This window comes from Streptomyces tritici (assembly GCF_048500665.1).
GTDB classification, from domain to species: domain Bacteria; phylum Actinomycetota; class Actinomycetes; order Streptomycetales; family Streptomycetaceae; genus Streptomyces; species Streptomyces tritici.
The window spans coordinates 5247844-5305238 of sequence record NZ_CP183183.1 but is presented as its reverse complement, the minus strand read 5'-3'; the positions used below and the strand labels follow the sequence as shown (position 1 = coordinate 5305238).

45 protein-coding genes and 1 riboswitch (2 of these 46 only partly in view) are annotated in these 57395 nt (G+C 72.2%); of the genes, 13 read left to right on the top strand and 32 right to left on the bottom strand.

From position 1 onward, the window contains the following. Positions 1 to 102: the 3' portion of an NAD(P)H-dependent flavin oxidoreductase gene (locus tag ACNJ93_RS24560; RefSeq protein ID WP_418959592.1), read on the top strand. 873 nt of this gene lie to the left of the window's left edge; only the last 102 of its 975 coding nucleotides appear in the window; its start codon lies off the left edge, out of view; it ends in the stop codon at positions 100 to 102. A gap of 57 nt (positions 103 to 159) precedes the next feature. Then, positions 160 to 1053 carry a crotonase/enoyl-CoA hydratase family protein gene (locus ACNJ93_RS24555; protein ID WP_418959591.1) on the top strand — a complete coding sequence of 298 codons (894 nt, stop codon included), beginning with the start codon at positions 160 to 162 and terminating at the stop codon, positions 1051 to 1053. Positions 1054 to 1160: 107 nt separating this feature from the next. Here ACNJ93_RS24555 and ACNJ93_RS24550 read toward each other — a convergent pair whose 3' ends face one another. The 6 genes from ACNJ93_RS24550 to ACNJ93_RS24525 all read right to left on the bottom strand — a co-directional run bounded on the left by ACNJ93_RS24550 (position 1161) and on the right by ACNJ93_RS24525 (position 16583). Continuing rightward, complete coding sequence (locus ACNJ93_RS24550) at positions 1161 to 1562, bottom strand: hypothetical protein (protein WP_418959590.1); 402 nt, start codon at positions 1560 to 1562, stop codon at positions 1161 to 1163. A gap of 135 nt (positions 1563 to 1697) precedes the next feature. After that, entirely contained in the window at positions 1698 to 3206 is a 1509-nt protein-coding gene (locus ACNJ93_RS24545; protein ID WP_418959589.1) for a DUF4246 domain-containing protein, read from the bottom strand. Positions 3207 to 3295: 89 nt separating this feature from the next. Next, the gene (locus ACNJ93_RS24540; RefSeq protein ID WP_418959588.1) at positions 3296 to 3694 is read right to left on the bottom strand and encodes a hypothetical protein; all 399 of its coding nucleotides are present in this window, start codon (positions 3692 to 3694) and stop codon (positions 3296 to 3298) included. Positions 3695 to 3807: 113 nt separating this feature from the next. Then, positions 3808 to 12924 carry a DNRLRE domain-containing protein gene (locus ACNJ93_RS24535; RefSeq protein ID WP_418959587.1) on the bottom strand — a complete coding sequence of 3039 codons (9117 nt, stop codon included), beginning with the start codon at positions 12922 to 12924 and terminating at the stop codon, positions 3808 to 3810. A gap of 205 nt (positions 12925 to 13129) precedes the next feature. Further along, the gene (locus tag ACNJ93_RS24530; RefSeq protein WP_418959586.1) at positions 13130 to 14449 is read right to left on the bottom strand and encodes a class I SAM-dependent RNA methyltransferase; all 1320 of its coding nucleotides are present in this window, start codon (positions 14447 to 14449) and stop codon (positions 13130 to 13132) included. An 82-nt stretch (positions 14450 to 14531) separates the two neighbouring features. Further along, entirely contained in the window at positions 14532 to 16583 is a 2052-nt protein-coding gene (locus ACNJ93_RS24525) for an APC family permease (RefSeq protein ID WP_418959585.1), read from the bottom strand. Between the two features lie 233 nt (positions 16584 to 16816). On the opposite strand from ACNJ93_RS24525, the gene ACNJ93_RS24520 reads away from it, so the two are divergent. Continuing rightward, on the top strand, positions 16817 to 17485 hold the full coding sequence (locus tag ACNJ93_RS24520; protein WP_418959584.1) for a potassium channel family protein: 669 nt from the start codon (positions 16817 to 16819) through the stop codon (positions 17483 to 17485). Beyond that, positions 17485 to 18165, top strand: a complete 681-nt coding sequence (locus ACNJ93_RS24515; protein ID WP_418959583.1) for a potassium channel family protein — start codon at positions 17485 to 17487, stop codon at positions 18163 to 18165. The genes ACNJ93_RS24520 and ACNJ93_RS24515 overlap by 1 nt, the downstream gene beginning before the upstream one ends. Positions 18166 to 18252: 87 nt before the next feature. Here the strand turns inward: ACNJ93_RS24515 and ACNJ93_RS24510 are convergent, their stop codons facing one another. From ACNJ93_RS24510 to ACNJ93_RS24495, 4 genes are all read right to left on the bottom strand, one after another. Next, the gene (locus tag ACNJ93_RS24510) at positions 18253 to 19014 is read right to left on the bottom strand and encodes a DUF3159 domain-containing protein (RefSeq protein ID WP_418959582.1); all 762 of its coding nucleotides are present in this window, start codon (positions 19012 to 19014) and stop codon (positions 18253 to 18255) included. A 3-nt stretch (positions 19015 to 19017) separates the two neighbouring features. Further along, a complete protein-coding gene (locus ACNJ93_RS24505) occupies positions 19018 to 19416 on the bottom strand; it encodes an OB-fold nucleic acid binding domain-containing protein (RefSeq protein ID WP_418959581.1) in 399 nt (132 codons plus the stop codon). A 61-nt stretch (positions 19417 to 19477) separates the two neighbouring features. Then, the gene (locus ACNJ93_RS24500) at positions 19478 to 20164 is read right to left on the bottom strand and encodes a response regulator (RefSeq protein ID WP_418959580.1); all 687 of its coding nucleotides are present in this window, start codon (positions 20162 to 20164) and stop codon (positions 19478 to 19480) included. A gap of 26 nt (positions 20165 to 20190) precedes the next feature. Then, positions 20191 to 22800, bottom strand: a complete 2610-nt coding sequence (locus ACNJ93_RS24495) for a DUF4118 domain-containing protein (protein WP_418959579.1) — start codon at positions 22798 to 22800, stop codon at positions 20191 to 20193. A 182-nt stretch (positions 22801 to 22982) separates the two neighbouring features. Between ACNJ93_RS24495 and ACNJ93_RS24490 the strand changes: the two genes are divergently transcribed. Continuing rightward, a complete protein-coding gene (locus tag ACNJ93_RS24490; RefSeq protein ID WP_418959578.1) occupies positions 22983 to 23381 on the top strand; it encodes a YciI family protein in 399 nt (132 codons plus the stop codon). Positions 23382 to 23451: 70 nt separating this feature from the next. Here the strand turns inward: ACNJ93_RS24490 and ACNJ93_RS24485 are convergent, their stop codons facing one another. The 4 genes from ACNJ93_RS24485 to ACNJ93_RS24470 all read right to left on the bottom strand — a co-directional run bounded on the left by ACNJ93_RS24485 (position 23452) and on the right by ACNJ93_RS24470 (position 26202). After that, positions 23452 to 24183, bottom strand: coding sequence for an ABC transporter ATP-binding protein (locus tag ACNJ93_RS24485; protein WP_418959577.1), 732 nt, complete (start codon positions 24181 to 24183; stop codon positions 23452 to 23454). Positions 24184 to 24336: 153 nt separating this feature from the next. Further along, positions 24337 to 25104 carry a DUF3710 domain-containing protein gene (locus tag ACNJ93_RS24480; protein WP_418959576.1) on the bottom strand — a complete coding sequence of 256 codons (768 nt, stop codon included), beginning with the start codon at positions 25102 to 25104 and terminating at the stop codon, positions 24337 to 24339. A 1-nt stretch (position 25105) separates the two neighbouring features. Next, complete coding sequence (dut, locus tag ACNJ93_RS24475) at positions 25106 to 25618, bottom strand: dUTP diphosphatase (RefSeq protein ID WP_418959575.1); 513 nt, start codon at positions 25616 to 25618, stop codon at positions 25106 to 25108. Further along, positions 25618 to 26202, bottom strand: coding sequence for a PaaI family thioesterase (locus ACNJ93_RS24470; RefSeq protein WP_418959574.1), 585 nt, complete (start codon positions 26200 to 26202; stop codon positions 25618 to 25620). The genes dut and ACNJ93_RS24470 overlap by 1 nt, the downstream gene beginning before the upstream one ends. Before the next feature lie 58 nt (positions 26203 to 26260). Here ACNJ93_RS24470 and ACNJ93_RS24465 point away from each other — a divergent pair, with 58 nt between their 5' ends. Next, positions 26261 to 26734: a DUF3093 domain-containing protein gene (locus ACNJ93_RS24465; RefSeq protein WP_418959573.1), complete on the top strand. Its 474-nt coding sequence runs from the start codon at positions 26261 to 26263 to the stop codon at positions 26732 to 26734. Between the two features lie 27 nt (positions 26735 to 26761). Here ACNJ93_RS24465 and ACNJ93_RS24460 read toward each other — a convergent pair whose 3' ends face one another. The 4 genes from ACNJ93_RS24460 to ACNJ93_RS24445 form a co-directional block, all read right to left on the bottom strand. After that, entirely contained in the window at positions 26762 to 27697 is a 936-nt protein-coding gene (locus ACNJ93_RS24460; protein WP_418959572.1) for a hypothetical protein, read from the bottom strand. 13 nt (positions 27698 to 27710) lie between these two features. Beyond that, complete coding sequence (locus ACNJ93_RS24455; protein WP_003955561.1) at positions 27711 to 28007, bottom strand: DUF4193 domain-containing protein; 297 nt, start codon at positions 28005 to 28007, stop codon at positions 27711 to 27713. Between the two features lie 393 nt (positions 28008 to 28400). Further along, the gene (locus ACNJ93_RS24450; protein WP_418959571.1) at positions 28401 to 29642 is read right to left on the bottom strand and encodes a sensor histidine kinase; all 1242 of its coding nucleotides are present in this window, start codon (positions 29640 to 29642) and stop codon (positions 28401 to 28403) included. A 4-nt stretch (positions 29643 to 29646) separates the two neighbouring features. Beyond that, complete coding sequence (locus ACNJ93_RS24445; protein ID WP_331920146.1) at positions 29647 to 30300, bottom strand: response regulator transcription factor; 654 nt, start codon at positions 30298 to 30300, stop codon at positions 29647 to 29649. Positions 30301 to 30660: 360 nt separating this feature from the next. On the opposite strand from ACNJ93_RS24445, the gene ACNJ93_RS24440 reads away from it, so the two are divergent. Next, the gene (locus ACNJ93_RS24440) at positions 30661 to 30834 is read left to right on the top strand and encodes a hypothetical protein (protein ID WP_418959570.1); all 174 of its coding nucleotides are present in this window, start codon (positions 30661 to 30663) and stop codon (positions 30832 to 30834) included. A gap of 124 nt (positions 30835 to 30958) precedes the next feature. Here ACNJ93_RS24440 and ACNJ93_RS24435 read toward each other — a convergent pair whose 3' ends face one another. Beyond that, positions 30959 to 31804: an inositol monophosphatase family protein gene (locus ACNJ93_RS24435; protein ID WP_418959569.1), complete on the bottom strand. Its 846-nt coding sequence runs from the start codon at positions 31802 to 31804 to the stop codon at positions 30959 to 30961. 10 nt (positions 31805 to 31814) lie between these two features. Further along, positions 31815 to 32942, bottom strand: coding sequence for a ferrochelatase (locus ACNJ93_RS24430; RefSeq protein ID WP_418959568.1), 1128 nt, complete (start codon positions 32940 to 32942; stop codon positions 31815 to 31817). 151 nt (positions 32943 to 33093) lie between these two features. On the opposite strand from ACNJ93_RS24430, the gene ACNJ93_RS24425 reads away from it, so the two are divergent. From ACNJ93_RS24425 to sepH, 3 genes are all read left to right on the top strand, one after another. Beyond that, positions 33094 to 34350, top strand: a complete 1257-nt coding sequence (locus ACNJ93_RS24425; protein WP_418959567.1) for an MFS transporter — start codon at positions 33094 to 33096, stop codon at positions 34348 to 34350. Further along, complete coding sequence (locus ACNJ93_RS24420; protein WP_418959566.1) at positions 34295 to 35629, top strand: D-arabinono-1,4-lactone oxidase; 1335 nt, start codon at positions 34295 to 34297, stop codon at positions 35627 to 35629. Before ACNJ93_RS24425 ends, ACNJ93_RS24420 begins: the two co-directional genes overlap by 56 nt. Positions 35630 to 36021: 392 nt before the next feature. Continuing rightward, a complete protein-coding gene (gene sepH / locus ACNJ93_RS24415) occupies positions 36022 to 37095 on the top strand; it encodes a septation protein SepH (RefSeq protein ID WP_418959565.1) in 1074 nt (357 codons plus the stop codon). A gap of 77 nt (positions 37096 to 37172) precedes the next feature. On the opposite strand, the gene ACNJ93_RS24410 is transcribed toward sepH, so the two are convergent. Next, a complete protein-coding gene (locus tag ACNJ93_RS24410; RefSeq protein ID WP_418959564.1) occupies positions 37173 to 38000 on the bottom strand; it encodes a sulfurtransferase in 828 nt (275 codons plus the stop codon). 206 nt (positions 38001 to 38206) lie between these two features. On the opposite strand from ACNJ93_RS24410, the gene ACNJ93_RS24405 reads away from it, so the two are divergent. Continuing rightward, complete coding sequence (locus ACNJ93_RS24405; RefSeq protein WP_418959563.1) at positions 38207 to 38983, top strand: VOC family protein; 777 nt, start codon at positions 38207 to 38209, stop codon at positions 38981 to 38983. A 21-nt stretch (positions 38984 to 39004) separates the two neighbouring features. On the opposite strand, the gene ACNJ93_RS24400 is transcribed toward ACNJ93_RS24405, so the two are convergent. Genes ACNJ93_RS24400 through ACNJ93_RS24390 form a run of 3 tightly spaced genes read right to left on the bottom strand, consistent with a single transcriptional unit; the run spans position 39005 to position 43992 of the window. Then, the gene (locus ACNJ93_RS24400) at positions 39005 to 40324 is read right to left on the bottom strand and encodes a polysialyltransferase family glycosyltransferase (protein WP_418959562.1); all 1320 of its coding nucleotides are present in this window, start codon (positions 40322 to 40324) and stop codon (positions 39005 to 39007) included. A 38-nt stretch (positions 40325 to 40362) separates the two neighbouring features. Further along, positions 40363 to 41328 carry a glycosyltransferase family 2 protein gene (locus ACNJ93_RS24395; protein ID WP_418959561.1) on the bottom strand — a complete coding sequence of 322 codons (966 nt, stop codon included), beginning with the start codon at positions 41326 to 41328 and terminating at the stop codon, positions 40363 to 40365. Between the two features lie 39 nt (positions 41329 to 41367). Next, positions 41368 to 43992 carry a YfhO family protein gene (locus tag ACNJ93_RS24390; protein WP_418959560.1) on the bottom strand — a complete coding sequence of 875 codons (2625 nt, stop codon included), beginning with the start codon at positions 43990 to 43992 and terminating at the stop codon, positions 41368 to 41370. 323 nt (positions 43993 to 44315) lie between these two features. Between ACNJ93_RS24390 and ACNJ93_RS24385 the strand changes: the two genes are divergently transcribed. Beyond that, on the top strand, positions 44316 to 47405 hold the full coding sequence (locus tag ACNJ93_RS24385) for a glycoside hydrolase family 3 protein (protein ID WP_418959559.1): 3090 nt from the start codon (positions 44316 to 44318) through the stop codon (positions 47403 to 47405). A gap of 86 nt (positions 47406 to 47491) precedes the next feature. On the opposite strand, the gene ACNJ93_RS24380 is transcribed toward ACNJ93_RS24385, so the two are convergent. The 4 genes from ACNJ93_RS24380 to ACNJ93_RS24365 all read right to left on the bottom strand — a co-directional run bounded on the left by ACNJ93_RS24380 (position 47492) and on the right by ACNJ93_RS24365 (position 53033). Next, positions 47492 to 48142 (bottom strand): thymidine kinase, encoded by a 651-nt coding sequence (locus ACNJ93_RS24380; protein ID WP_418959558.1) that lies wholly within the window; start codon positions 48140 to 48142, stop codon positions 47492 to 47494. A gap of 130 nt (positions 48143 to 48272) precedes the next feature. Continuing rightward, positions 48273 to 49484, bottom strand: coding sequence for an alkaline phosphatase family protein (locus tag ACNJ93_RS24375; RefSeq protein WP_418959557.1), 1212 nt, complete (start codon positions 49482 to 49484; stop codon positions 48273 to 48275). Continuing rightward, positions 49484 to 50068, bottom strand: a complete 585-nt coding sequence (locus ACNJ93_RS24370; RefSeq protein ID WP_418959556.1) for a DUF5998 family protein — start codon at positions 50066 to 50068, stop codon at positions 49484 to 49486. The genes ACNJ93_RS24375 and ACNJ93_RS24370 overlap by 1 nt, the downstream gene beginning before the upstream one ends. Positions 50069 to 50132: 64 nt before the next feature. After that, positions 50133 to 53033, bottom strand: coding sequence for a GNAT family N-acetyltransferase (locus ACNJ93_RS24365; RefSeq protein ID WP_418959555.1), 2901 nt, complete (start codon positions 53031 to 53033; stop codon positions 50133 to 50135). A gap of 153 nt (positions 53034 to 53186) precedes the next feature. Here ACNJ93_RS24365 and ACNJ93_RS24360 point away from each other — a divergent pair, with 153 nt between their 5' ends. Next, positions 53187 to 53468 carry an HPr family phosphocarrier protein gene (locus ACNJ93_RS24360; protein ID WP_418959554.1) on the top strand — a complete coding sequence of 94 codons (282 nt, stop codon included), beginning with the start codon at positions 53187 to 53189 and terminating at the stop codon, positions 53466 to 53468. A gap of 211 nt (positions 53469 to 53679) precedes the next feature. Here ACNJ93_RS24360 and ACNJ93_RS24355 read toward each other — a convergent pair whose 3' ends face one another. From ACNJ93_RS24355 to ACNJ93_RS24340, 4 genes are all read right to left on the bottom strand, one after another. Next, entirely contained in the window at positions 53680 to 54363 is a 684-nt protein-coding gene (locus tag ACNJ93_RS24355) for a GntR family transcriptional regulator (RefSeq protein WP_418959553.1), read from the bottom strand. A gap of 183 nt (positions 54364 to 54546) precedes the next feature. Then, positions 54547 to 55317, bottom strand: a complete 771-nt coding sequence (locus ACNJ93_RS24350; RefSeq protein WP_418959552.1) for a M23 family metallopeptidase — start codon at positions 55315 to 55317, stop codon at positions 54547 to 54549. 13 nt (positions 55318 to 55330) lie between these two features. Then, positions 55331 to 55494: riboswitch (cyclic di-AMP (ydaO/yuaA leader) on the bottom strand. Positions 55495 to 55695: 201 nt separating this feature from the next. Continuing rightward, positions 55696 to 57063, bottom strand: coding sequence for a M16 family metallopeptidase (locus ACNJ93_RS24345; RefSeq protein ID WP_418961514.1), 1368 nt, complete (start codon positions 57061 to 57063; stop codon positions 55696 to 55698). A 26-nt stretch (positions 57064 to 57089) separates the two neighbouring features. Next, positions 57090 to 57395, bottom strand: the final stretch of a protein-coding gene (locus ACNJ93_RS24340; protein ID WP_418961513.1) for a M16 family metallopeptidase. The gene runs 1059 nt beyond the window's last position; 306 of the gene's 1365 nt are visible here — the last part of the coding sequence; its start codon lies off the right edge, out of view; the stop codon is at positions 57090 to 57092.

Here is a 57395-nt window from a genome sequence, read left to right as displayed (position 1 = left end):
CAGGGGCTCATCGAGTCGGTCGCGACCTGCGAGGAGATCGTCAGCGGCATCGTGGCCGACGCCGAGAAGATCATCGGCCGGCTCGCCGACCTGCGCGGCTGACCCGCGCCCCCGACACCCCACGCACCTCGGACCCCTCAGAAACGGGAGCGCGCCCGCATGGCATGGACCACCCTCGACCACGGCATCGAGGACGGCATCCTCACCGTCACCCTCGACCGCCCCGACCGTCTCAACGCCTTCACCCCGACGATGGCCGGGGAACTCGAACGGACCTTCACGGAGGTCAACGACAACGACGACGTGCGCGCCGTCATCGTCACCGGAGCCGACGCCGGCAAGGCGTTCTGCGCCGGCATGGACCTCGGCTCCGAGGGCAACGTGTTCGGCCTCGACGAGTCGCGCACGCCCACGCTCGCCGACATGGCCGATCTGGCCGGCCCCGGCATCAGCCGGGTCCGGGACACCGGCGGCCGGGTCACGCTGGCGATCCACGCCTGCCGCAAGCCCGTGATCGCCGCGATCAACGGCGCCGCGGTCGGGATCGGCGCCACCATGACGCTGGCGATGGACGCCCGGCTGATGTCGACGACCGCGCGCTTCGGCCTGGTCTTCGGCCGGCTCGGCATCACGCCGGAGGCCGTCTCCACCTGGTTCCTCCCGCGCCTGGTCGGCATGCCCAGGGCGCTGGACCTGCTGTACTCGGCGGAGATCCTCGACGCGCAGGCCGCCGCGGCCGCCGGCCTGGCGGACGAGGTCCACGACCCCGGCCTGCTCCTGAGGCGCGCCCGCGAGCTGGCGGACCGCTGGACGCTCGGCCGGTCACCCGTCTCGACCGCGCTCATCCGTCAGATGACGTACCGTCATGCCTCGCTGGACCGGCCGGAGGACGCCCACCGGGTCGAGTCCCTGGCCATGTTCTACGCGAGCATCGGCGACGGCGCCGAGGGCGTGGCCGCCTTCCGGGAGAAGCGCTCCCCGGAATTCACCAGCCGGGCGTCCGCGATGCCGCCGTTCTACGACGACTGGCTCGCCGCCGCCGACCGTCCCTGAGGCAGGCCGACGAGGTACCCGCCCTGCTCGTGGCACGTACGAGCAGGAGCCGGACCGGCCGCGGGCCGGCTAGCCGGCGGCGGGCCGGCTAGCCGGCGGCGGGGCGGCTAGCCGGCGGCGGGGCGCGGCGTCGGGCGCGAGGACAGCGCGCGGGCGAGGTCCAGGACGCTGAGGGCGAACATCACGACGCCCAGCGGGACATGGAGCGAGGGCACGTGGGCGACGCCCAGAGCGACCTGCGCCGAGGCGAGGAGGAGGAAGCCGGTGGCGTACAGGGCGGGACGGGACGACCCGCCGCCCTTGCGCCAGGCGAGGACCGCGGCGACCAGGTACAGCATGGTGGCCGCGTACAGCACCTTCGATCCGACGTCGTGCATCAGATAGCCGTGGGACGAGTTCAGCAGCATGCCCGCGGTGACCGCCTGGAAGAACAGGCACAGGCTCTGCAGCGCGACCGCGACCTCGGTGAAGGTGAGGCCGCGCTTGGTGCCGTTCGTCCGTGTGCTCATGGTGTGCGTTCTCCTCCGTCGTCTTCATGGGTCCGCCCACAAGACACCGGCCGCCCGACACCCGTAACAGGATGTGAGGCGCTTCACAACGCACCGGCGGCGACACGAACGGAACTTGGAGCGCAGTACCCGCGCTCAGTGCTCGCAGAGGGAGAACTCGCGTTCGTAGACCTGCTCGTTGTGCTCGTCGACGAAGAACTTGCGTTCCTTCATCAGCTCCTCGCGGTACGCCTTGGCCTGTTCGAGCGTCATGGTCGAGGTCTCGGACCAGGGCTGCTGCGGGGGCACGTCGGAGGTCGAGACGAGCCTCGCCGACGGGTCGACCAGGAAGAACGCCAGAATCTTGCGATGCCCCGGACGCGTGGGATCCGCGAGGCGGAACGGTTCGACGCGGTGCTGCAGGACGTTCGGGAACGCCAGACAGCGGCCCGCCGGGGTCGACGCCGACCCCAGCACCTGGCTCAGCGCCTCCTCGTTCTCCAGCCCGTAGACCTCCCGCACCCCGTTGTCGTCGTTCTGCTCGTAGTCGGGGTCGTCGAGGGCCGCCCGGAAGCTCAGCCGGCTCTCGGTGATGTTCTCGCTGTCCCAGTAGGAGATGCCGGTCGAGACGATCCGCTCGTTCAGCATCCCCTCGACGTGCCAGGAACCGCCCGGGTACTCGGGCTTCTCCGGGGTGAGATGGATGGTGGCGAGCTTGACGATGACCTGCAGGTCCCGGCCGCGCAGGTCGACCCGGGCGGCCGCGTCGGGCACCTCGGGCGGCGTGAACTCCGGGGCGTCGGGGACGACCGGAAGGCGGTTCTCCCACCAGTCGTCCTGGGCGGTCTCCCACTCCCTCACGGCCTTCGCGTAGGCCTCGTCGTCGCCGTACGAAGACTTGTCCGGGTACTCCGGCTCCGAGTCGTACCAGTCGTAGGGGTCGGGCTGGATCCGCAGCGGCCGCGGATGGCGCAGATCCGTGAGCACGTTCTCCAGCAGCGGGCGGAAGCGCGCGAACAACTCCGGCAGCACGGCGGCGAGTTCGCGGTGCTTCTCCGGATGCACGTTGTTGACGTACGAGCGGAAGGCGACGTCACCGTCCCCGCTCACCTCGACATCGGTGGGCAGCCACTGGAACTTCTCCGAGAACTCGTACGTCGAGTAGCGGTCCGTCGGGTTGTCCCAGGCCCGCTCGGGCTCGCCGCTCACGCCGCGCACCAGGCAGAACAACGACGGATGCACCAGGTCCAGCACCTGGCCGTCGGACCCGGGATGCCAGTCCTGCTCCGCCTCGGGAACGTCCTCCAGAACCCGGACCGCCTCCCGCAGCCGGGCCCTGAGCGCCTCGTCGACCAGCGCGTCCGACTGCCACACCCCGTCGACGGCGGACACCTCGACACCGGTCCGCGCGTCCCGCAGGGCGGCGTAGTGCGCGAGCTCGTCGAGCACGTAACGAACCTGCGCCTCGGTCAGCCCCTGGTCGACCGCCTCCCGCGTCCACCGGGCCACGATGCCGGCGTCGTTCCTCTTGTCGAACCACCCCGGCTTCGAGCGGATGTGCGCGCTGCACTGCATCATCTGAAGTTCCCGCAACGTCCGCGGTGCCGCGAACGCGAGCGAACGCGCGGTCCGAAACGGCAGCGGAAAAGCAGACAGCCCAGTCAATTCTCAGGTCCCCCCAGTAGACAAGCGGTGCCGCGAAGGCTACTTCACCCCACCGACACCACCGGACCCGAGGACCCGCGGGCGGGCGGTCACCCCTCGGACGCGTCCTCCTGGTGCGGACCGGGCGAGACGCGCAGCTCCAGGGGCCGGTACTCGTTGAAGTCGTCCGCGTGCTCGACGACGAAGCCGGCGGACGTCAGGATCGCCGCCATGGCGTCCCGCATGGCCCGCCCCGTCAGACCGTGATGCAGGACGGCCGGATCGGAGAGATCGCCGCGCAGCAACGCCCCTGACGAGGCGTCCACCAGCGACTGATGCGCACGCCAGGCCACGAACACCCGGTCCACACCGTCGCCTTCGTCCTCCACCACGACGTCGGCCCCGCTCCGGAAGCGCTCGTCGACGGTCATGTGCGGCACCGCGAGCGGCAGCCCCGCGGCCGCCAGTTCGTTCCTCACCTGAGCAGCAAGGGCCTGCGCATTCACCATGACGCGTGTGTCCATCCCCTCTGTCGGCACCCGGACGCGGAGAACCGCCCGTGACATGCGACGACCGCCCACCGGCGGAACCGGTGGGCGGTCGGTGGCTGAGGCAGGTCAGACTACCTGGCCCGGCCGGTGTTCTGTGCGTAGCGGTAGATCATGCCCATGAGCAGCTGCTTGGAACTGCCGTTGAGCAGCTTGGCCACCTCGGGGTCGGGGTGGTCGGACCAGGGCACCGAGTAGGTGATCCTCACGCCCGGGTTGTTGTCGAGCAGTTGCCCGATGCAGTTGTTCTGGTTGGGGCCGCAGGGCTGCCGCTCGGTGTACAGCTCGTCCACGACGTCGCCGTCCTTGAGCTGGCCGAGGATGTCCTCCTCGGCGTGCTTCCCGGTCCGGGGATTGCTGACCCCCGTCAGGACACGGCCGTCCCTCAGCCGGGCCGCGGCGACGTTGCTTCCCTGGATCACGCCGGAGTTGGGTGCGAACCGGCGCTCGGCGGCCGCCCTCGGCAGGCCGTCGGATCCGTAGTCGACCTGCTCACCACACTGGTTGTGGACGAGGACGGGGATGCCGCCCGCGACCACGTAGTAGTTGTGGTCGCCCTCGACGGTGAGGTTGTGGACCCTCTGGTGCCGTTCGGAGCGGTCGATCGCCGTGACCTGGACCCAGACGCCCGAGGACGTGCGCAGCCAGCTGCCCGGTGCGAGATCGCCGGCCTTGACCCATCGTCCGGCGTCCGGCAGCCAGTAGAGGTGGTCGGCGGTGGACGTGATCTCGCCCTGCACCTCCGCGGTCTTGCCGGAGGCCTTGACGGTCAGGGTGACGAGGCGCTTGTCGCCTTCGTTGCTGCGCGGCTCGCTGACCCTCCGTACGCGGGTGTCGCCGCTCTCCACGTCCGTGGCCCGGACCAGGTCGCCCGCCCGGAGGTCCTCGATGGCCTTGGTGGAGCCGTCGGCCATGAGCACCTGGGTGCCCGGGACGAAGCTGTTGCGCACCGGGCAGCTCGGGGCTTCCGGTTCGTCCTTCTTGGGCGTCGACGGGCCGTCGGGCTCGTCCGCCTTCGGCTTCGGCGGGGTCGCCGCGTCCACCGCGTTGTCGGCGGCCTTGCGGGTGTCGTTGGCGGCGTCGGCGGCGTCGAGCCCCTTGTCGACGTACCGTCCCGCCTTGATGGCGGTGGCCCCGTAGCCCGCCAGCGGAATGGCGGAGCTCAGCGATAGTGCGGCGTCGACGTAATTGCCCTCGGCGGCGTACCAGATGCCGTTGGCGACGTCCGCGACCTCGCCCACCACCGGAATGAGTCCGACGACGTCCAGCGCAGCGTGTCCGATGTCCGACAGCGAGAGGCCGAAGAGGTGGCCGTCCAGCTCGACGAAGCTGATCGGGTTGCCGCCCGCGAAGGAGTAGCGGTTGCCGGTGAACGGGTCGGTGGCGAGCGCCATGTCGGCCAGCGCGCCGCCGTACATGTCGCGCGTGAGGAAGCGGTTCAGGCCCGGGTCGTAGTTCCGGAAGCCCATGTCGTACGTGCCCGACCCCTTGTCGTAGCGCGCTCCGTTGAAACGGAAGGCGTTGTACGACTCCTTCGCCGGGTTGCCCGCCTCCGGCTTGTCGGCACCGGTGAACTGGGACGTGTCGTCCGAGCCGTAGGCGGTGTAGCCGTAGGTGGCCCGGGTGCCGCCGTCCTCCTTCGTGATGGCCTCGATGTCACCGCGGGGGCTGGTGGTGTACTGCGAATACTCCTTGCTTCCGTCCTCCTTGTGCTTGATCTGGGTGGCCTGCTGACCGGAGGGCAGGTACTGGTACGACTTGTCGACCTTGCCGTTCAGCTCCTCGCGCAGGACCTGGCTGTCCATCCCGAGGTAGGTGAAGACGGTCGTCTTCGGATCGGTGCCGGAGACGGTCTGCGAGACGGTCCGGTCGAACGGGTCGAAGACGAACGACGTGGTCGAGGCCGACGCCCCGGTGCCCGACGTCGTCTTCACCGTGCGGTCGAAGCCGTCGTAGGAGTACTTCTCGACGGTCTGGCCGCCGGCGCTGACGGTGTCCAGCCGGCCGAGCGGATCGTAGTTGTAGGTCGAGGTGATCCCGGCCGCCGTCGAGGACAGCAGACGGTTGCGGTCGAAGCGGTTGGTCGTGGTGACCTTCCCGACCGTCTGCTCCACGACGTTGCTGTTGCGGTCGTAGGCGTACGACTCCGTGGACGGGTCGTCACCGCTCTTGGTGACCTTGGCGATCCGGTCCTGGGGGTCGTAGTCGAAGGTGTACGTGTTGTTGATGTACGCCGCGTTGTCGTCGGCGTTCATCAGCTTCAGCACGTCCTTGGAGCGATGCCCGTTGAGCGAGTACTCCAGGTCGTGCTGGGCGACGACCGTGCCGTCCGCCTTCTTCTCGACGGACTGCTTGACCGATCCGTCGAGGTAGTAGGTCATGTCGAGCGTGTTGCCGTTGGGCTTGGTCTGCCTGAGCAGCTGCCCCCGGGCGGTGTAGGTCATCGTGGAGACCTGCTGATTCCCCGCGGTGGGCGAATCGGCGTTGGTGACCCTGGTGACCATGTCCCGGGCGTCGTACTCGATCTTGGACCAGGTCAGGTCGTGCGTCGAGGTGACGGGGTTGCCGACCTCGTCGTAGGTCAGGGCCGTGGTGTTCTTGACCGTGCCGGCCGCGACCTCCTCGACCTTGCTGATCCGGCTCAGCTCGTCGTAGACGATCCGGTACGTGTCGATCTTGGCCCCGGGCGAGTTGTCCTTGACCTCGATCTTGTTGCCGTTGGCGTCGTAGGCGTAGGTGAAGTCCTTCTTCTCGTTGTCCGTGTCACCCGCGTGATAACGCACCAGCTTCACCGCGTCGGCGAGGACGGTGCCGTTGGCCTGGTCGGTCAGCGTGACCTTCTGCGGGCCGTCCTCGACGAACGCGTAGCTGCCCAGGGAGACCCAGGTGCCGGTGTTCTGCGTCTGGTCGACCGTCCTGGTGGCGCTGCCACCGCTGTGGTCGACCTTGAACCTGGCGTCGCTCGCCGCGCCCGTCACCTTCGGATGACGTACGAAGACCTCGTACGTTCCGTCCTGGGGGATGTTGAGCTGCCAGTTGAACTGTGCCGTCCCCGTCCCCGCGGGGTGTGCGTAGGTGTCGTAACCGTGCTGCTGCTCGGCCTGGACGCGCGACCAGTCGCCCTGGATCGCCGTGTTGTTGAAGTCCGAGCTGTCGACCAGAACGCCGTGGTTGCCGACGGGGATGCCGTTGTCGGAGCGGGCCTTCTGGTTGCCCGACAGGTAGTAGTCCCAGGTGAGGGTGCGCTGCTGGGAGCCACCGGCCGAGGTGAGGGTGCTCTTCGTCTGCTGGCCCGCCTCGTTGTAGTCGTAGGACGTGGTGATGTCCCACGGGTCCTTCGAGGTCTTGGTCCAGCCGTTGTCGAAGTAGCTGTACTCGGTGACGTTGCGGACGGTCTGCCCGTCGGAGGGCGGAGCCGAGACGGAACTGAGGTTCCCGACCGCGTCGTAGAAGTAGAACGTGCTGTCCGGAGTGCCGTAGCGGGCGTCGTCCTTGTCGAAGGGCGAGCGCTCCTCCTTGACCCGGTTCAGCTCGTCGTAGACGGTCTCGGCCGTGTAGTCCGTGGTGTCGTCGGTGGTGGCGACCCCACGGGGGCTGATCGTCTTGGTCCGGTTGCCCACCTCGTCGTACTCGTACTTGGTGGTGCGGTAGGTGACGGTGCCGGAGGCGTCCTTGCTCACCGGGAGCCTGGACTCGACCAGGGCGCCGCGCTCGTCGTACGTCGAGAGCGACTCGTTGCCCTCGGCGTCCGTCCGGCCGATGAGGAGGCCGTCCTTGTCGTACCGCGCCGAGGTGGACTTGCCGAGCGCGTCGACCGTCCTCACCAGGCGGTGGTTCAGGTCGTACTCGTACTTCGTGGTGAAGTCGTCGGGGTCCGCGGTCGCCCGCTTGCGCGCGTCGACGACCTTGACGACGTTGCCGACCGAGTCGTACGTCGCCGTCGTCGTGTAGCCCTTGGCGTCGGTGATCTCCACGGGCTGGTAGACGGCGTCGTACCGGGTCGTCACCGTGAAGTCGCCCACGGTGGGCGTCTCGTTGCCCTTGGGGGTCGTGACCGTGAGGACGTGACCGGCCTTGTCGTACGTGTGGGTGGTCTTCCGCGGCGCGTCCGTCGGCTCGTCGCCCGGCGCCGTCGACTCGACGACCTGGTCCGTCTTGTCGTACACCGAGGTCGACACGGACCCGTTCGGCGCCGTGACCTTCGTGATGTTGTCGTTGGCGTCGTAGACCGGCGCCGGCGTCGTGATGAACACGCCGCCCGCCTGGTCCTTGGGCTCCCTCTTCTCCAGCGGGCGGCCGAAGACGTCATAGGTCTGGGTGACCTGCGCGCCCTTGGCGTTGACCACCTTGGTGACATTGCCCCGGACGTCGTACGCGAAGGTCGACGCGTTGTTCAGCGCGTCCTTGATCGTCGCCGGGTAGCCGACGGGCTGGAAGTCGCTGTTGACCGTCGCGTGGCCGTTGGCGTCGATCGACCTCGTCAGCTGGCCGTACGTGTCGTACTCCGAGGTGGACGTGTAGTCGCCCGCCGTGGTGGTCGCCACGCCCTTCGGGTCCGTGACCGAGGTCAGGTTGCCGCGGGTGTCGTGGCCGAACTGCCAGGTGCGGCCCTCCGGGGACGTCTTCCGGAAGAGGTCCGCGATGTGGCCGTTCAGACCGGTCGCGTACGTGAAGGTCGTGGCTGCCGTGCCGTTCTTGTTGGCCTCGGCGTCCTTCTGCTCCAGCGGGTAGCCGGTCTTCGGATCGTAGATCCAGGTGGACACCGATCCGTCGGCCGCTTCGAGGCGGGTGACGTTGTTGTCGGCGTCCCAGGCGACCTTGGTGGTCTCCGACTTGGCGTTGGTGATCCGGCTCGCCCGGCCGTACCCGTCGAGCGCCTGCGTCGTCGCGCGGTTCTCGGCGTCCGTGACCTCGGTCTCGATGACCGAGCCCGCCGTGCCGTCCGGGTCCGTGTAGACGTACCCGGTGTCGCCGCCCAGGCGGTCGGTGATGGTCTGGGTGTTCCAGTGGAACTTCGGGTCGTCGCCCTCGCTCGGGTAGTAGTAGTCCAGCGAGGTCGAGTTGCGGCGCGGGTCGGTGACCCGGACCAGCTTCGCGTTCTTGTTGCCCTGGGTCGCGTCGTAGACGAAGGTGAACACCTTCGGCTGCGACGAGCCCGCACCGTCCGTCAGCTCGCCGAGCAGGCCCTTGTCGCTGTAGACGAACGCGAGCCTGCGGCCCGAGATGTCCGTCATCGAGCTGACGTGGTCGACGATCTTCGGGTTGGTGAGGTTGGTTCCCGTGACCTTCGAGCCGGTGTCGTCGATGTACGGGTACGACTGGCCCTTGGTGTAGTACTCCACCGTCAGGGTCTGGCGGCCCGTCGGGTCGGTGATGTACTTGAGGAACTTCGTCGGCTTGTTGTTGGACCTGCGCTGCTCGTAGGTGTAGGTCTGCGTGTTGCCGTTCTTGTCGACGATCGACGTCAGGTGACCGTCGCAGTCGAAGAAGAACTGGGTCCGGTCCGGCCGGGTCAGCGACCAGGCTTTCGGGTCGCCGTCCTTGTTCGGGACGCAGTCCGTGCCTGCGCCCCGCTGGAGCAGGTAGTGGACGCCCGCCGGGGCCTTCCACGTGCCGTCCTGCTGCTTGCGGAAGACGTGCTCGGTTCCGTCGCCGTCGGGCAGCGTCACCTGGGTCGGGTCGGGCTTCGGGTGGAAGTCCAGCGCCGCGCCCAGCCGCAAGGGCATGGCGGCCTGCGCCGACCAGCCGTGACCGAGGACGGTGTCCGAGGTGTCCTGCGAGTTGTACGCGAAGCGGACGAACGTCGACAGGCCGCGGCCGGGGTTGTTGAAGGCGTTGTACTGCCAGATCGTGTTGCCCGCGTACAGGTTCGTCATCAGCGTGGAACCGGCGCCGGTGTTCTTGCCCGCGTACGAGTAGAACTTCTCCAGACCCAGCTGGTTCGACGTCGGGTCCTCGGTGCGGACGTTCTGCGCGAGCGGCGGGATGTTCTCCGTGGCCGACAGCCAGGTCCCCGTCGTGGTGTTGCGCAGGTCCCACTTGAGGATGTGGTCGAGCCTCTTGTTGCCGGACTCCGAGTTGACCGGCGCCTTCAGCGCGGCCTGCACGGTGACCGTGTCACCCGGGTACAGGTCCTTCGGCAGCGCGGTCAGCAGCTGGTTGCCGCCCGTGGTGGCGTCGGTGCCGTCCGGGAGGGACCAGGTGTAGGACAGTTTGTGGTCCGCGGCCCGCCACACGGCGGTGGTGGTGTTGGTCAGCGTGACGTCGACCGTGTACTGGTCGCCGGGGATCACGCGCGCCGGCGTGTACGGCGCGAAGTACGTCGAGTCCGTCGACTTGTCGATGTACGTGACCACGAGCTGCGGCCGCAGCTGCGGCTCCTCCGCCTCCGAGGAGAGGAAGAGGGTCCGCTCCTGCGGGCCGGTCGCCGACTCGTCCTTGAGCCGGATCGCCACGCCCTTGTTGGTGGCCGGGTCGGAGACCCAGCCCTGCGCGAGCGAGGTGACGTACCAGCTCTGCCGCGCCGGGTCGTTGGTGACCGTGCCGACCGTGTCGGCGACCGCGGCGTCCATGTCACCGCCCGCCGTCGTCCACGCGCTGGTGGAGGTGGCGTTGTTCCACGACGCGGTGGCCTCGTCGAAGTCCTTGGTCAGACCGTGGGCCTCGTAGATCGCCCCGGCGCTTCCGGTCGTGGTCGTGGTGCCCCACAGGTCGAGCTGGGCTTCCAGCACACGCGAGGTGGCGGGGATGCCGGACACCGGGAACTTCAGCAGGGCGCGCGTCCTGCCGTACGTGCCGCTGTTGTTGCCGACGGACAGCCACGGACGGGCGATGCCCGAGTCGGAGAGCGTGTCGTGACCCGTGGTGGGCTGCGCCGACGACAGGGTGGTGTCGGTTCCGGTGCCCTGGAGGACGACCGTGGTGCGGCCGGCCTTGGGCAGCTTCACGATCTGGGTCGGCGCGGGAACGACCTGGCCGTCCTTCGTCTTCACCGCGACCATGTAGTAGAAGACGTTGCCGAAGGAGTCCGCCGAATCGGCGGGCGTCGGCGTGGCCGTAGAGTCCGTGAACGCGGTCAGGTCCTTCGACACCGGCGCGACCAGGGTCTGCGCGGACGGCGTGAAGGTCTGGTACACGCTGCGGTGGACCTGGTACTCGACGATGTCGTCGCCGTCGGCGGTCGACGGGTCGGCGTACGCGGACCAGTCGAGCTCGGCGCCGGTGGCGTGGATGACCTGTGGCGCGTCCAGCGTGACACCGGGCCGGCCCCAGGTGAGGACCAGCTTCGGGAAGTTGGCGACCTCGCCCTTGTAGGCGTATTCGGCGGCCTCGTACCGCGGACCGCCCTTGGGGCCGTTGGCGCTCTCGTCCCCGGCCTTCACGACGAAGCCGTGGTTGGCGTTCGTGCCGTCGATCCAGGACTGGACGGTCTTGGTGACGCTGAAGGAGTGCCAGGTGTTGGACTCGTTCGGCTTCTTGGTGACCACACCGCCCTTGGTCAGCCGGACCGCGTCCGCGATGACCGAGGTGGTGGAGGAGGCGGGGGCGTCTCCCAGGACGACCTTGCCCAGGGTGCCCGCCTTGAACGGGTGGCTGCCCAGGGTCTTCCACACCCCGCCGCCGCCGGCGGCCTGATCGACCGTGTAGGTCTTGCTGCCGCCGTCGTAGGTGACCGTGTACGGCGCGCTGGTCGCGCGGTCGGACGCCGGGACGTAGTGCGCCTCGACCTGGTAGGTGCCGTCCTCGGGGAGGTTCGGCTGCCAGGTGTACGAGTCGCCTGCGATCGTGTCCTTGTTGTAGCGGTAGTCCTGGCCCACCGCGTGCTGCGTGTACGTGGTGTTGGTGGAGGCGGGCCAGGCACCCCTGGCGGCCGTGGTGCCCGTGTCCCCGTCGTCGACCACGACGGAGGTGCCGGACAGCTCACCGGTGATGCCGTTGGCGTTGTTCCAGGTCGCCGTGGTCTCGTCCCAGGCGGCGGTCGCCCGGTGCGCCTCCAGCTGGACCTCGGTGCTGCCGGTGGTGTGCGTCTGGTCGAAGTAGAGCTTGAGGTCCGCGGAGTCCAGCTTGGTGCCGGCCGGGACGCTGCCGAGCGGGAACCTCAGCAGGGCCCGGGAGGAGCCGGTGGCGGTGTTGCCGACGGAGAGCCGCCAGTTGCCGTCGTAGTTGCTGGTCGGCCCGTCCGAGGAGATCATCACGTCCTGGGACTGGCTTGACGTGGGTGAGATCGAGAGGGTCGGGTCGACGACCACCGGGTACTGCCGCTCGGGGGCGGCCAGCCACGCGGCGTCGGGCCGCAGGCGGATGCCGTACGCGCCCTCCTTGCCGGTGAGCTGCTGCTGCACGGCATCGGAGGAGGTGGTTCCGTAGGCCGAGCGGTCGTCCCTCTTCGCGTCCGTCATGAACGGGGCCGGAATGACCAGTTCGGGCTGGGACGGACCGGAGCTCTCGCTGAAGAGGACGATCGAGCCGTTCCTCTGCTGCTTCGCCTCGAGCCCGTGGGTGGTGAGGGTGAAGTCGTACTGCGGAGCGGCTTGGGGCCGCCCGTTCAGGACGATGCCTTCCTTCACCGTGCCGTGGCCGATCGTGTACGTCAGATCCGCGCCGTTCAGGGCGTCGCGGTAGGTGACGACGTTGCCGGCGACGACCGGGACGAGTTTCTTCGCCGTCCCACCCTTGATGCCGATCGCGACCCAGTGACCGGGGTCGATCTCGAAGCGGACGAGCTCGGCGGGGTTCTCACCGAAGTACGTCCGGGCCACGTTGGTGGTGTTGGCGTGCCGGAAGCCCTCGCGGCCGGTCGGAACGACCGCCGTGTCGATGGCCTTCCACTCCTTGTCCTTGCCCTTGCCCGCGCCGTAGTGGGTGGCCACGGTGGAGACCTCGGCCTGGACGCGTCCGTCGGACAGCTGCCAGTAGCGGGCGCTGGGCGTGCGCCGCTCGGTGAGTTCCTTCACCCGCTTGGGGGCACCGGCGGCCTTCCCCCGGGGCAGGTGCTCATGGCTGGGCACCGCGGTGTCGGGAAGCCGCGGCGGTTCGGCGTCCTGCTCGTCACCTCCCCACCAGTCCTTGATCGCGTCGAATAACCCTGGGCCGTCGCCCGGCGCGGCAAAGGCTGGCTGCGGGACCCCCGTGGCAAGGAGCGCCACCATCCCGCTGATCGCCACGAGCCGCCTGGCTCTTGGTCGGTACATCGGATTCCCTCTCGGAGCCTTTCGACCGCCGACTGGCGGACGACAGCGCCGAGTTATACAAGCGCTCGACGGTGACATGTCAAGCGCCGAGAAGTAGGAGTCATATCCGACTTATGCCGACCCCAAAAACGCCCCCTGCACCGACGACGCCGGCCGGGCCGGCGAGGAAGTCGCCGACACCGACCGGAAACCGCAGGCCGGAGCCCTACTTCACCGGCTCCAGAATCGCCACGCACTCCACGTGATGCGTCATCGGGAAGAGGTCGAACGCCCGCAGCGTGCGGACGCGGTAACCGTTGTCCGCGAAGTAGGCGAGGTCGCGGGCGAGGGCGGCCGGGTCGCAGGCGACGTAGGCGATGCGGCGGGCGCCGAGGCCGGCGAGGTGGGTGACCGTCTGCTTGCCCGCGCCGGCGCGCGGGGGGTCGAGCACGATGAGGTCGACGTCGGAGATGCGGGTGCGCGGGAGGACCGTCTCGACCTTGCCCTGCTCGATGCGGACGCGGTCGAAGTGCTGGAGGTTGTGGCGGGCGTCCTCGACGGCACGCTTGCCGTACTCGATGCCGAGGACGGCGCCCTTGTCGCCGACGCGGTCCGCGAGGGCGCCGGCGAAGAGGCCGACGCCGCAGTACAGGTCCAGGGCCATGTCGCCCTTGCGCGGGAGCAGGCCCTGCATGACGGCCTTCACCAGCGTGTCCGCGGCCTTCGGGTGGACCTGCCAGAAGCCGCCCTCGCCGACGCGGTACGTGCGGTCGTCGGCGCGCTCACGGACGAAGGCACGGCCGTGGACGCGGTGGACGGCCTTGTCCTTCTCGCCGATGCGCAGGACCGAGACGGGCTTGTCGAGTTCGACGATCGGGAGCCGCGCGCCCGGCTTCGGGGTCAGGATCACCTGGCGGTCCTGGGAGCCCGTGGCGGCGATCGCCTCGATCGACTCCATGCCCTCCCAGGTGCGCTTCTCGATGCCGAGTTCCGAGACGGACTCGGCCGCGATCATGCAGTGGTCGATGACCTCGACCTCGTGCGAGCGGTGCTTGCGCAGGCCCGCGTGGCCCTCCGCGTCGACCGCGTACTGGACGCGGGTACGCCACTGCGGGACCTCGCCCGCGGGGAGCTTGTCGCCCTCGGCCGGCATGACCGTGCCGTCCCAGCCGGCCTCCTCCGGGGTGAGCCCGGCGAGCCGCTTGAGCTGTTCGGCGATCACCTCGCCCTTGAGCCGGCGCTGCGCACCCGGCTTGGCGTGCTGCCAGTCGCAGCCGCCGCACTTGCCCGGCCCGGCGAAGGGGCAGGGGGCCTCGACGCGGTCCTTGGAGGGGTCGAGGATCGTCACCGCGTCCGCCCTGAGGAAGCGCGAGGTCTCCTCGCCCTCCGTCACGCGGGCGACGACCCGCTCCCCCGGCAGCGCGTGGCGCACGAAGAGCACCCGGCCCTCCGCGGTGCGGGCGATGCAGTGGCCGCCGTGGGCCACCGGCCCGACCTCGACCTCGTACTCCGTCCCGATCAGCGATTCGGCGGGGGCGTTCTGCATGATCGGGGGCTCCAGGGGATCTTCAGCGAAAGCACCGCGAACAGCGGCGGTGGGCTGCCGTTTCGTACGGCAGCCCACCAGTCTAGTTCGTCTTTCCGGTCGGTTCCCTCGTGCCCTTCTCGACCGGACCGCGCCGCACGGATCCGGGCGCGTTCCACTCCTGGCGCTTGCGCGCCCGCTTCTTCGCGACCTCGGAGGACTGCAGCTGGTACGGCACCGAGGTCACCATCACGCCGGGGGTGAACAGCAGCCGGCCCTTGAGCCGCAGGGCGCTCTGGTTGTGCAGCAGGTGCTCGTACCAGTGGCCGACGACGTACTCGGGGATGTAGACCATCACCGCGTCGCGCGGGCTGTCCTTGCGGAGGTTCTTGACGTACTCGATCACCGGCCGGGTGATCTCGCGGTACGGGGAGTCGAGGATCTTCAGCGGCACGTTGATCGAGCGCCGGTCCCACTCCGCCTTGAGCGCCTTGGTCTCGGCCGGGTCGACGTTGACGCTCAGCGCCTCCAGCTCGTCGGCGTGCATCAGCTTGGCGTACGCGAGGGCGCGCAGCGTCGGCTTGTGCAGCTTGGAGACGAGGACGATGGAGCGGACGCGGGAGGGGCGGACGTACTCGTCCGGGCGCTCCTCGGCCGCCGCGATCTCACTGGCGACGCTGTCGTAGTGGCGCCGGATCGCGGTCATCGTCACGTAGAAGATGACCATGCCGAGCAGCGCGACCCAGGCGCCGTGGGTGAACTTGGTGGCGAGGACGACGACCAGGACCAGGCCGGTGAAGAACGCGCCGAAGGTGTTGATCGCGCGGGAGCGGATCATGTGCCGGCGCTTCGCGGGGTCGCGCTCGGTCTTCAGGTGCCGGTTCCAGTGCCGGACCATGCCGGTCTGGCTGAGGGTGAAGGAGACGAAGACGCCGACGATGTACAGCTGGATCAGCTTGGTCGAGTCGGCCCCGTAGACCCACACCAGCAGCATGGCCGCGCCGGCCAGCAGCACGATGCCGTTGGAGAAGGCGAGCCGGTCGCCGCGGGTGTGCAGCTGGCGCGGCAGGTAACGGTCCTGGGCGAGGATCGAGCCGAGCAGCGGGAAGCCGTTGTACGCGGTGTTCGCGGCCAGGAACAGGACGAGGGCGGTGGCGGCGGCGAGCAGCACGAAGAAGAAGGTGCCGTCGCCGAAGACCGCCGCCGCGACCTGGGAGATCACCGGGTCCTGGACGTAGCTCTCGCCGACCGGCTTCCCGTTGTGGATGAGGTCCTCGGCGGGGTGCTCGGCCATCCGCACGTCCGTGGCCATGGCCAGGAAGATGATGCCGCAGAACATGGTGACGGCCAGGCCGCCCATGAGCGCCAGCGTGGTCGCGGCGTTCTTCGACTTCGGCTTGCGGAAGGCGGGGACGCCGTTGGAGATCGCCTCGACGCCGGTGAGGGCGGCACAGCCGGAGGAGAAGGCGCGCAGGAGCAGGAAGAGCAGCGCGAAACCGGCCAGCCCCTCGTGCTCGGCCTTGATCTCGAAGTCGGCGGTGGGGGCCTTCATGGTCTCGTCGAGGACGATCCCCTTGTACGCGCCCCAGATGATCATGATGAAGACGCCGGCGACGAAGACGTACGTCGGGATGGCGAAGAGGCTGCCGGACTCCTTCACGCCGCGCAGGTTCATCAGCGTGAGGAGCACGATGATCACGATCGCGGAGAGCACCTTGTGCTCGACCACGAACGGGATCGCCGAGCCGAGGTTCTCCACTCCGGAGGAGATGGAGACGGCGACGGTGAGGACGTAGTCGACGAGCAGAGCGCTGGCGACGGTCAGCCCGGCCTTGGGGCCCAGGTTGGTGTTGGCGACCTCGTAGTCGCCGCCGCCGCTGGGGTAGGCGTGCACGTTCTGCCGGTACGAGGCGACGACCGTGAACATCAGGACGACGACGGCCAGCGCGATCCAGGGGCTGAAGTGGTACGCCGAGAGCCCCGCGATCGAGAGGACGAGCAGCACCTCGCCGGGCGCGTACGCCACCGAGGACAGCGGGTCGGACGCGAAGACGGGGAGGGCGATCCGCTTCGGGAGCAGCGTCTCCCCCAGTCGGTCGCTGCGCAGGGCCCGCCCGATGAGGATCCGTTTGGGCACGTCGGTCAGTTTCGGCACGCAGAGGATCGTAAGCGTTCGAAACCGGCCGCGCCCACGCGCACCCCCGATGCGCACCGAATCTCCCGGTCGTCGACGCGGATGCGGCCCGGAAGGGGCTTGACGCATAAGCTCGGACCGGGCAGTACGTCAGGCTGCTGTCCGCCGCTGCCCGGGCGAGTCGGGCGAGGAAAGTTGTGAGCAGGGTGTATTCGCAGGTCAGCAAGACGATCAGGAGTGCGGGGTAAGGGGACGTGCACGTCGTCATCATGGGCTGCGGGCGAGTGGGTGCCGCTCTCGCGCAGACCCTGGAACAGCAGGGACACACCGTCGCGGTCGTCGACCAGGACCCGACGGCTTTCCGCCGCCTGGGCTCCGGCTTCGGGGGCCGTCGCGTCACGGGGGTCGGCTTCGACCAGGACACGCTGCGGGAGGCCGGCATCGAGGAGGCCGGCGCCTTCGCGGCGGTGAGCTCCGGCGACAACTCGAACATCATCGCGGCGCGGGTGGCGCGCGAGATGTTCGGCATCGAGAACGTGGCGGCGCGGATCTACGACCCCAAGCGCGCCGAGGTCTACCAGCGCCTGGGCATCCCGACCGTCGCCACCGTCCGCTGGACGGCGGACCAGATGCTGCGGCGGCTGCTGCCCTCCGGCGCGGAGCCGCTGTGGACCGACCCGAGCGGCGGGGTGCAGCTGGCCGAGGTGTACACCTCCCCGGCGTGGATCGGCGAGAAGATCAGCCGGCTCCAGGACGAGACCGGCGTCCGTGTCGCGTTCCTCACCCGGCTCGGCGAGGCCGTCATCCCGAGCTCGCAGACGGTGCTGCAGGAGGGCGACCTCGTGCACGTGATGATGCGGACGGACGACATCGAGAAGGTCGAGGCGGCGCTCGCCGCCGGGCCCGAGGAGGGCGGTCACTGATGCGGGTCGCGATTGCGGGCGCGGGTGCGGTGGGCCGTTCCATCGCGGGCGAGCTGCTGGAGAACGGGCACGAGGTGCTCCTCATCGACAAGGCCCCGACGGCCATCTCGGTGGAGCGGGTGCCCCAGGCGGAGTGGCTGCTCGCCGACGCCTGCGAGATCACCTCGCTGGACGAGGCGGCGCTGCAGCGCTGCAACGTGGTCATCGCGGCGACCGGCGACGACAAGGTGAACCTGGTCGTCTCGCTGCTGGCGAAGACCGAGTACGCCGTACCGCGGGTGGTCGCCCGGGTGAACAACCCGAAGAACGAGTGGCTGTTCAACGAGGCGTGGGGCGTGGACGTCGCCGTGTCGACGCCCCGGCTGATGTCGGCCCTGGTGGAGGAGGCGGTGAGCGTCGGCGACCTGGTCCGGCTGCTGCGCTTCAGCCACGGCGACGCGAACCTCGTGGAGCTGACGCTGCCGCCGGAGTCCGCGATCGCGGGCACGGCCGTCGGGGACGTGGCCTGGCCGCAGGACACCTCGCTGGTCACGATCATCCGCGGCTCCCGCGTCCTCACGCCGACGGCGGAGGAGACGCTGGAGGCGGGCGACGAGCTGCTGTTCGTCGCGGCACAGGCCCGCGAGGAGCAGCTGGAGGACCTGCTGTCGGTCCGCCGCGAGGAGGAGTCGGCCGGCTGACGCCGGGGACGGACGCACGACGAAGGGGCCCGGGGAGCGCACTCGCTCTCCGGGCCCCTTCGCGTGACCTCGTGAACCGGCGCGGTGCTACGCCTCCGGCTGCTGCTGGGTCGCCTGGGCGGCGGCGGCCTTGCGCTCCTTCTCGGCGCGCTCCTCGGCCTCCATCTCGGCGAAGACGTCGATCGGCGGCGGGGCCTTCGCCAGGAAGACCCAGGTCAGGTAGACGGCCAGCAGGAACGGCGGGATCTTCAGGGCGACCAGGACCCAGCCGAGCTGGGTGGTGTCCGCCCACCAGTACAGCGGGAAGAGGATCGCGCACTTGGCGAGCAGGATCACGCCCCAGGCATAGCTCGCCTTGGCGTACGCCTTCTTGCGTCCGGGGTTCCGCGTCCGCCAGGAGAGGTTCTCCTTGAAGACCGGGCCGAGGATCAGACCGATGAGCGGCACACCGGCGAGCGTCGTGATGATGTACGCGAGGCCGAGACCCAGCGTGTACAGCATGCCCGGCAGGTAGAAGTCCTTCGCGTTGCCGGTCATCATCGCGAAGGCGACGCCGAACGCCACGCCGAAGACGCCGCTGAAGGCGTGCTTGACCGTGTCCCGGCGGATCAGCCGGACCGCCACCAGGACGAGCGAGACGGCGAGCGCCGCGATCGCCGACAGGCGCAGGTCCTTGTCGATGGTGTAGATCGTGACGAAGAGCAGGCCCGGGAGCACCGTCTCGATCATGCCCCGCAGGCCGCCGAACGCCTCGAACAGCGCGGCCTCGGTGACCTCCTTCGAGGCCGGGCCCGCGTCGCCCTGCCGATCGTCGTGCTGATCCGTCGTCGGCTTGTCGAGGGACGTCACCGGCTACTCCTGTCCGAGCGGTCGCAGCTCGTATTTGGGGTTGAAGAGGACCCGTCGGCCGTGGCTCATGGAGATCCGGCCGGAGGCGATCAGCTTGCGGCCCGGCTCTATGCCCACGATGGACCGCCGGCCCAGCCACACGACGTCGAGCGGCGCCGTACCGTCGAACAGCTCGGCCTCCAGCGCGGGCACGCCGGCGCGGGGGCGCAGCGTGACCGTGCGCAAGGTACCAGTGACCTTGACGATCTGGCGGTCCGAACAGGCGGAGATGGGCGTGCACCCGGACGCCTGGGTGTCCTCCTGGAGTTCCTCCGACTCCAGGTCCTCCTGCGAGGTGGACAGGCGGTCGAGCATCCGGCGGAACCGTCCGGCGGGCTTGTCCGTACGAGGTGCAGCACTCATACAGAAAGCGTACCGGGCCCTGCTGTCATGGGGTCGGGGCCTCCGCGACCGCCGATTCGGATCAGTGCTCGAAGCGGTAGCCCATGCCCGGTTCGGTGACGAAGTGGCGGGGGTGCGAGGGGTCCGCCTCCAGCTTCCGGCGCAGCTGCGCCATGTAGACGCGGAGGTAGTTGGTCTCCGTGCCGTACGACGGGCCCCACACCTCCTGGAGCAGCTGCTTCTGGCTGACCAGCCGGCCGCTGTTGCGGACGAGGACCTCCAGGAGGTGCCACTCGGTGGGGGTGAGGCGGACGTCCTTGCCGTCGCGGTGCACCTTCTTCGCCGCGAGGTCGACGCTGAACGAGGCCGTCTCGACGAGGGCGACCCCGTCCTCTCCCCCGCCGACGGGCTCGGCGCGGCGGACGGCGGCGCGCAGCCGGGCCAGCAGTTCGTCCATCCCGAAGGGCTTGGTGACGTAGTCGTCGGCGCCGGCGTCGAGGGCCTCGACCTTCTCGTCGGAGGTGTGCCGGGCGGACAGGACGAGGACGGGGACGCGGGTCCAGCCGCGCAGGCCCTTGATGACCTCGACGCCGTCCATGTCCGGCAGGCCCAGGTCGAGCACGACGACGTCGGGATGGCGTTCGGCGGCGAGCCGGAGGGCGGTCGCGCCGTCGGGCGCGGAGTCCACCTCGTACTTCCGCGCCTTGAGGTTGATCACCAGGGCGCGGACGATCTGCGGTTCGTCGTCGACCACGAGGACCCGGGTCATGGAGGTATACCTGCTTTCTGCCGGCGTCAGGAGACGGTGGAGGCGGGGGCTGCGTCGGGGGCGGCGGGGGCCGCGCCGGAGGAGGCGGTGCCCGCGTCGGAGGGCGGACCGGGGGGCGGGCCGGCGGGCCGGGCCGCGCCGGACGCCGCCCGGAGGGTGAGGACCATGGTGAGGCCGCCGCCCGGGGTGTCCTCGGCGCTGATCGTGCCGCCCATGGCCTCGACGAAGCCGCGGGCGACCGCGAGGCCGAGGCCCACGCCCGCGCCGCGCGGGGCGTCGCCGAGGCGCTGGAACGGTTCGAAGATCCCGTCCTTGCCCTCGTCGGGCACTCCGGGTCCCCGGTCGACGACGCGCACTTCGACGCGGTCGCCCAGGGCGCTGGCCGCGACCACGACGGGGACGCCCTCGGGGCTGTACTTGACGCCGTTCTCGACGATGTTGGCGACGGCCCGCTCCAGGAGCCCCTTGTCGACCCGGACCATCGGCAGCGTCTCGGGAACGTCGAGCTCGGCGCTGCCCTCCGGGACGCCGCCGAGCGCCATGGGGACGACCTCGTCGAGGTCGATGTCCCGGATGAGCGGGGTGACGGTGCCGGTCTGGAGCCGGGACATGTCGAGCAGGTTGCCGACCAGGTGGTCGAGCCGGTCGGCGCCGTCCTCGATGCCCTCCAGGAGGGCCGCGACGTCCTCCTCGGACCATTCGACGTCGTCGGAGCGGAGCGAGGAGACGGCGGCCTTGATGCCGGCGAGGGGGGTGCGCAGGTCGTGGCTGACGGCGGCCAGCAGCGAGGTGCGGATCTTGTTGCCCTCGGCGAGCTTGCGGGCCTCCTCCGCCTGGCCGACCAGCCGCTGCCGGTCCAGGACCACGGCGGCCTGGGCGGCGAACGCGCCGAGCACCCGCCGGTCCTCGGCGGGCAGCACCCGGCCGGTGAGGGCCAGCGCGAGCCGGTCGTTGACCGGCATGTCGACGTCGGCGTCCTCGGGGCGCGCAGCGGGGTACGGGCCGACGCTCGCGGCGCTGGTCCAAGGTTCGAGGTCGCCGGCGCGTTCGAGCAGGGCGACGGAGTCCATGGAGAAGGTCTCCCGGACCCGCTGCAGGAGCGCCTCCACGGTGGTCTCGCCGCGCAGCACGCTGCCCGCGAGCAGCGAGAGGGTCTCGGACTCGGCGCGCAGCCGGGCGGCCTGGTGGGTGCGGCGGGCGGCGAGGTCGACCACGGAGGCGACCGACATGGCGACGAAGAAGAAGACCGCGATGGCGACGATGTTCTTCGGGTCGGCGATGGTGATCCGGTGGATGGGCGGGGTGAAGAACCAGTTCAGCAGCAGGGAGCCGAGCGCCGCGGAGGCGAGCGCCGGGAACAGTCCGCCGAGCAGGGCGGCGGCCACGTTCAGCGCCAGGAACAGCAGCATGTTGTTGGCCAGGCCGAGGTCGGCGTTCACGCGGCTGAGCAGCAGGGTGAGCAGCGCGGGTCCGACGACCCCGACGAGCCAGCCGGCGACGAGCCGGGAGCGGCCGAGCCGGGCGCCGCGGGCGACGGGCAGTCCGCGGCCCTTGGCGGCCTCCTCGTGGGTGACGATGTGGACGTCGAGGTCGGGCCCGGACTCGCGGGCGACGGTGGCGCCGACGCCGGGGCCGAACACGTACTGCCAGGTCTTGCGGCGGCTGGAGCCGAGCACGATCTGCGTGGCGTTGACGCCCCGGGCGAAGTCGAGCAGTGCGGACGGTATGTCGTCGCCGATGACGTGGTGGAAGGTGCCGCCGAGGTCCTCGACGAGGGTGCGCTGGACGGCGAGCTCCTTCGGGGAGGCCGCGGTGAGGCCGTCGCTGCGGGCGATGTAGACGGCGAGGACCTCGCTGCCCGCGCCCTTCTCGGCGAGCCGGGCGGCCCGCCGTATCAGGGTCCGGCCCTCGGGGCCGCCGGTGAGGCCGACGACGATCCGCTCGCGGGCCTGCCAGGTGCTGCGGATGCCGTGCTCGCCGCGGTACTGCCGGAGGTACTCGTCGACCCGGTCGGCCGTCCACAGCAGGGCCAGCTCGCGCAGGGCGGTCAGGTTGCCGGGGCGGAAGTAGTTGGACAGCGCCGCGTCCACCTGGTCGGGCTGGTACACGTTCCCGTGGGCCATGCGGCGGCGCAGCGCCTGTGGCGACATGTCGACCAGCTCGATCTGGTCGGCGTGCCGGACGACCTCGTCGGGGACGGTCTCCTGCTGGCGGACTCCGGTGATCGACTCGACGACGTCGCCGAGGGACTCCAGGTGCTGGATGTTCACCGTCGATATCACGTCGATCCCGGCCGCGAGCAGCGCCTCGACGTCCTGCCAGCGCTTGGCGTTCCGGGAGCCGGGCACGTTGGTGTGGGCGAGCTCGTCGACGAGGGCCACGCCCGGACACCGGGCGAGGACGGCGTCCACGTCCATCTCCGTGAACGCGGCGCCCCGGTGTTCGAGGGTCCGGCGCGGCACCTGCTCCAGGCCGCGCAGCAGCGCCTCGGTACGCGGCCGGTGGTGGTGCTCGACGAAGGCGACGACGCAGTCGGTGCCCCGCTCCACGCGCCGGTGGGCCTCCGAGAGCATCGCGTAGGTCTTGCCGACGCCCGGTGCCGCACCGAGGTAGATCCGCAGCTTGCCTCGTCCCATGGGACGACCATACGTCCGGCGCGGGACCCCTCCCGTACGCGTGAACGACCGGCCGGACGACCTTGACGCGATCCTGATGGATTTCCGGAAGAACCCCGCGGGTCGTGTCGAGAACGCGCGGACGGCTCCGACCTCAGGGTGTAGGCAACGAGCAGGCCCCACGAGAACCCGAGGAGCAGACCATGAAGTACATGCTGCTGATGCAGTTCAGCGCGCAGACCCTGGAGGTCCCGCGGATCGACTCCTGGCAGCGCGAGGAGATCGGCGCCCACATCGACTTCATGCGGCGCGTCAACGAGAAGCTGCAGGCCGCCGGGGAGTTCGTGGAGGCGCGGGGCCTGGAGATGCCGGAGACGGCGCTGATCGTGAAGGCGGGTCCGGACGGCGCGCCGCTGGTGACCGACGGGCCGTTCGCGGAGACCAAGGAGTTCCTGGCCGGCTGGTGGATCGTCGACGTCGACTCGGCCGAGCGGGCGGTCGCCATCGCCGCGGAGGTCTCCACGGCGCCGGGGCCGGGCGGCAAGCCGCTCAACATGCCGATCGAGGTACGGAAGGTCGGCGAGGCCCCGAAGGACTTCTGAGCCGCACCGGCCGACGGGCCCGGCCCGGCCGACGGGCCCGGGCCCCGGCCCGGCCGCCGGCCCCTCGGCCTCAGTGCTCGACGATCTCGCCGTCGCGCAGCTCCAGGACCCGGTCCGCCAGGCCCAGGAGCTGCGTGTCGTGCGTGGCGACGAGGGCGGTGACGCCCTCGCTGCGCACCACGGCGCGCAGCAGTTCCATGACGGCGAGGCCGGTCTCGGCGTCGAGCTGGCCGGTGGGCTCGTCGGCGATGAGCAGGGACGGCCGGTTCGCCAGGGCACGGGCGATGGCGACGCGCTGCTGCTGGCCGCCGGAGAGCTCGCCGGGCCGCTGGGCGGCGTGGTCGGCCAGGCCGACGAGGGCGAGCAGCAGGGCCACCCGCTCCTCGCGCTCCTCCGGGTCCGCCTTGCGCAGCCGCAGGGGCACGCCGACGTTCTCCGCCGCGGAGAGGATGGGGATCAGTCCGAAGGACTGGAAGATGAAGCCGATGCGGTCCCGGCGGAGCGCCAGGAGCCCTTCCTCGCCGAGGTCCGCGAGATCGGTCCCGCCGACGGTGATCCGTCCGCCGTCGGGGGTGTCGAGGCCGCCGACCAGGTTGAGCAGCGTGGTCTTGCCGGAGCCGGAGCGGCCCCGGAGGGCGACCAGCTCGCCGCGGGGTATCTCGAAGGAGACCCCGCGCAGGGCGTGCACCGCGGCCGCGCCCGTGCCGTAGGAGCGGCGCAGGTTCTCGACGCGGACCATGGGCCCGTCGGCCCGCTCCGCCACCGCCGTGCCGCCGGCCTTCGCCCCCGTGCTCCCGCCCATCTCCGCAGCCCCCTCGATCCCCTGGTCCCCGTTGATCCTCTGGCCCGGTCAGTATGTGTGGTCCACACCGTCCGGGGCCAGGGATCGGGCACAGAAGGAGCCGGGCACGGCCCGGGGCTCAGACCCGGGCTCAGCTCGGGCCTGGCGGAGAGGTCAGCGGACCTCGGTGATCTCCGGTCCGCGCTGGAGCTGGCCCATGCCGCCGGAGAACCGCGAGGTCTCCTGCTCCTCCTGCTGCACGGTGTCGGGGACCATCTGGGCGTCGTCGGGCAGCTTGAGGACGATCGGGTCGCGCGGGGCCATCGGGCCCTCGCCGCGGACCACGACCGTGTCGCGGACGATCTGCTCCAGCAGGCCGGCGGCCTCGGGCTGGACCGCGCCCTGCCCGGAGATCACGCCGCGCAGGAACCAGCGCGGGCCGTCGACACCGACGAAGCGCACCAGCTGCACGCCGCTGTTGCCGTCCGGCAGCTGGACGGGGACCTGGGCCCGCAGCTCCCAGCCGAGGGGGCCCTCGACCTCGTCGACGACACCGCCCTGCTGGGTGATGCCGGAGGCGATCTCCTCGCGGACCTCGCCCCAGATGCCTTCCTTCTTCGGCGCGGCGAAGGCCTGCAGCTGCACGGCGCTGTCCCGCAGGACGACGGTGGCCGCGACGATCGCGTCGCCCGCCACCTCCACGCGCAGTTCCATGCCCTCGACCCCGGGCACGAACAGGCCGCCGAGGTCCACGCGGCCCTCCTCGGGCCGGGAGACCTCGGAGACGTCCCACGGGCCGTCGGGCCGGGGCGCCGGCGGAAGGTTCACCCGACGCGGGGCCGCGTCGGCCGCCTCCTCGGTGTCGACCGCGTCGACGACCTGCTCGGCCTCGCCCGCTGCGTCCTCGGCAGCGGCACCGCTCTTCTTGCGACGTCCGAACACGTCACTGTCCTTCCCGGTCGGATACGACCGAAGCGTATCGATTCCCACCCGTTGTGCCGTCCACGGCGGCATGACCGCCGGTGGACCCGAAGCCCCCCTCGGCCCGCGCCGAGCCGGGAAGCTCCGCCACCTCGTGGAAGCGCACCTTCTCGACCTGCTGGACGACCAGTTGGGCAATCCGGTCGAACCGTTCGAACCGCACGCTCTCGCGCGGATCCAGATTGACCACGATCACCTTGATCTCCCCACGGTACCCGGCATCCACCGTCCCCGGGGCATTCACGAGCGCCAGACCGCAGCGGGCGGCCAGACCGGAGCGGGGATGCACGAAGGCCGCGTACCCGTCCGGCAGCGCGAGGGCGATGCCGGTGGGCAGCACGGCGCGCTCGCCGGGGGCGAGCACGGCGGCCTCGGTGGTGACGAGGTCGACTCCGGCGTCGCCCGGGTGCCCGTAGGCGGGCAGGGGGACGTCCGGGTCCACGCGGCGGATGAGTACGTCGACGGGATTGCGCATCAGGGGTTCACCTCGAAGGCGCGGGCGCGCCGGACCTGGTCGGGGTCGGACATGGCGGCCTGGATCTCCTCCGGCCGGCCGTTGTCGATGAAGTGCTCCACCTTGACCTCGACGAAGAGGGCGTAGCCGCGGACGGCGACGGGGCCGTCGGGCCCGCCGATCCGGCCGGTGGCGGTGGAGTAGATCTTGCGGCCGCTGACGGCGGTGACCTCGGCCTCCAGGTGCAGCACGGTGCCGACGGGCACGGGGCGCACGAAGTCGGTCTCCAGGCGGCCGGTCACGGCGATGACCCGCAGCAGCCAGTTCAGGGAGCCGAGGGTCTCGTCGAGCGCGGTGGCGAGGACGCCGCCGTGCGCGAGGCCGGGGGCGCCCTGGTGGTCGGGGGTCACCGTGAACTCGGCGGTGACGGTGACGCCCTCGCCGGCCCGTGCCTCCAGGTGCAGCCCGTGGGGCTGGCCGCCGCCGCAGCCGAAGCACTGCGCGTAGTGCGAGCCGAGCAGCTCGCCGGGAGCGGGCGCCTCGGGGTGGCGTACCGGCGGTATGGCGTCGGCCGGCGGGGTGAGGGCGGCAGAAGTTCCAGTCACAGCCGCAGACCTTACCCGCGCGGGTCGCCGCAGGTCGCGCCGTGCCAAGCTAGGAGTCATGCAGCCTTCCGCCCCGTCCTACGACGAACGTCTGACCGCCCCCGGCTCCTGGTGGGTGATCGCCGCTCTGCTCGGCCTCTCGGGGGGCCTGGTGATGTTCCCGCTGGGCAACGTTCCGACGCTCGCCGGGGTGATCGTGGCGGGTGCGCTGGCGGCGATGGGGGTCTCGTCGTACGGCTCCGCGCGGATCCGCGTGGTGGCCGGCTCGCTGGTCGCGGGCGAGGCGAGGATCCCGGCGTCGGCGCTGGGCGCGCCGGAGGTGCTGGACGCGGAGGAGGCGCGCGCCTGGCGCACGTACAAGTCCGATCCGCGCGCCTTCATGCTGATGCGGGGCTACATCGACCGGGCGGTGCGGATCGAGGTGACGGATCCGCAGGACCCGACGCCGTACGTGTACCTGTCGACGCGCGACCCGGAGGCGCTGGCGGCCGCCCTGGAGACGGTGCGCGCCGAGGCGGTCAAGGAGGGCTGAGGCCCTCGCCGGAGGGCCGGGAGCGGGCTAGTAGCCCAGTTCCTTGGGGTTCTCCGGCTGCTCCAGCGGCGGGAGCTCGGGCAGGGCGTCCCAGGGGATCTGGCGGCGACGCAGGTCCGTGCGGACGTGTTCGGCGAGCTTCTTGGTGTCGCGGCGGTTCATCACCGCGCCGACGGCGGCGCCCACCATGAACGGCATCAGGTTGGGCAGGTTGCGCACCATCCGCTTCATGATCTGCTGGCGCAGTTCGCGTCTGAGCTGGCCGCCGAGTGCCGCGTTGATGGTGGTGGGCTTGGTGGGGTCGATGCCCCGTTCCTCCGTCCAGGAGGTCAGGTACGCGGTGGAGCGCTGCGTGAGCGTGCCGGGCGGCCGCAGGCCGTAGACCTCGTGCAGCTCGGCGATGAGCTTGAGTTCGATCGCGGCGACCCCGGTGATCTCCGCGGCCAGCTCGGCCGGAAGGGCGGGGGGTACGGGCAGCATCGCCGCGGCGCCGATGCCCGCACCGACGGTGGAGCTGGCGTTGGCCGCGCCGGCGATCAGCTTGTCGGCGAGCTCCTCGGGCCCGAGGCCGGGGAACTGCCGGCGCAGCGTCGCGAGGTCCCGTACGGGAACGCGCGGCGCGAGGTCGATGATGCGGTCGGCGAGATGGCCGATGCCTGCCCTGGCGCTCTCGCCGGTCTTCTTCACGCCCCGCCTCACCGCCTCGTAGCCGGCGCCGCTCCGGAGGGCCTCGAGCCGGCGCCGCCGGGGCTCCTGCTCGACCGGAAGGGACGGTGCCGCTGCTTCGAGCGAGGCCGGTCGGCCTCGCTCGTCGTCACGTGCGCCGGGGGACGGCAGGAGGGCGGAGTGCTCGGTCTCGGGTGCCTCCACGGCGCCCTCGACGCGGCCCGAGCCGCCCTGCTGCGTGTCCGGCCTCCTGGGGAGCCGGAAACGCCGCTTCCGAGACGGGGTGTCGCCTGCCACGGCCGACCGGACCTCAGTCGCAGTCGCGGCAGATCGGCTGACCGTTCTTCTCGCGCGCCAGCTGGCTGCGGTGGTGCACGAGGAAGCAGCTCATGCAGGTGAACTCGTCCGCCTGCTTCGGCAGGACGCGGACGGCCAGCTCCTCGTTCGAGAGGTCGGCGCCCGGAAGCTCCAGGCCCTCGGCGGCCTCGAACTCGTCGACGTCGACCGTCGAGGTCGACTTGTCGTTCCGGCGGGCCTTCAGTTCTTCAAGGCTGTCCGAGTCGACGTCGTCGTCGGTCTTGCGTGGGGTGTCGTAGTCGGTTGCCATGTCGCTCTCCCCCTCTGGGTGGTTGCGGTGTCTCCAGCGCACGTAACGCGTGAGAGGCCGGACTTGTGCCCGACCCGAGGCGGAGATTTTGCCTCACATCAAGGTCTGTTACTCAATCGACACCCAACGCGAGCCCTCACGGGTGATCGGCTTTGGGTGGCGAACCGGACCGTACACGGTCCGTCTGCCGCTCTTCACGGGCGCTACCCCGTGTACTTCCCGTGATACGGGGCCCCGGAAACCCGGACTTTTCCCGGCTTTCCGGCAGCTCCGACGCTCACGGAGAGTAGATGGCCGAAACCTCTCGCCTGTGATCGATCACACACGGACTTCCCGGGAACAGGTCCCGAAAATTCCGCGCAAAGCGAACATCCGACCGGCTCGTGCGGCGTGTCAGATCGGCAGGGTGACACGCATCACGAGGCCGCCGCCCTCGCGGGGCTCCGCGATGATACGGCCCCCGTGGGCCCGCGCGACGGACCGGACGATCGACAGGCCGAGACCGACGCCCTTGTCACTGCCGGTCCGCTCCTGTCTGAGGCGGCGGAACGGCTCGAAAAGGTTGTCGATCTCGTACGCCGGGACCACCGGTCCCGCGTTCGAGACGACCAGGACCGCCTGTCCGTGCTGGGTCTCGGTGGTGACGTCGGCCCAGCCTCCCTCAGGGATGTTGTACCGCACCGCGTTCTGGATGAGGTTCAGGGCGATCCGTTCCAGCAGGACCCCGTTGCCCTGGACGATCGCGGGGGCCAGCTCGCCGCGCAGCTCCACACCCTTGGCGTCGGCCTCCGTCCGCACCTGGTCGAGGGCCCGGGAGGCCACCTCCGCGAGGTCGACCGGCTTGCGCTCCACGATCTGGTTGTCGCTGCGGGCCAGCAGCAGCAGGCCCTCGACCAGCTGCTCGCTGCGCTCGTTGGTGGCCAGCAGCGTCTTGCCGAGCTGCTGGAGCTCGACGGGCGCGCCCGGGTCGGAGAGGTGCACCTCCAGGAGCGTCCGGTTGATCGCCAGCGGCGTGCGCAGCTCGTGCGAGGCGTTGGCGACGAAGCGCTGCTGGGCGGTGAAGGCCCGCTCCAGGCGCTCCAGCATCTCGTCGAAGGTGTCCGCCAGCTCCTTGAGCTCGTCGTCCGGTCCGTCCAGCTCGATGCGCCGGGCCAGGTCCGAGCCGGCCACCTGGCGCGCGGTCCGGGTGATCCTGCCGAGCGGGGCCAGGACCCGGCCGGCCATGGCGTAGCCGAAGGCGAAGGCGATGATGCTCAGGCCCAGCAGGGCGAAGAGCGAGCGGCGCAGCACGTCGTCCAGGGCCAGGTCGGTCTGGTGCTTCAGACAGATCGCGAGCGCGTCGTTGAGCTCCTCGGTGGTCGGGGTGGCCGGCAGCCGGCACCAGGCCGTGGTGGCCTGCACCTCGCCGCTGACGACTCTGAAGGGCAGCTGCGCGGCGGCGACGTCGCTCACCGCCTGGGCGATGAACAGGTACATGATCGACAGCAGCAGGATGCCGGCGATCAGGAACATGCCGCCGTAGAGCAGCGTGAGCCTTATCCGGATGGTCGGCCGCAGCAGCGGGCGCACCGGGCCCCGGGGGTCCCAGGTGGGTTTCGGGGGCGCCTGCGGATGCGGCGCGGGCGTGGTGGCCATCGAGTCAGATCCGGTAGCCGGAACCCGGCACGGTGACGATGACGGGGGGCTCGCCCAGCTTGCGGCGCAGGGTCATGACGGTGACGCGGACGACGTTGGTGAACGGGTCCGTGTTCTCGTCCCAGGCCTTCTCCAGGAGCTGCTCGGCGGAGACCACGGCGCCCTCGCTGCGCATGAGGACCTCCAGCACCGCGAACTCCTTGGGGGCGAGCTGGACCTCCTTGCCGTCCCGGAACACCTCCCGGCGGTTCGGGTCGAGCTTGATGCCGGCGCGCTCCAGGACGGGCGGCAGCGGCACGGTGGTGCGCCGGCCGAGCGCCCGGACGCGGGCGGTGAGCTCGCTGAAGGCGAAGGGCTTGGGCAGGTAGTCGTCGGCCCCGAGCTCCAGGCCCTCCACGCGGTCGCTGACGTCGCCGGAGGCGGTCAGCATCAGGACGCGCGTGGCCATGCCGAGCTCGACGATCTTGCGGCAGACGTCGTCGCCGTGGACCAGCGGCAGGTCGCGGTCGAGGACGACCACGTCGTAGTCGTTGACCCCGATGCGTTCCAGCGCGGCGGCGCCGTCGTACACGACGTCCACGGCCATGGCCTCCCGGCGCAGCCCGGTGGCCACCGCATCGGCGAGCAGCTGCTCGTCCTCGACGACGAGTACGCGCACGTCGCTGTTCCTTCCTCCGTGCCCGGGCCCCGGGCGGGGACGGGCGGTCCTGAGCACTGACTGTGCGTATCCATCCTGCCCGTAACGTGCGTAAACCGGCTGTAAGGCGGGAGGCACGAGGGGTGGACGACGGAGCGTCGCGGGGGGCGGGCGCGGCCGCGGGCACCAAGAATTCACCTGATTCGCGAGCTAGTTGAGGTTTCCTTGAGGAAAGCCCTGGGGAGGACGACTGCACACCCCGCGATCACGCCCTGTATGTGGCGCGCCACTGGCGCTCTGTCCCCCAGAGTTCGCAGTGCGTGATTCGTTCCGACCCTCGGCACACCCCCGTGCCACCGACCCACGACGAGGGGGAGCACGATGGACGCTTTCACCGCAGGGCTGCTGCAGCGCATCAGGACCACGCAGTCCGACCTCACTCGGGCTCGCGAGCAGGGCGACGACTTCCTCGTGGAAGTGGAGGAGGCCGAGCTCGACGATCTGCGCCGCCTGGCCGCGGAGCACGGTGTGGAGATCGGCGCCGCCAGCGCCTGATCCCGACCGCCGTCGTCCGAAGGGCCCCGGAGCCGCACCGGCTCCGGGGCCCTTCGGCGTCCTGCGGACGCGTGGGACGTCCGTCGGGCGCGTCCGCGCGGACGTGGGACGCGTCCGCGCGCCCTCAGTCGTGCCAGGCGCCGTACTCCTCCAGCAGCGTCCGCAGCGGCGTGAAGACGCCCGGGGAGGCCGCCACGGCCAGTTCCCCGGACGGTGGCTGTCCGGGCCGGCCGCCGGTCAGCGCGCCCGCCTCGCGGGCGATGAGGTCGCCCGCAGCGAGGTCCCAGGGGCTGAGCCCGCGCTCGTAGTAGCCGTCCAGGCGGCCGGCGGCCACGTCGCTGAGGTCGATGGCGGCGGAGCCGCTGCGGCGGATGTCGCGCAGCCGCGGGATGAGCCGCGCGGCCACCTCGGCCTGGTGGGAGCGGACGGTCTGCACGTAGTTGAAGCCGGTCGAGACCAGCGCCTGGTCGAGCGGCGGGGCCGGGCGCACCGCCAGCGGCCGCCATTCGCCCCCCTCGCCGGCCCGTACGGACGCCCCGCCGCCGCGCACGGCCCGGTACGTCTCGCCGCGCATCGGGGCCTCCACGACGCCGACGACGGTCTCCCCGTCGAGCTCGGCGGCGATGGAGACGGCCCAGGTGGGCAGGCCGTACAGGTAGTTCACCGTGCCGTCGAGCGGGTCGACGACCCAGCGCACCCCGCTGGTGCCGGGGCTGGACGCGCCCTCCTCGCCGAGGAAGCCGTCGTCGGGGCGGTGGTCGGCGAGGAAGCCGGTGATCAGCTTCTCGGCGGCCAGGTCCATCTCGGTGACCACGTCGATCGGGCTGGACTTGGTCCTGGCCACGGCCAGGTCCCGCGGGCGTCCGTCGCGCAGGAGCGCACCCGCCCGCCGGCCGGCCTCCAGGGCCAGTTCCAGCAGCTCGGCGAGCAGCGGGTCGGTCGGACCGGGGGTGCCGGTGGTATCGGTCATGGGCGTCTCCCTACGCGTACGGGCTGTCGGCGCCGGCCGCGGCCGGCCGGTCGGCGCGGGCCGGGCAGCAGCCGATGGGGCAGAGGTCGTGCGAGGGGCCGAGGGCGCCCAGGGCGCAGCGCTCGACCACCGTGCCGCGCTCCCTGGCCGCGCGCTCCAGGACGAGCTCGCGCACGGCGGCGGCGAACCGCGGGTCGTCTCCGACGGTCGCCGAGCGGCGGACCGGCAGGCCGAGTTCCTTGGCTTTGGCCATGGCCTCGGTGTCGAGGTCGTAGAGGACCTCCATGTGGTCCGAGACGAAACCGATCGGCACCATGACGGCGGCCGGGACGCCGGCGGCGTGCAGCTCCTCCAGGTGGTCGCAGATGTCCGGCTCCAGCCAGGGGATGTGCGGGGCGCCGCTGCGGGACTGGTAGACGAGCCGCCAGGGGTACGCGATGCCGGTGGCCTCGCGGACGGCCTCGACGATCACCCGGGCCACGTCCAGGTGCTCCTTGACGTACGCGCCGCCCTCGCCGTGGTCCTCGACGGGGCCGGAGGAGTCGGCGGCGGAGTCGGGGATGGAGTGGGTGGTGAAGGCGAGGTGGGCGCCGGCCCGGACGGACTCGTCGAGTTCGGCGAGCGAGGCGAGGACGCCGTCGATCATCGGCTCGACGAAGCCCGGGTGGTTGAAGTAGTGCCGCAGCTTGTCGACCCGGGGCAGCGGCAGCCCCTCCGCCTCCAGCGTGGCGAGGGCGTCGGCGAGGTTCTCGCGGTACTGGCGGCAGCCGGAGTACGAGGCGTAGGCGCTGGTGGTGAGGACGGCGATGTGGCGGCGGCCGTCGGTGACCATCTCCCGGAGGGTGTCCGTGAGGTACGGCGCCCAGTTCCGGTTGCCCCAGTGGACCGGCAGGTCGAGGCCGGCCCGCGCGAAGTCCTTCCGCAGCGCGTCGAGCAGGGCGCGGTTCTGGTCGTTGATGGGGCTGACGCCGCCGAAGAGGAAGTAGTGCTGCCCCACTTCCTTGAGCCGCTCCGTCGGGATGCCTCGGCCGCGGGTCACGTTCTCCAGGAACGGGACCACGTCGTCCGGTCCTTCCGGGCCGCCGAAGGAGAGCAGCAGCAGGGCGTCGTACGGGGCGGGATCGCGCTGATCGGACATGTCCCCGATCCTCCCACCCGGTGCCGGCGGCGGACGGCGGGGGCCGTGGGCGTGTGGCCGGGGCGACCGGAAAAGTTCGTGACCCATTCGCTTCGAAGGCTTAGGCTTTAGGAGTTAATTACACGTGTTGATCAGACGTCCGGAGCCTGACTTGGCCAGTCCCTATCGCGCGATCTTCGAGACCCCGGGCACCCGGGCCTTCTCGGTCGCCGGCCTCCTCGGCCGCATGCCGCTGTCCATGATGGGCATCGGCATCGTGACCATGATCTCCCAGGTCACCGGGCGGTACGGGCTCGCCGGCGCCCTGTCGGCGGCCCTGGCGATCTCCGCGGCGGTGCTCGGCCCGCTGGTCTCGCGGTACGTGGACCGGTACGGGCAGCGCCGGGTGCTGCGCCCGGTGACGCTGGTGAGCCTCGCGGCCGCGGCCGGGCTCCTGCTCTGCGTCACCTTCCGCCTGCCGGACTGGACGCTCTTCGTCTTCACCGCCCTCGTCGGCTGCGTCCCGAGCCTCGGCGCGATGACCCGCGCCCGCTGGGCGGCGCTCTACGAGGGCCGGTCGGGGATGCTGCACACCGCGTACGCCTGGGAGTCGATCGTCGACGAGGTGTGCTTCATCTTCGGGCCGATCATCTCCATCGGCCTGTCGACGATCTGGTTCCCCGAGGCCGGTCCGCTGATCGCGGGGATCTTCCTGGCCGTCGGCGTCTTCTGGCTGACCGGCCAGACCGCCACCGAGCCGAAGCTCCGGCCGCGCGAGGAGCACTCCGGCGGCTCGGCCCTGCGCTCCCCCGGACTGCAGGTGCTCGCCCTCACGTTCATCGCGATGGGCGCGGTGTTCGGCGCGGTGGACGTGGTGACGGTGGCCTTCGCCGAGGAGCGGGGCGCGAAGGCAGCGGCCAGCCTGGTCCTCGCGGTGTACGCGCTGGGCTCCTGTCTGGCCGGGGCCGTCTTCGGGATGCTCCGCCCCAAGGGCGACGCCTCCCGCCGGTGGCTGGTGGGCGTGGCGGCGATGGCCGTGAGTATGATCCCCCTCCTACTGGCCGGGAACCTGCCGTTGCTGGCCGTGGCGCTCTTTGTCGCGGGTATGTCCATCGCGCCGACGATGGTGACCACCATGGCCCTCGTCGAAGTGCATGTACCGCGCGCCAAGCTCACCGAGGGCATGACCTGGACAGGGACCGGGCTCGCGATCGGTGTGGCCCTCGGCTCGTCCGCCGCCGGCTGGGTGGTCGACGCCTCGGGCGCCGCCGCGGGGTACGTGGTGCCCGTGGTCTCGGGCGCCGCCGCGGTCGTGGTCGGACTCCTGGGCTATCGCCGGCTGCGCAGGTCGGCGCCGACGCGGGAGGGGCAGCGTGAGCGGGAGCACGAGGAGCGCGAGCACGAGGACGGGCAGCAGCCCGTGGCGTAACTGGGCGGGCACGGTCGAGTCCCGGCCGGTCCGCGAGGCCGCCCCGGCGACCGCCGAGGAGCTGGCCGAGGAGGTGCGCCGGGCGGCCGAGGACGGACTGCGGGTCAAGACGGTCGGCACGGGCCACTCGTTCACCTCGATCGCCGCCACCGACGGGGTGCTGATCCGGCCCGACCTGCTCACGGGGATCCGCCGGATCGACCGCGAGGCGATGACCGTCACCGTGGAGGCGGGCACCCCGCTCAAGCGGCTGAACGTGGCGCTGGCGCGCGAGGGCCTGTCGCTCACGAACATGGGCGACATCATGGAGCAGACGGTCGCCGGGGCCACCTCCACGGGCACCCACGGCACGGGCCGGGACTCCGCCTCGATCGCCGCCCAGATCCGCGGGCTGGAGCTGGTGACGGCCGACGGGCGGCTGCTGAACTGCTCGAAGGACGAGAACCCGGAGGTCTTCGCGGCGGCCCGGATCGGGCTCGGCGCGCTCGGCGTGATCACCGCCCTCACCTTCGCCGTGGAGCCGGTGTTCCTGCTGACCGCCCGCGAGGAGCCGATGAGCTTCGACCGGGTCACCGCCGAGTTCGACGCGCTGCACGCGGAGAACGAGCACTTCGAGTTCTACTGGTTCCCGCACACCGACAACTGCAACACCAAGCGCAACAACCGCAGTGCGGGCCCCGAGGCCCCGCTGAACCCCGTGCGCGGCTGGATCGACGACGAACTGCTCTCCAACGGCGTGTTCCAGCTGGCCTGTTCGCTGGGGCGCGCGGTGCCGCCGGTCGTGCCGGGGCTCGCCAGGCTCTCCAGCCGCGCCCTGTCGGCCCGTACGTACACCGACATCCCGTACAAGGTGTTCACCTCGCCGCGCCGGGTCCGGTTCGTGGAGATGGAGTACGCGCTGCCGCGCGAGGCGGCGGTGGCCGCGCTTCGGGAGCTGAAGGCGATGATCGAGCGCTCGCCGCTGAAGATCGGGTTCCCGGTGGAGGTGCGCACCGCGCCGGCGGACGACATCGCCCTGTCCACCGCCTCGGACCGGGAGTCCGCGTACATCGCCGTGCACCTCTACAAGGGCACGCCGTACCGCGGGTACTTCACGGCCGTGGAGCGCATCATGACGGCGCACGGCGGGCGTCCGCACTGGGGGAAGATCCACACCCGGGACGCCGCCCGGCTCGCGGAGGTCTATCCCCGCTTCGGCGAGTTCCTCGCGCTGCGCGACCGACTGGACCCGGAACGGCGCTTCGGCAACGACTACTTGCGCCGGGTGCTGGGCGACTGAGCAAATCGCTCTTTTCCTCCCATTCCGTGAACAGCCGCCCCGCAGACGGGAGATCACGGCGGCTCAACTCCCGCGCCCACGGAGAAACTCGGCGGCGCGGCGGTCCACCCAGGTGGCCCGAATGGAGTACTGTGGCGAACCCGGGGCCGTGCTTCCTCACGGGCGCGCGGAACACCGGGAGGGGGCCGAAAGCGGCACTCGAACCGGCGGCGCCGCTGCACCGCACGGCGCCTGCTGCACAGCGTGACCGGCCGGTCACTCTGCGTTGCAAATAGGTAACCGTGCCATAACGGCGTTTCAGGGTCCACGCCCGACACGCCGGGCAACTCGGCAAGGTTGTGGCAGGCTGCACCCGGGCAGGCCACACTCGACTAGCGGAAGCAGCGACGCACGTGACGTCGGCAGGCACCACCCGGGAGGTCCCCATGCCCGAACTGCGTGTCGTGGCCGTCTCCAACGACGGCACACGATTGGTGCTGAAGGCTGCTGACAACACGGAGTACACGCTTCCGATCGACGAGCGTCTCCGTGCCGCCGTGCGCAACGACCGGGCACGCCTGGGCCAGATCGAGATCGAGGTGGAGAGCCACCTCCGCCCCCGCGACATCCAGGCGCGGATACGAGCCGGTGCCACCGCCGAGGAGGTCGCCCAGCTCGCCGGCATCCCCGTCGACCGCGTCCGCCGCTTCGAGGGCCCCGTGCTCGCGGAGCGGGCGTTCATGGCCGAGCGGGCCCGCAAGACCCCGGTCCGCCGCCCCGGCGAGAACACCGGTCCCCAGCTCGGCGAGGCGGTCCAGGAGCGGCTGCTGCTGCGCGGCGCCGAGAAGGACACCGTGCAGTGGGACTCCTGGCGCCGCGACGACGGCACCTGGGAGGTGCTGCTCGTCTACCGGGTGGCCGGCGAGGTGCACAGCGCCAGCTGGACGTACGACCCGCCGCGCCGTCTCGTGCAGGCCGTGGACGACGAGGCGCGCTCGCTGATCGGCGAGACCGACGACACGATCGCCGCCCCGGAGCCGAGCTTCCCGTTCGTGCCCCGGATCGCCCGGCTCCCTCGGGACCGGCCGCTGGACCGCGCGCTGGACCGCCAGATCGACCGGCACCAGCCGCCGGCCGCGTCCGCCGAGGACGAGTCCGGCGAGCGGGACTCGCTCACCAGCCTCCTGGAGGCGGTGCCGAGCTTCCGCGGCGACATGGTCGTCCCGGACCGGTCCGACGACGACCCGTCCTCCGAGCCGGACCAGGAGCCGGAGGCGGAGGAGCCGCCGGCCCCGGCGGCCTCGGCCGGCGCGGGCTCCGCGTACGCGGACGTGCTCATGCCGCGCGCGGTCTCGGGCCACCGCGACCGGCTGATCGGCACCACCGATCGGCAGGCCGAGGCGGACGGCGTCCGTCCGGGCCGCCGGGCCGCGGTGCCGAGCTGGGACGAGATCGTCTTCGGCACGCGCCGCAAGAAGCAGGACTGAGGCACGCACGACGAGCCGAGGGGCCGGTACCGGATGCGGTACCGGCCCCTCGGCCGTTCCTTGCGTACGGGCGTGCGCTACGGGTTCGGGCCCGTCGCCACCGGGCGGGACGGGTCGCTGATCCACTCCGACCACGAGCCCGCGTACAGGGCCGCCGGGATGCCCGCGAGCTCCAGGGCCACGAGCTGCTGCGCGGCCGAGACGCCGGAGCCGCAGTAGACGCCCACCTCCGGCGCCTCCGCCGCGCCGAGCGCCTTGAAACGGGCGGCCAGTGTCTCGGCCGGCAGATAGCGGCCCGTCGCATCGACGTTCTCGGTGGTCGGCGCGGACACCGCCCCCGGGATGTGCCCGGCAACCGGGTCGATCGGCTCGGTCTCGGCGCGGTACCGCTCCCCCGCCCGCGCGTCCAGGAGCAGGCCGGTACGGGCCAGGGCCGCGGCACCGTCCGCGTCAAGCAGCGGCATCGCGCCCGGCGCCGGCACGAAGTCGCCCTCCGCGGGCGACGGGACCTCCGTCGACAGCGGTCCGGTCCAGGCCGGCAGGCCGCCGTCGAGGATCCGCACGTCCGGGTGGCCCGTCCACCGCAGCAGCCACCAGGCGCGGGCCGCCGCCCAGCCCTGCCCGCCGTCGTACACGACCACCGGCGCGCCGGACCGGACGCCGGCCCGCCGCATCACCGCGCCGAAGGACTCCACGTCCGGCAGCGGGTGGCGGCCGCGGCCGCCGCCCGGCGGGTCGGCCAGCTCCGCGTCGAGGTCGATGTACACCGCCCCGGGCAGGTGCCCGGCTTCGTAGAGCGGACGCCCCGGCGGGCCGCCCATCTGATAGCGGACGTCGAGCAGCACCGGGGGCCGCGGACCGGCGAGTTCGCCCGCCAGTTCGGATGCGGAGATGATGGGTGTCATGGGAGCCATCCTCGCGCAGTCACGGCCGGCCCCGCCGCGGCCGTAGCGGGAACGAAACAGCAGAAAGGGCGACGAACCGGACATCCTCTCGCGGGATCGTGCCGGAATCGGCGCGGTCGGGGCGCGCGACGCGCCGGGTGGTGCGAGCATCGGCACTGCACACGCGACACCACGGCCACCGGCGATGGTCCGAGGAGAGAGTGACGATGACCGAGGCGACTCGGCGCACCCCCGGCACGCCCTGTTGGGTGAGCCTGATGGTGCACGGGCTCGAACCCACGCAGGAGTTCTACGCCGCCCTGTTCGGCTGGGAGTTCCGGCCCGGGCCGAGACAGTTGGGCCCCTACTGCCGCGCCCTGCTCGACGGCAAGGAGGTGGCGGGCATCGGCCGGCTGCCTCCGGACCGCCATCTGCCGATCGCCTGGACGACCTACCTCGCCACCGACGACGCGGACGAGACCGCCGAGCTGATCCGCTGCTGCGGCGGCACCGTCGCGGTCGGCCCGCTGGACGCCGAGGACGCGGGCCGGATGGCGATCTGCTCGGACCCCACGGGCGCGGTGTTCGGCATCTGGCAGGCGGCGGCGCACCACGGCACGGCGATGGCGGGCCCGCCGGGGACCCCGGTCTGGAACGAGCTGGTGACGTACGAGACGGCGGCGGTCGGCAAGTTCTACCAGACGGTCTTCGGCTACCAGCTGGAGCCGGCCGGCGCCGCCGGCGTCGATCATCTGACGCTGCGCCTGCGGGGCCGCCCGGTGGCCTCCGTGCGCGGCGCGGGCGCCGCGCTGCCGCGCGTCCGGGGCGCGCACTGGATGGCGTCCTTCGAGGTGGCCGACACCGACGCGGCGGCCGGTCTGGTCGCCGAGCTGGGCGGGCAGGTGCTGCGGCCGCCCCGGGACGGCGTCGCGGGGCGGCTCGCGCTGGTGGCCGACCCGGAGGGCGCGGTGTTCACCCTCGTCCACACCCGGCGCGGCGACTGAGCCCCGCCGGGTGCCCGGCCCTCAGCCGGCCGTGCGGGCCGCGCGGCCCAGCAGCCGGCCGCGCTGCCGGGGCGACGAGCCGCCGGGCAGCCCGAGTTCGGTGAGCCGCTCGGCCGGGAAGCAGTGCGCGGTGCGCGGATCGCCGGTCAGGGCGGGCAGCCGGCCGGCGACCTCCTCGCGCAGCCCGGGGTGGCCGGTGGGCCGCATGCAGTAGCCGACCGCGCGGACCAGTCCGGTCAGCGACGCGGGCGCGGCGCCGGGCACGGCGGGCGTCGCGCCGGCCTCCAGGTCCGGGACGAGGTGGTCGACGATCGTCAGCGGCACCCGGTTGCTGTTCTCGTACGGGGTGAGCCGCTCCAGGACGGTGCGGGTGCCGACCCGCGCGATCGGCACGTCGTAGTACACGGAGGCGGTGAGCATCGCGGTGGAGAAGCAGCCGACGACGAGCCGGGGGCGGCAGCGCTCGTAGAAGGTCTCCGCGAGCAGCGGTCCGTCCAGGACGGCCAGCCGGGTGCCGGCGGCCTCGGCGGCCTCTTCGAGGGCGCGGGAGTAGCGGGCCGGGGCGGTGGGATGCGGTTTGAAGACCACCGAGGTGTGGCCGGCCGCGGCGGCGGAGCGCAGCATCCGGACGTGCAGCTCCTCCTCCTCGTCGGCGGTGAGGATGCCGAGCGCGGCGAGGTACTGGCCGAGCAGCAGGGCGGTCGGGGCGGCGGCCACGGCCCGGTCGACCTGCGGGTCGCCCTCAGCCGCGGCGGCGATCTCGGCGAGCACGGCGCGGAAGGCGTCGTCCGGGACGAGTTCGGCCTCGACGCCGTACTCGGTGAGCAGCATCGGGCGCAGTCCGGGGACCAGGTCGAGGTGGAGCAGCCGCTGGACGCGGCAGGCGATCGACTGGGGCAGTTCGTCGCGGGTGGGGCCGTAGCTCATCAGGCCGTCGGCGTAGACCTGGACGGCGCTCTCGGCGAACGAGGCGGCGAGCGCGCGGGCCGGGTTGACCTGGATGGACTCGACGATCAGCTCGACGGGCGCGTCGTCGAGGTCCCAGGCGGTGCGCAGGACGCGCTGCCACAGCGGGGCCTCCTCGGGGCGCGGCGCCCAGGTGCCGGGGTGGTGCGGCCGGATCGTCTCGTTCCAGTCGATCACGCCGTCGAAGCGGGCGGCGAGCCGGGCGTAGCCGGTCATCTCCTCCAGCCGGAGCGCGGTCTCGGGGATCTCGGCGTTGTGGGAGAGCAGCAGCAGCCGGCGTGCGCCGTCACGGGGGCCGAACAGGCCCGCGTCGACGGCGGCGGCGAGGGTGGCCGCGCCGTAGAGCGTGGACACCTGGAAGATCTGTGTGCGCATGGGGAGTTCGGGCTTCCCTTGGGGGTTCGGTTCGTGGGTCAGGCGGCCCTGCGGGCGCCGCGCAGCCGCTGGAGCAGGGTGCTGCGGGGGGTGTCCATCGTGGCGAGGGTCCGGTCGAGCACGGTCTGCGGCATGCGCGCGAGCGCGTCGGACACGTCGCGGCGGAGCCGCTTGGCGACGGCGGGCTCGTACTGGTCGGCCTTGGCCATGTGAAAAGCGATCATGGCGCAGTACGTGCGGACCGCCTTGGGCAGGAAGCGGTCGGCCTCCGGGTCCCGGGCGACCTCCTCCAGGAGCAGGTCGTAGGAGGGGATGAAGTCCAGCTGCCGGTTGTCGGTGATCTGGGTGAGGGAGGTGGTGACGCCGCGCCGGTAGAACACGCCGTGCAGGGAGAGCGCCGCGTACGTGGTGGCTTTGAGGTGCAGCCGCCAGATCCACAGCCGGTCCTCGGCGGTGCGCAGCTTCGTCTCGAAGCGGGACTGCCCGTCGCGGAAGAGCCGGCCGCTGTAGATCCCGAAGGGGACGAAGGGATAGTCCACCATCGTGACCATGCTCGCCGGGGCGATCCCGTCGCGCGGGTCCATCACGCGGTCGCGGATCCGGGCGGGGGCGTAGCGGATCTGCCGGCTGCGGCCGTGGGACTGGACGTGGTCGGTGCGGGCGAAGTCGCAGCCGAGGGCCTCGGCGCGGTCGACCAGGGCGCGCAGATGGCCGGGGGCGTACCAGTCGTCGCCGTCGAGGAAGGTGATCCAGTCGCCGGTGGCCGCGTCGATGCCGGTGTTGCGGGCCTGGGCGACGCCCTGGTTGGTGGCGTGCCGGATGACCGTGGCGTTCGGCACGCGGCCGGCCCAGTGGTCGAGCACGTACGGGGTGTCGTCCGTGGAGCAGTCGTCGATCAGCAGGAACTCGACGTCGGGGTCGGCGTTGTTCGCGAGGCTGCGCATGGTGTCGGGGGCGTACGCCCCGACGTTGTGGAACGGGACGACGACGGACAGCTTGGGCACGCGGATTCCCCACACTCGAACGGCACTCCGCCGGGCACGCTAGCCCTCCCCGATTCCGGCGGAACGAGGCTCAGGGGCACGGCCGGTGAACTCTTGTCGTCGTCCGGGGGAACCGCGCCGGTGCCGCCACCACACGACCGCGAGCGCCAGCAGGGCCGTGGCGCCGACGGCGCCGCCGAGGCGCAGTCCCGGCGGCCGGAAGACGCAGCGCACGGAGTCGGCGCCGTCGCCGAGCGGGACGGCGAGCAGCCCGAGGTACCGGGCGGCCGGGGCGGGTGCGGCGTCGCCGGCGGCGCAGCGCCAGCCGGTGATGCGGGGTGCGGCGATCACGGCGGTGCCGGTGCTGCCCCGGGGCAGGCGGGCGGTGAGGACGTGGCCGTCGACGTGGACGGCGGTGGCGCCGGTCGCGGTGAGCCGGTGGACGGCCGCGTCGAGGCGGCCCCGGACCAGGCAGGCCACGGGCACGGCGGGCAGCGCGAGGGCCTTCTCGGCGCTCACGGTGACGCGGACGGCGCCGGACGGCGGGACGGCGCCGAGGGCCTGCATCGGGGCGCGCACGGACGGCGGTTTGCCGTCGAAGCCGACCGGCGGGCGGCCGTCCAGCACGGCGGTGCCGGTGAGGTCGGGGGCCCAGAACCAGACCTCGGAGCCGGCGGGGCAGGTGCCGGTGAGGGTGGCGGCGCCGCGGCCGGTGGAGGTGAGGCGCGGGCCGGCGAGCGGCGCGTAGACGGGTGCGCCGAGCAGGAGTTCCTGGTTGGCGAAGGCGGAGCCGCCGTAGCGGAGGCCGCGTTCCGGGCCGGGGCGGACGGTGACCAGCGGGGGCACGGCCCGTTCGACGGTGGTGACCTCGGCCTCGGGGAGGGTGTCCTCGCGGACGGGGGCGGTGGGCGTGGAGCGGACCCGCGCGCCGACGGAGAAGAGCGCGTCGGCGACCGGGTTGTCGAGGGTGACGGGGTGGCGGCCCTTGGCGTAGGAGCCGAAGCCGAGGGCGGCGAGCGTCTCCGAGTACACCCGGGAGGTCAGGCTGCTGTAGTAGTCGGCGCCCTGACCGCCGGTGATCAGGACATCGTTGCCGCCGGGCGTCTCGCCGGGTTCGGTACGGCGCCGGGGCCAGTCGTCCGCGCGCGCGACGGCCCGCGCGACCTCGTCGTGCCAGGGGCCGAGGCGCGGGGCCCAGGAGACTTTGCTGAGCTGCTCGCGCTCGATGCGCGCGCCGGAGACGGCGGCCTCGCCGGCCTGCGCGACGGCCAGCAGGGCGACGGCGAGCACGGGCAGCGCCCGGCCGGCTGTGCGCTGCGGGCGGCTCTCGGTGCGCCCGGCCCGGCTCGCGGTGCGCCGGGTGGCGAGGGCGGCGCAGCCGGCCGCGAGCACGGCGAGGGCGGCGGCCGCGCCGAGGACGGGGAAGGTCCACCGGTCGACGTCCACGCTGTGGCGGGCGGCGAGGGCGACGACGGCCAGCAGCGCGCCGCCGCCGGCGAGCGCCGGCAGCCGGGGCAGGCCCCGTGCGGCGGAGAGCCAGGCGGCGAGGACGAGCAGACCGCACAGGACGAAGGTCTGGCGGTACGGGATGCCGTTGGGCGAGGCGCCGGCGTGCCAGAGCAGATGGGTGGGCTCCCACTGGAGGGAGAGGGCGACCAGGACGATCGCCCCCGTCCAGACGGCGCGTTCCCGGCGCGGCACGGCCGCGTGGAACGGGAGGGTGAGCGCCAGGGCGAGCGCCGCGGTGCCGATGTACAGGGCGGGCGTGGCGACGCTGGAGGTGGCGGGCAGCAGCCGGGCGAGGACGTCGGTCCACGCGGCGGCGGCGAACTCGGTCGGGGGCGTCGGGTCGGCGACCCGGGTGGCGAAGAAGACGACGGTGACCAGCGGGGCCGCCAGGCCGATGCCGATGAGCACGGCGCGCGAGGCGCGCAGCAGCCCGGCGAGGCGGCGGCGCGCGCCCTCGTCGGCCGTGAGCAGGCGGACGGCGAGGAAGACGGCCGCGCCGAGGGTGGCCATGTACGCGGTGTAGAAGTTGGAGAGCCAGGCGAGAGCCACGACCAGCGGGCCGAGGACGGGCCGGCGGGCGCCCCGCGCCCACTCGCCGACCAGGCACAGCAGCGGCAGCGCGAGCAGCCCGTCCAGCCACATGGGCACCGTGGCCCCGTAGTTGAACGTCCAGCCGGAGAGCGCGTACGCGGCGCCGAGCACGGCGGCCACGGGCCAGGGGCCGCGGCGCAGGGTCAGGAGCAGCGCCGCCATGGCGGCGCCGGCGGCGGTGATCTTGGCGACCGTGACGACGTACAGGGCGAGCTCGACGCGGTCGGCGGGGAAGAGCACCACCAGCAGGTCGAAGGGGCTGCTGAGGTAGGTGCCGACGTCGCCGAGGAAGTTCGACCCGAAGCCGGAGGACCAGTTGACGAACAGGTCGCCGTCGGTGTCGCCGAGCAGGAACCCGCGCCAGTAGGCGTGGTACGGCAGGTACTGCTGGCCGAGGTCGACGATGTTGCGGGTGACCGGCCCGAAGGGGTACGTCCGGGCCAGCAGCCCGGCCAGGCAGAGGACGAGGGCCGTCAGCCCGCCGCCCCCGAGCGCCGCCCACCGACGAGCCCGGTCCGCCCGGGGCGGCGGCTCGTCGGCGGCGGGGGCGGTCGGTCCGGGCGCGGTCTGTACGGCGGAGGGCACGGCGGAGGGCACCGGCCCATTACGGCGGAGCCGGGCGACCCGTGTCCGATCACGGGGCGAGGCCCGGGCGCACCGGAGGTGAACTCCGGGTGACCCGGCCGCCCGGGGAGCGGCCGTGGCACTTCACCTCCTGAACGCCGGTGGCCTGACCGCCTCTTGAAGAACGACCGAAAGCCTCCGATGCATTCGAGTCTTGTACGCGCGAGGGGTTGACGGGCACCTTGCGCCTCCCTAACTTCACAGCTTGACGCTCGCCCCGGCACAGCCCTGAAGGATTGTCAGGTCCATAACAACCCGCACCGTCACCCTCCGGAGGAGACCGCATGCCGCACCCGCGCCACCGAAGAAGGGCGAGCGCGGCGACGCTCGCCGCGCTCGCCGTCCTCGCCGGTCTGCTGGCCGGGGCCGTGCCGAGCGCCGCCCGTCCGGCGGACGCGGCCGACCCGGTCCCCCGGGCCGTCGACCGCTTCGAGGGCGAGATCCCGTTCGCCGCACCGCCCGCCGAGGGGCTCTTCACCTGGGGCAGCGACGCCGACGACCACCCCTCGCTCACCCTCTCGGACCGCGCGGACGCCCCCGAGGGCGGCAAGGTCCTCGAAGGCCGCTACGACATCAGCGGCTGGGGCGGCTTCACGCACGACTTCGCCTTCGACCGGCCGGCGCACGACTGGACGGCGTACAAGGGCATCCGGTTCTGGTGGTACGGCCAGAACACCGCCCCGCTGCCGCCCGGCTCCGGCAAGCGGATCGCCTTCGAGCTCAAGGACGGCGGCGCGAACGGCGAGGCGTCCGAGCTGTGGACGACCTCCTTCACCGACGACTGGGAGGGCTGGCACCTCGTCGAGCTCCCGTTCTCCGAGTTCCGCTACCGCGCCGACTACCAGCCCGTCGGCGGCATCGACCAGGTCCTCGGGCTCGACCGGATGTGGGGGTACGCGCTCACGCTGCCCCCGGGCGCACCCGGGTCCTTCGCCCTCGACGCCGTCGAGCTGTACGGCACGGCCGAACCGGCCCTGAACACCCGCGTGGTGACGGGCGCCGCCGTGCACCCCGTCGACGAGGGCGGCACCGCGCGGATCGACGTCACGGTCGCGACCACCGGCTCCACGCCGACCGGCGAGCCGGTCACCGTCGCGTACACGACGGACGACGGCGGGGCGGCGCAGCCCGGCAAGGACTACCGGCCGGTGAGCGGCACCGTCGTCTTCCCCGCCGGAACGCCGTCGGGCACGACCCGCACGATCACCGTGGAGACGCTGAAGGACGGGTCCGGCGAGGAGGCCGAGACGATCCCGGTACGGCTGACGGTCGAGGGCGCCAAGCCGCCCGCCGAGACCCCGGTCGTCGCGGTGAACGCGCACGGACTGCCGTACCTCGACGCCCGGCTGCCGGTGAAGCGGCGGGTCGCGGACCTGCTCGCCCGGATGACGCTGCGCGAGAAGGCCGGGCAGATGACCCAGGCCGAACGCAACGCGCTGCGCTCCCCCGGCGACATCGCGGGCCACGGCCTCGGCTCGCTGCTGTCCGGCGGCGGTTCGGTGCCGACGCCGAACACGCCGGAGGCGTGGGCGAAGATGGTCGACGCGTACCAGCTGCGCACCCGGGCGACCCGGCTGCAGATCCCGCTGATCTACGGCGCGGACGCGGTGCACGGGCACAACAACGTCGTCGGCGCGACGATCATGCCGCACAACATCGGCATCGGCGCCTCCCGGGATCCGGCCCTGGCCGCCCGGACCGGTGCCGTCACGGCCAAGGAGGTGCGGGCCACCGGCGTGCCCTGGGACTTCGCGCCCTGCCTGTGCGTGACGCGGGACGAACGCTGGGGCCGCTCGTACGAGGCGTTCGGCGAGGACCCGGCGCTCGTCACCGCCATGGAGACGGTCGTCAACGGCATGCAGGGCGCGGCGAGCGGCGCCGACCTCGACCGCGCCGACAAGGTCCTGACGAGCGCCAAGCACTACGTGGGCGACGGCGGCACGGAGTTCGGCTCGTCGACGACGGGCTCGTACACCATCGACCAGGGCGTCACCAAGGTCACGCGCCAGGAGCTGGAGGCCGTGCACCTGGCCCCGTTCGCGGAGGCGGTGAAGCGCGGCGCGGGCACGGTGATGCCCTCGTACTCGTCCGTCGACATCATCGGCGACGACCGGGGCCCGGTGAAGATGCATGCGCACGCGGAGCTGATCAACGGGGTCCTCAAGGGCCGCATGGGCTTCGAGGGATTCGTCATCAGCGACTGGCAGGCCATCGACCAGATCCCCGGGGACTACCCGAGCGACGTGCGGACCTCCGTCAACGCCGGACTCGACATGATCATGGTGCCGACGAACTACGAGGAGTTCACCCGGACCCTGATCGCGGAGGTCGAGGCGGGCCGCGTCCCGACGGCGCGCGTCGACGACGCCGTACGCCGCATCCTGACGCAGAAGTTCCGCCTCGGTCTGTTCGAGAAGCCGTACGCGGACACCCGGCACCTGGCGTCGGTCGGCTCGGCGGAGCACCGGGCCGTGGCGCGCGAGGCGGCGGCCGCCTCGCAGGTGCTGCTGAAGAACGAGGGAGGGGTGCTGCCGCTGAAGCCCACGCAGAAGGTGTACGTGGCCGGCTCCAACGCCGACGACCTCGGCAACCAGGCGGGCGGCTGGACGGTCACCTGGCAGGGCGCCTCGGGGCGGACGACCACGGGCACGACGATCCTGGAGGCGATGCGCAAGGCCGCGCCGGACGCGGACCTCACGTACTCGAAGGACGCCTCGGCACCGACCGAGGGCCACGAGCGCGGGGTCGTGGTGGTCGGCGAGACGCCGTACGCGGAGGGCGTCGGCGACGTCGGCAACGGCCACGACCTGGAACTGAGCGACGCGGACAAGGCGGCGGTGGACCGGGTGTGCGCGGCGATGCCGTGCGCGGTCCTGGTCGTCTCCGGCCGGCCCCAGCTGATCGGCGACCGCCTCCCCGCCATCGACGCCCTGGTCGCCTCCTGGCTGCCGGGCACGGAGGGCGACGGCGTCGCCGACGTCCTGTACGGCAAGCGGCCCTTCACCGGACAACTCCCGGTGAGCTGGCCGAAGTCGGAGGCGCAGCTGCCGCTGAACGTGGGTGACGCCTCGTACGACCCGCAGTACCCGTACGGCTGGGGCCTGACCACGCTCGCGGCGGCGCCCAAGGGCGGCGAGGCGACCCTCCGGGCCCTGGAACGCGCGGCCCGGGTCCTCGAATCGGCCGACCGCGCCGGCTCCCCGGAGGCCCGCCGGCTGGTCACCCGGGCGAGGCTCCTGGTCCAGTCGCGCACGGGCCAGGCCCTCACGGAAGCGGTGTCCAAGCCGTTCGCCGAAGCGGACCACCTGCTCCTCACCGGCCGCCCGTCGGCCGCGGTCCGCGCCCTGACCCAGGCGTACCGCGCCGCGAAGTGACCGGACGACGCGGGCCGGCCGGTACTGCCGGCCGGCCCGCGTCACGCCGTGGGCGCCCGCGTCACCCGGTGGGCGCCCGCTGGGCGTCAGCCGGAGACGACCGGCAGCACGTCCGGGGACAGCGAACCGGCCCGCGCGGTGGCGCTCGTCATCCGCCGGCGGTGATGCCGCCGGCACAGCACCTCGTACCCCACCTCGGCCGCCGACCGGGCCACGTCGCCCACGACGACCTGCTCGCCCTCGACGACCATCTCGCCGCCGACGGTGCGGGCGTTGTGCGTGGCCCGCGCTCCGCACCAGCACATCGCCTCGACCTGCAGGGTCTCCACGCGGTCGGCGAGCTCGATCAGCCGCTGGGAGCCGGGGAACAGCTTCGTGCGGAAGTCCGTCGTGATGCCGAACGCGAAGACGTCCAGGTCCAGGTCGTCGACGATCCGGGCCAGCTGGTCGATCTGCTCGGGGGCGAGGAACTGTGCCTCGTCCACGATCACGTAGTCGACCTTGCCGCCCCGGGACAGCTGCTCGACCACGTACGCGTACAGGTCGACGCCCGGTCCCGCCTCCACCGCGTCGGTCACCAGGCCCAGCCGCGAGGAGAGCTTGCCCTCGCCGGCGCGGTCGTCGCGCGTGAAGATCAGCCCCTGCAGCCCGCGCGCCGACCGGTTGTGCTCGATCTGGAGCGCCAGGGTCGACTTCCCGCAGTCCATGGTCCCGGAGAAGAACGCCAGCTCAGACATCGGGACGGGGGTCCTTTCGGGAAGTGGTGAGGGGGCGTCCGCCGCGGGGCGGCCGTGGCGGGACCCCGCGCGGCTCGGGTCGGTCGTTCGGGCCGGGGAGGGGCGGTGTGCTGGTCGGGGCGGGGCGGGGCTACGTGCGGACTTCGAGGAGGGGGACGAGCTGTTCCGCCGGGGTCATCGAGCCGTGCACACCCGTCATCGCGGACTCGTTGGGCTCGTTGACGGAGGCCGTGATGATCACGTCGTCGTGCGCCGCGGCCACCACGTCGCCGATCCGGCCGTACACCCGCTCGTCGCACAGTCCCGGCGGGCCGAACCAGCCGGCCGCCAGCGCCTCCTCGCGGCTCGCCACCCAGAACTGCTCGCCCAGCACCTCGCGCCAGCAGGTCAGGACGTCGGCCGCGGCGCCCGGCACCGCGTACACGTGGCGGGCCCGGCCCTCGCCGCCCAGCAGGGCGACGCCGGCGCGCAGCTCCCAGTCCTCGTCGAAGTCGATGCGGTGCTGCTCGTCGAAGGGGATGTCCACCATGCCGTGGTCCGCGGTGACGTACAGCGCGCTGCGCGGCGGCAGCTGCTCGGCGAGCCGCTGCACCAGCCGGTCGACGAACATCAGCTGGCCGCGCCAGGCGTCGGAGTCGATGCCGAAACGGTGGCCCGCGCCGTCGAGTTCGCTGTAGTACGTGTAGACCAGCGAACGGTCCCCGGCCGCGAGCTGCGCCGCGGCCGTGTCCATGCGCTCCTCGCCGGAGAGCCGGCCGAGGAACGTGCCGCCGCTCAGCGCCACCTTGGTCAGCGGGGTGTCCTGGAAGGCCGGTGCGGAGACCTGCGCGGTGTGCACTCCGGCCTCGTGGGCCAGCTGGAAGACCGTCGGGTAGGGCTGCCAGACGCGCGGCGAGGACCACGGGTGCCAGCGGAGCTGGTTCATCAGCTCGCCGGTCTCGGGGTTGCGCACCGTGTAGCCGGGCAGGCCGTGCGCGGAGGGCGCCAGGCCGGTGCCGACCGAGGCCAGCGAGGTCGCGGTGGTGGCGGGAAAGCCGGCGGTGGCCGGGCGGCCGGTGCCGCCGCGGGAGGAGCCGAGCAGGGAGGTGAGGTACGGGGCCTCGTCGGGATGGGCCCTGATCTGCTCCCAGCCGAGCCCGTCGATCAGGAAGACGCAGTTCCGGTCGGCCGGGGCGAGCTCCGTGATGCGCGCCTCGAAGCCGGGCACGCCCTGCCCCGCGACCAGCGTGGGCAGCAGGTCGGCGAGGGCGCCCGTGCCGTACTCGGGCACGGGCGCGGTGTCGAGCGCCAGGGGCTCGGGCTCGTCCGGCCAGCCCGAAGCCACCGTCGTCGGCTGGGCCATCAGCGGGTCGCCGCGGTGGCTTCGGAGAGCGACTGGGCGAAGGCCAGCGTCTGGGCCACGGTGTCCGGGCCGTCGCCGGCCTCGCTGACCCTGAGGCTCAGGTCGTCCGCGGTGGAGTTGCCGGTGTAGCCGTGGTCGGCGTCGCAGTTGGGGTCGCCGCAGGCGGCGGGCTCCAGGTCGATCCGGGAGACGGCGCCCCAGCCGATGGTGAGGACGACCTCGCGCGGCAGGGTGCCGGGGGTGTACGCCTCGGGGTTGGCGACGACGCGGCTGACCACGATCGACGAGATCCGGTCCAGCTTGACCGACTCGGTGGAGGTGGTCGCGTACGGGGTCGGGGAGCTGTTGTCGGCGGCCTGCTCGTCGGTGTGGCTGACGATGAAACGGTTGGCCGTCAGGACGAGGACCGTGACGTGGCGGCGGACCTCGTTCTGGTCGAAGGTGGTCTCCTGGTGCACCACGTACGACGCGATCGGCTCGCCGCCGACGGCGGCCTCCACCGCCTCGGCCACGAGGGCCGGGTAATAGCCGCTGCGCTCGATCGCCGCGCGCAGCCCCTGGGTCGTCGTACCGGTCTTCGCCATGGACTCCATCCTAATCCGTCGCGAGGGGCGCTCCGGCGGTCCTCGGACCGCTCCGCCGCGGCTGTCAATAGCTGGGGAGGGTGCGCGGGCCGAGGTCGGTGCGGGCGGGGGGCGGGGCGAGACGGACGGTGGCCCCGAGGACGCGGACGCCGCGCGGGGCGACGACGACGGGTTCGAGGGAGACCGCCACGACCTCGGGGTGGTCGTCGACCAGCCGGGACAGCCGCAGCAGCAGCTCCTCCAGGGCCGGTGTGTCGACGGGCGCGGAGCCGCGCCAGCCGAACAGCAGCGGGGCGGTCCGGATCGACCGGACCAGTTCGGCGGCGTCCCGGTCGGTGGCCGGGACGAGCCGGTGGGCGGTGTCGCCGAGCAGTTCGGAGGCGGCGCCGGCCAGGCCGAACGACAGCACCGCGCCGACGGCCGGGTCGAGCGCGGCCCGGACGACGGTGTCGACGCCGCGCGGCACCATCTCCTGGACGACGGGCTGGAGCTCCTCGGGCTTGCCGAGGGTGTCGGTGAGCTCGGCGTACGCGGCGCGCAGCTGCTCCTCGGTCGCCAGGTCGAGCCGTACGCCGCCGAGGTCGGGGCGGTGGCGCAGGTGGGGGGCGGTCGTCTTGAGGGCGACGGGGTAGCCGAGGCGGGCCGCGGCGGCGACGGCGGCGTCCGGGGTGGGCGCGGGCAGGGCGGGCAGGACGTCGATGCCGTACCGCGCGAGCAGTCCGCTCGCCTCGTCCGGGCCGAGGGTGGTGCCCCGCTCGTCGACGTCGTCGCCGAGCAGGCCCTCGATGAGCGCGGCGGCTCCGGCCTCGTCGATGTCCTCGTACTCGGGGACCCGGCCGGGGTCGGCGGCGTGGCGCCGCCACTGCGCGTACCGCACGGACTCGGCCAGCGCCCGCACGGCGCGCTCGGCGGCGGGGTAGGCGGGGATGTTGCCGGGAGCGGTCGTGGGGGCGGGTTCGGCGGGTTCGGCGGCTTCGGCGGCTTCGGCGGGTTCGGCGGCTTCGGCGGCTTCGGGCGCGGGGTGTGCGCCGGAGGGCGTGGGGGTGGTGAGGGGCGTGGTGGGGGCCGCGGGCCGGCGGGCCGCCGCGCCCGGGGCCGTACTGGCGGCCGCCGAGAGGGCCTCCGCGAGCCCGCCCATCTCGACGTGCACGACCACGACCGGCTTCGCCGGGGCGCTGGCGGAGGCGACGGCCGCGCGCAGGGCCTCGGCCAGGACCTCGCCCTCGCCGGACTCGGTGACGCCGTTCTCGCCCACCCAGGGGATCGCGGTGACGACGACGGCGTCGGACAGCGGGTCGGCGAGCGCCTTGGCGAGCGCGGCCCGGAAGTCGTCGGGGGTCGCCGCGGTCGTCAGGTCCAGCGGCCGCAGCGGTCGCAGTCCCTCGGTCAGGCAGGCGTCGTAGGTGAGCAGCCCGAGGGACTCGGAGTTGCCGAGGATCGCGACGCGGGGTCCGTCGGGCAGCGGCTGGCCGGCGAGCAGCAGGCCCGCGTCGACCAGTTCGGTCACGGTGTCGACCCGGATGACGCCGGCCTGCCGCAGCAGCGCGGAGACGGTGGCGTGCGGGATGCGGGTGGCGGGGACGCGGTGGCCGGGCGGGGCGCTGCCGCTGTGGCGGGCGCCCCTGACCACGACGACCGGCTTGACCGCGGCGGTGCGGCGGGCGAGGCGGGTGAACTTGCGCGGGTTGCCCATGGACTCCAGATAGAGCAGCACGACGTCGGTGTCGGGGTCGTCGTAGCCGTACTGGAGGTAATCGTTGCCGGAGACGTCGACCCGGTTGCCGGCCGAGATGAAGGAGGAGAGCCCGGCGCCGCGCCGGTGCAGTCCGGCGAGCAGGGCGATGCCGATGGCCCCGGACTGGGTGAACAGACCGATCCGCCCGGCGGCCGGCGACTGCGGGGCGAGCGAGGCGTTCAGCCGCACGTCCGGGGAGGTGTTGATGATCCCGAAGGCGTTGGGCCCGATGATCCGCATCCCGTACGAGCGGGCCTGCCGCAGCAGCTCGCGCTGGCGGCGCAGGCCCTCGGCGTCGCCGCTCTCGGCGTAGCCGGCGGAGAGCACGACGAGGCCCTGCACCCCGTGCTCGCCGCAGTCGGCGACGGCCTCGGGGACCCGGTCGGCGGGGACGGCGACGACGGCCAGGTCGACCGGAGCGCCGATCTCGCCGACCGACCGGAAGGCCGGCACGCCCTCCAGTTCCGAGGCGCCCCCCGGCAGGGCCGCGTTCACGGCGTACACGGGACCGGCGAAGCCGGCGTCGAGGAGGTTGCGCAGGACGGTCCGGCCGACCCCGCCGGGGCCGCGGCCGACGCCGACGACCGCGACCGAGCCGGGGGCCAGCAGCCGGTGGACGGAGCGGGACTCGGCGCGCTGTTCGCGGGCGCGCTGGACGGCGAGGGAGCGGTCGGTGGGCTCCAGGTCGAGGTGGAGCCGGACGGAGCCGTCCTCGAAGCTGCGCTTCTGGGTGTAGCCGGCGTCCGTGAACACCTTGATCATCTTGGTGTTCGCGGGCAGCACCTCCGCCGCGAACCGCCGGATGCCCCGCTCCCGGGCCACCGCCGCGATGTGTTCGAGCAGCGCCGAGGCGACGCCGCGCCCCTGGTGGGCGTCCTGGACCAGGAAGGCGACCTCGGCCTCGTCGGCGGGCTCGGGCGCCGGGCGGCCGTGCTCGTCGATGCGGTCGTAGCGGACGGTGGCGATGAACTCGCCGCCGACGGTGGCCGCGAGCCCGACCCGGTCCACGTAGTCGTGATGGGTGAAGCGGTGCACGTCCTTGGCGGAGAGCCGGGGATACGGGGCGAAGAAGCGGTAGTACTTCGACTCGTCCGAGACCTGCTCGTAGAAGCTGACCAGCCGGTCGGCGTCGTCGACGGTGATCGGCCTGATCCGCGCGGTGCCGCCGTCGCGCAGCACGACGTCGGCCTCCCAGTGGTCGGGGTACGCGTGTTCCGACGGCGTCTGCATGGACGACAGCCTACGACCGGGTCATCGCGCGGGCACCGGTCGCGCACGGGGTCCGCGCCGGGCAGGGTGAGGAGGACGCAGGCCGGTGCGGGCCACCGGGGAAGCTGTGCGAGACTGGTCTAGACAACTCACCGAGACTCGAAGGGCAACACCATGGCAGAGCGCCGCGTCAACGTCGGCTGGGCCGAGGGCCTGCACGCCCGCCCCGCCTCCATCTTCGTCCGTGCCGCCACGGCCTCCGGCGTTCCGGTGACCATCGCCAAGGCCGACGGCAACCCGGTCAACGCCGCCTCCATGCTCGCGGTACTGGGCCTGGGCGCGCAGGGCGGCGAGGAGATCGTGCTCGCTTCGGACGCGGAGGGCGCCGAGATCGCCCTGGACCGTCTGGCGAAGCTGGTCGCCGAGGGTCTCGACGAGCTGCCCGAGACCGTCTGATCCCGCCCCTCGGCCGCGCGCCGGGACACGCGAGAACCGCCCCGCCGGAATTCCTGGGGGGCGGTTCTCGCGTTTTCGACGCCTCGGGGATGACGGACAGCGGATTCCGGGCAGTGCAAATCCGGGCAGCGGATTCCGGGCAGCACGAATTGCGGGAGCCGGGAAATTCGCCCGTCCCGTGAAATGCACGTCTTTGTATACGGCGCGTCTGTTAATTCAGCGAGCCCGCGATGTTTACGGCATGTTGCGAAGTCCTCACACGGCCGCCGTCCGGGTGCCGCAGCCGGTGCAGCGGCAGGGTGCGCTCGGCGTGCAGCGCCGTGAGCGCCCGGGCGCGTTCGGCGTCGCCGCGCGCGACCGCGTCCACGATCGCGCCGTGCTCGGCCCAGGTGTCCACGGGCCGCGCCGAGGTCTCGACGGCGTACATCCAGGCGATCTTGTGCCGGAGCTGGGTGAGCAGCGAGGTGAGCGCGGGGCTGCCGGAGGCCTGGGCGAGGGTCTCGTGGAACCAGCCGCCGAGCGAGCGCAGGTCCTCCCCCTGGCCCCGCCGGGCCCGCTCCTGCCCGAGCCTGACCAGGCCGCGCAGGACTTTGAGGTGGGCGTCGGTGCGGCGCTGGGCGGCCCGGCCTGCGGCGAGCGGTTCGAGCAGCGAGCGGACGTCGAGCAGGTCGGCGGCCTCCTGCTCGGTGGGCTCGGCGACATGCGCGCCGGCGTGCCGGCGGCTCACCACGAAGCCCTCGGACTCCAGGGTGCGCAGGGCTTCGCGGACCGGCACGCGGGAGACCCCGTAGCGGCGCGCCAGTTGCTCCTCGGTCAGCCGGCTGCCCCGCTCGAAGACGCCGGAGACGATGTCGTCCCGGATCGCCGTGCACACCGAATGCGCGGGAATGCGCATGTCCGACCTCCGCATTAATCCACGTGAAACCCGCCGACGGTCCCCTGTTCGCCGACTCTTCCGTGACTCTATTGCAGCGAGCGGCCATTTCCGACGGCCGGTCGTGAAACATGGATGTCTTTTGGACGCGAAAAAGCCCCGACTCCGTACGCGAGCCGGGGCTTTTCTGGTGCCGCCGTGGGGTCAGACGTTGACGCCCCGGGCGCGCAGGTACGCGAGCGGGTTGATGTCGGAGCCGTACTCGGCGGTGGTGCGCGCCTCGAAGTGCAGGTGCGGGCCGGTGGAGTTGCCGGTCGAGCCGGAGACGCCGATCTGCTCGCCCGGCATGACGGACGCGCCGACCGAGACGGTGATCCGGGAGAGGTGGCCGTACTGGGTGTACGTGCCGTCGAGGTGGCGGATCACGACGTTGTTGCCGTACGCGCCGCCCCAGCCCGCCTCCACGACGGTGCCGGCGCCGACGGAGACGACCGTGCTGCCGAAGGGGGCCTTGAAGTCGATGCCGGAGTGGCTGCCGGAGGACCACAGGGAGCCGCCGGTCTTGTAGCCGGTGGTGACGTACGTGCCGGCGATGGGCAGCCGGAAGGAGTTCAGGCGCTTGCGCTCGGCCTCGCGGGCGGCGCGCTCGCGGGCCTCGCGGATCTCCTTGGCGCGGGCCTCGGCCTTGCGCTTCGCCTCCGCCTCGGCCTTGGCCTTCGCGGCGGCCTCGTAGGCCTCCTGCTCCTGGGCGGCGGCCTGGGCGTCGATGCGGTCGGCGAGCGTGTCCACGCTGATCGCCTGGGTCAGGCCGGTGTCCTCGAGGGAACGGGCTTCCGTGTCGGCGGCGAGCGCCGGGGAGGCGAGGGTACCGATGACGCCGGTCGTCGCGAGCGCGGCGACGCCTGCGACGCCCGCGCTGCGGCGCGCCATACGGCTCGGACCACGATGCTTCCCGGTGGCACGGGTGAACGCCATGTAGTGGCTGATCCTTTCCTTCCTTCTCGCCTACCGGGTTAGCTGACGGGTTCGGAGCAGGAAGGTCTCCTACGGGCCCCTCCGCCCGACGGCGAAGGCGTCCGATTCACCCCAGGGACTGCGGTGGGTCCCCGGCTCCCCAGGCTCGCGCCTTCGGGGACTCGGCGATGACTGTCCGTTGCCGCGGACGCGGCACGTGCAACCGACGAACAGCCGGACCGACGCTAAGCGTCTTGTCTTTCAATCACCAAACAGACACGGAAGTTTGTAGCGCACGCCACAGGTCATTCGCCCGCTTTCCCTTGCGAACCGGACAAACGGGAGGACCCCGACGCACCGGGGCATCGGGGTCCTCGCGACGGCCTGCGGCCGGCTCAATCAGCCGCTGACGACGGTCACTTCACCGATCCCGAGGGCGCGCACCGGCTCCTCGATCGCGGCGGCGTCGCCGACCAGAACGGTCACCAGCCGGTCCACCGGGAAGGCGTTGACGACCGCCGCGGTCGCCTCGACCGTGCCCGTCTCGGCGAGGCGGGCGTACAACTGCGCCTGGAAATCGTCCGGAAGACGCTGCTCGACCTGGTCGGCGAGGGTGCCGGCGACCGAGGCCGCGGTCTCGTACTTCAGCGGGGCGACGCCCACGAGGTTCTGCACCGCCACATCGCGCTCGGCGTCCGTCAGACCCTCGGCGGCGAGGGTGCGCAGCACCTTCCACAGGTCGTCAAGTGCCGGGCCGGTGTTGGGGGTGTCGACGGAGCCGCTGATGGCGAGCATCGACGCGCCGTTGCCCCGGCCGTCCGAGCGCAGCACCTGGCCGAAGGCCCGCACGCCGTAGGTGTAGCCCTTCTCCTCGCGCAGCACGCGGTCGAGCCGGGAGGTGAGCGTGCCGCCGAGGCAGTACGTGCCGAGCACCTGGGCCGGCCACACGCGGTCGTGCCGGTCCGGGCCGATGCGGCCGATCAGCAGCTGCGTCTGGACGGCGCCGGGGCGGTCCACGATGACCACGCGGCCCGTGTCGTCGGCGGTGATCGGCACGTCCGGGTGCGCCGCGGACGCCTCGCCGGACCAGTCGCCGAGGGTGTCCGCCAGCAGGGCGTCCAGGTCGACGTCGGTGAGGTCGCCGACGACCACCGCGGTGGCGTTGCCGGGGCGGATGTGCGCCTCGTAGAAGGCGCGTACGGCCGCGGCGTCGATGGCGGCCACCGTCTCCTCGGTGCCCTGGCGGGGCCGCGACATGCGCGAACCGGCCGGGAACAGCTCCTTGGAGAGCTGCTTGGCCGCGCGGCGGGCCGGGTTGGCCGTCTCGTGCGGGATCTCGTCGAGCCGGTTGCGCACCAGGCGCTCGATCTCGGTGTCGACGAACGCGGGGGCGCGCAGCGCCTCGGCGAGCAGCCCGAGGGCCTTCGGCAGCCGGGAGACCGGGACCTCCAGGGAGACCCGGACGCCCGGGTGGTCCGCGTGCGCGTCCAGGGTGGCGCCGCAGCGCTCCAGCTCGGCGGCGAACTCCTCGGCGGAGTGCTTGTCGGTGCCCTCGGACAGCGCCCGCGCCATGATCGTCGCCACGCCGTCCAGACCGGCCGGCTCGGCGTCCAGCGGCGCGTCGAGGACCAGCTCGACGGCCACCACCTGCTGGCCGGGTCGGTGGCAGCGCAGCACCGTCAGCCCGTTGTCGAGGGAGCCGCGCTCGGGGGCCGGGAAGGCCCAGGGGCGCGCCTCGCCCGCCCGCGGCTGCGGGTGGAACTCCATGCTGGTCAAAGACGCGGCAGCGTCGCTCACTGGTCGGCTCCCTCTTCCTCGTCGCTGTCGCTCTCGGCGCCCGGGTCGCCCGGGATCGCGGTGATCGGCTCGTACACCAGCACCGCCCGGTTGTCGGGGCGCAGCCGGGCCTCGGCGACGGCCCGCACCTCCTCGGCGGTCACGTCGAGCACCCGCTGCACGGCGGTCAGCGCCAGCTGCGGGTCGCCGAACAGCACCGCGTACCGGCACAGTTCGTCGGCGCGGCCGGCGACCGTGCCGAGCCGGTCCAGCCACTCGCGCTCCAACTGCGCCTGGGCGCGCTCCATCTCCTCGGGCGTCGG

Excerpts from the sequence above, each read along its gene's own strand:
- ACNJ93_RS24555 (WP_418959591.1), top strand. The coding sequence starts at position 160 with ATGGCATGGACCACCCTCGACCACGGCATCGAGGACGGCATCCTCACC.
- ACNJ93_RS24550 (WP_418959590.1), bottom strand. The coding sequence starts at position 1,562 with ATGAGCACACGGACGAACGGCACCAAGCGCGGCCTCACCTTCACCGAG.
- ACNJ93_RS24540 (WP_418959588.1), bottom strand. The coding sequence starts at position 3,694 with ATGGTGAATGCGCAGGCCCTTGCTGCTCAGGTGAGGAACGAACTGGCG.
- ACNJ93_RS24535 (WP_418959587.1), bottom strand. The coding sequence starts at position 12,924 with ATGTACCGACCAAGAGCCAGGCGGCTCGTGGCGATCAGCGGGATGGTG.
- ACNJ93_RS24530 (WP_418959586.1), bottom strand. The coding sequence starts at position 14,449 with ATGCAGAACGCCCCCGCCGAATCGCTGATCGGGACGGAGTACGAGGTC.
- ACNJ93_RS24515 (WP_418959583.1), top strand. The coding sequence starts at position 17,485 with ATGCGGGTCGCGATTGCGGGCGCGGGTGCGGTGGGCCGTTCCATCGCG.
- ACNJ93_RS24505 (WP_418959581.1), bottom strand. The coding sequence starts at position 19,416 with ATGAGTGCTGCACCTCGTACGGACAAGCCCGCCGGACGGTTCCGCCGG.
- ACNJ93_RS24500 (WP_418959580.1), bottom strand. The coding sequence starts at position 20,164 with ATGACCCGGGTCCTCGTGGTCGACGACGAACCGCAGATCGTCCGCGCC.
- ACNJ93_RS24495 (WP_418959579.1), bottom strand. The coding sequence starts at position 22,800 with ATGGGACGAGGCAAGCTGCGGATCTACCTCGGTGCGGCACCGGGCGTC.
- ACNJ93_RS24490 (WP_418959578.1), top strand. The coding sequence starts at position 22,983 with ATGAAGTACATGCTGCTGATGCAGTTCAGCGCGCAGACCCTGGAGGTC.
- ACNJ93_RS24485 (WP_418959577.1), bottom strand. The coding sequence starts at position 24,183 with ATGGGCGGGAGCACGGGGGCGAAGGCCGGCGGCACGGCGGTGGCGGAG.
- dut (WP_418959575.1), bottom strand. The coding sequence starts at position 25,618 with ATGCGCAATCCCGTCGACGTACTCATCCGCCGCGTGGACCCGGACGTC.
- ACNJ93_RS24465 (WP_418959573.1), top strand. The coding sequence starts at position 26,261 with ATGCAGCCTTCCGCCCCGTCCTACGACGAACGTCTGACCGCCCCCGGC.
- ACNJ93_RS24455 (WP_003955561.1), bottom strand. The coding sequence starts at position 28,007 with ATGGCAACCGACTACGACACCCCACGCAAGACCGACGACGACGTCGAC.
- ACNJ93_RS24450 (WP_418959571.1), bottom strand. The coding sequence starts at position 29,642 with ATGGCCACCACGCCCGCGCCGCATCCGCAGGCGCCCCCGAAACCCACC.
- ACNJ93_RS24440 (WP_418959570.1), top strand. The coding sequence starts at position 30,661 with ATGGACGCTTTCACCGCAGGGCTGCTGCAGCGCATCAGGACCACGCAG.
- ACNJ93_RS24435 (WP_418959569.1), bottom strand. The coding sequence starts at position 31,804 with ATGACCGATACCACCGGCACCCCCGGTCCGACCGACCCGCTGCTCGCC.
- ACNJ93_RS24430 (WP_418959568.1), bottom strand. The coding sequence starts at position 32,942 with ATGTCCGATCAGCGCGATCCCGCCCCGTACGACGCCCTGCTGCTGCTC.
- ACNJ93_RS24410 (WP_418959564.1), bottom strand. The coding sequence starts at position 38,000 with ATGACACCCATCATCTCCGCATCCGAACTGGCGGGCGAACTCGCCGGT.
- ACNJ93_RS24405 (WP_418959563.1), top strand. The coding sequence starts at position 38,207 with ATGACCGAGGCGACTCGGCGCACCCCCGGCACGCCCTGTTGGGTGAGC.
- ACNJ93_RS24400 (WP_418959562.1), bottom strand. The coding sequence starts at position 40,324 with ATGCGCACACAGATCTTCCAGGTGTCCACGCTCTACGGCGCGGCCACC.
- ACNJ93_RS24385 (WP_418959559.1), top strand. The coding sequence starts at position 44,316 with ATGCCGCACCCGCGCCACCGAAGAAGGGCGAGCGCGGCGACGCTCGCC.
- ACNJ93_RS24380 (WP_418959558.1), bottom strand. The coding sequence starts at position 48,142 with ATGTCTGAGCTGGCGTTCTTCTCCGGGACCATGGACTGCGGGAAGTCG.
- ACNJ93_RS24375 (WP_418959557.1), bottom strand. The coding sequence starts at position 49,484 with ATGGCCCAGCCGACGACGGTGGCTTCGGGCTGGCCGGACGAGCCCGAG.
- ACNJ93_RS24370 (WP_418959556.1), bottom strand. The coding sequence starts at position 50,068 with ATGGCGAAGACCGGTACGACGACCCAGGGGCTGCGCGCGGCGATCGAG.
- ACNJ93_RS24365 (WP_418959555.1), bottom strand. The coding sequence starts at position 53,033 with ATGCAGACGCCGTCGGAACACGCGTACCCCGACCACTGGGAGGCCGAC.
- ACNJ93_RS24360 (WP_418959554.1), top strand. The coding sequence starts at position 53,187 with ATGGCAGAGCGCCGCGTCAACGTCGGCTGGGCCGAGGGCCTGCACGCC.
- ACNJ93_RS24355 (WP_418959553.1), bottom strand. The coding sequence starts at position 54,363 with ATGCGCATTCCCGCGCATTCGGTGTGCACGGCGATCCGGGACGACATC.
- ACNJ93_RS24350 (WP_418959552.1), bottom strand. The coding sequence starts at position 55,317 with ATGGCGTTCACCCGTGCCACCGGGAAGCATCGTGGTCCGAGCCGTATG.
- ACNJ93_RS24345 (WP_418961514.1), bottom strand. The coding sequence starts at position 57,063 with ATGGAGTTCCACCCGCAGCCGCGGGCGGGCGAGGCGCGCCCCTGGGCC.